General features: G+C 65.5%; 54 protein-coding genes (2 of these 54 running past the window's edge). 28 read left to right on the top strand and 26 right to left on the bottom strand.

All coding sequences use genetic code 11. From position 1 onward, the window contains the following. Window positions 1-947: the 5' portion of a DNA helicase RecQ gene (gene recQ, locus GPJ75_RS09960; protein ID WP_163267583.1), read on the bottom strand. The gene continues 856 nt to the left of window position 1, outside the view; the window shows 947 of its 1,803 coding nt (coding positions 1-947); the start codon lies at window positions 945-947; its stop codon lies off the left edge, out of view. 178 nt (window positions 948-1,125) lie between these two features. Here recQ and GPJ75_RS09955 point away from each other — a divergent pair, with 178 nt between their 5' ends. Further along, window positions 1,126-2,157, top strand: coding sequence for an SIS domain-containing protein (locus GPJ75_RS09955; protein ID WP_163267581.1), 1,032 nt, complete (start codon window positions 1,126-1,128; stop codon window positions 2,155-2,157). After that, window positions 2,154-3,314 carry an N-acetylglucosamine-6-phosphate deacetylase gene (nagA, locus tag GPJ75_RS09950; protein ID WP_163267790.1) on the top strand — a complete coding sequence of 387 codons (1,161 nt, stop codon included), beginning with the start codon at window positions 2,154-2,156 and terminating at the stop codon, window positions 3,312-3,314. The genes GPJ75_RS09955 and nagA overlap by 4 nt, the downstream gene beginning before the upstream one ends. Window positions 3,315-3,319: 5 nt before the next feature. Here the strand turns inward: nagA and GPJ75_RS09945 are convergent, their stop codons facing one another. The 4 genes from GPJ75_RS09945 to GPJ75_RS09930 form a co-directional block, all read right to left on the bottom strand. Then, on the bottom strand, window positions 3,320-3,490 hold the full coding sequence (locus GPJ75_RS09945; protein ID WP_163267579.1) for a hypothetical protein: 171 nt from the start codon (window positions 3,488-3,490) through the stop codon (window positions 3,320-3,322). Between the two features lie 9 nt (window positions 3,491-3,499). Continuing rightward, a complete protein-coding gene (locus GPJ75_RS09940; RefSeq protein WP_163267577.1) occupies window positions 3,500-4,915 on the bottom strand; it encodes a TRAP transporter large permease in 1,416 nt (471 codons plus the stop codon). After that, a complete protein-coding gene (locus GPJ75_RS09935) occupies window positions 4,912-5,532 on the bottom strand; it encodes a TRAP transporter small permease subunit (protein ID WP_163267575.1) in 621 nt (206 codons plus the stop codon). The genes GPJ75_RS09940 and GPJ75_RS09935 overlap by 4 nt, the downstream gene beginning before the upstream one ends. A 71-nt stretch (window positions 5,533-5,603) precedes the next feature. Next, window positions 5,604-6,731: a TRAP transporter substrate-binding protein gene (locus GPJ75_RS09930; protein WP_163267573.1), complete on the bottom strand. Its 1,128-nt coding sequence runs from the start codon at window positions 6,729-6,731 to the stop codon at window positions 5,604-5,606. Between the two features lie 197 nt (window positions 6,732-6,928). On the opposite strand from GPJ75_RS09930, the gene GPJ75_RS09925 reads away from it, so the two are divergent. Continuing rightward, window positions 6,929-7,570: a LysE family translocator gene (locus GPJ75_RS09925; RefSeq protein ID WP_163267571.1), complete on the top strand. Its 642-nt coding sequence runs from the start codon at window positions 6,929-6,931 to the stop codon at window positions 7,568-7,570. Window positions 7,571-7,595: 25 nt separating this feature from the next. Here GPJ75_RS09925 and rlmN read toward each other — a convergent pair whose 3' ends face one another. Beyond that, on the bottom strand, window positions 7,596-8,822 hold the full coding sequence (rlmN, locus tag GPJ75_RS09920; RefSeq protein ID WP_163267569.1) for a dual-specificity RNA methyltransferase RlmN: 1,227 nt from the start codon (window positions 8,820-8,822) through the stop codon (window positions 7,596-7,598). Between the two features lie 171 nt (window positions 8,823-8,993). Between rlmN and GPJ75_RS09915 the strand changes: the two genes are divergently transcribed. Both GPJ75_RS09915 and GPJ75_RS09910 read left to right on the top strand, forming a co-directional pair. Next, window positions 8,994-9,248: a type II toxin-antitoxin system VapB family antitoxin gene (locus GPJ75_RS09915; RefSeq protein ID WP_163267567.1), complete on the top strand. Its 255-nt coding sequence runs from the start codon at window positions 8,994-8,996 to the stop codon at window positions 9,246-9,248. Beyond that, window positions 9,248-9,652, top strand: a complete 405-nt coding sequence (locus GPJ75_RS09910; RefSeq protein ID WP_163267565.1) for a type II toxin-antitoxin system VapC family toxin — start codon at window positions 9,248-9,250, stop codon at window positions 9,650-9,652. Before GPJ75_RS09915 ends, GPJ75_RS09910 begins: the two co-directional genes overlap by 1 nt. A 10-nt stretch (window positions 9,653-9,662) precedes the next feature. On the opposite strand, the gene GPJ75_RS09905 is transcribed toward GPJ75_RS09910, so the two are convergent. The 4 genes from GPJ75_RS09905 to GPJ75_RS09890 form a co-directional block, all read right to left on the bottom strand. Further along, window positions 9,663-10,751: an ABC transporter ATP-binding protein gene (locus GPJ75_RS09905; protein ID WP_163267563.1), complete on the bottom strand. Its 1,089-nt coding sequence runs from the start codon at window positions 10,749-10,751 to the stop codon at window positions 9,663-9,665. A gap of 93 nt (window positions 10,752-10,844) precedes the next feature. Continuing rightward, window positions 10,845-11,981, bottom strand: a complete 1,137-nt coding sequence (locus GPJ75_RS09900) for a carbohydrate ABC transporter permease (RefSeq protein WP_163267561.1) — start codon at window positions 11,979-11,981, stop codon at window positions 10,845-10,847. Beyond that, window positions 11,978-12,940: a carbohydrate ABC transporter permease gene (locus tag GPJ75_RS09895; protein ID WP_246249014.1), complete on the bottom strand. Its 963-nt coding sequence runs from the start codon at window positions 12,938-12,940 to the stop codon at window positions 11,978-11,980. Before GPJ75_RS09895 ends, GPJ75_RS09900 begins: the two co-directional genes overlap by 4 nt. Window positions 12,941-13,293: 353 nt before the next feature. Then, window positions 13,294-14,649, bottom strand: coding sequence for an ABC transporter substrate-binding protein (locus GPJ75_RS09890; RefSeq protein WP_163267559.1), 1,356 nt, complete (start codon window positions 14,647-14,649; stop codon window positions 13,294-13,296). A gap of 310 nt (window positions 14,650-14,959) precedes the next feature. Between GPJ75_RS09890 and GPJ75_RS09885 the strand changes: the two genes are divergently transcribed. The 8 genes from GPJ75_RS09885 (at window position 14,960) to GPJ75_RS09850 (ending at window position 24,405) form a co-directional block, all read left to right on the top strand. Continuing rightward, window positions 14,960-16,042 (top strand): substrate-binding domain-containing protein, encoded by a 1,083-nt coding sequence (locus GPJ75_RS09885; protein ID WP_163267557.1) that lies wholly within the window; start codon window positions 14,960-14,962, stop codon window positions 16,040-16,042. 55 nt (window positions 16,043-16,097) lie between these two features. Next, window positions 16,098-17,456, top strand: a complete 1,359-nt coding sequence (locus GPJ75_RS09880; RefSeq protein ID WP_163267555.1) for a GH1 family beta-glucosidase — start codon at window positions 16,098-16,100, stop codon at window positions 17,454-17,456. A 76-nt stretch (window positions 17,457-17,532) separates the two neighbouring features. Continuing rightward, window positions 17,533-18,192, top strand: coding sequence for a DUF599 domain-containing protein (locus GPJ75_RS09875; RefSeq protein WP_163267553.1), 660 nt, complete (start codon window positions 17,533-17,535; stop codon window positions 18,190-18,192). Window positions 18,193-18,329: 137 nt separating this feature from the next. Then, entirely contained in the window at window positions 18,330-19,745 is a 1,416-nt protein-coding gene (locus GPJ75_RS09870; protein ID WP_163267551.1) for a mannose-1-phosphate guanylyltransferase/mannose-6-phosphate isomerase, read from the top strand. Between the two features lie 568 nt (window positions 19,746-20,313). Continuing rightward, on the top strand, window positions 20,314-21,294 hold the full coding sequence (locus tag GPJ75_RS09865) for a metal ABC transporter solute-binding protein, Zn/Mn family (protein ID WP_246249004.1): 981 nt from the start codon (window positions 20,314-20,316) through the stop codon (window positions 21,292-21,294). A gap of 14 nt (window positions 21,295-21,308) precedes the next feature. Further along, window positions 21,309-22,124, top strand: coding sequence for a metal ABC transporter ATP-binding protein (locus tag GPJ75_RS09860; protein ID WP_163267547.1), 816 nt, complete (start codon window positions 21,309-21,311; stop codon window positions 22,122-22,124). Window positions 22,125-22,255: 131 nt separating this feature from the next. Further along, entirely contained in the window at window positions 22,256-23,467 is a 1,212-nt protein-coding gene (locus tag GPJ75_RS09855) for a metal ABC transporter permease (RefSeq protein ID WP_163267545.1), read from the top strand. Between the two features lie 11 nt (window positions 23,468-23,478). Further along, the gene (locus tag GPJ75_RS09850) at window positions 23,479-24,405 is read left to right on the top strand and encodes a metal ABC transporter permease (protein ID WP_163267543.1); all 927 of its coding nucleotides are present in this window, start codon (window positions 23,479-23,481) and stop codon (window positions 24,403-24,405) included. Between the two features lie 39 nt (window positions 24,406-24,444). Here GPJ75_RS09850 and GPJ75_RS09845 read toward each other — a convergent pair whose 3' ends face one another. Next, on the bottom strand, window positions 24,445-26,622 hold the full coding sequence (locus tag GPJ75_RS09845; RefSeq protein WP_163267541.1) for a heavy metal translocating P-type ATPase: 2,178 nt from the start codon (window positions 26,620-26,622) through the stop codon (window positions 24,445-24,447). Window positions 26,623-26,716: 94 nt separating this feature from the next. Between GPJ75_RS09845 and GPJ75_RS09840 the strand changes: the two genes are divergently transcribed. Both GPJ75_RS09840 and GPJ75_RS09835 read left to right on the top strand, forming a co-directional pair. Beyond that, window positions 26,717-27,145: a MerR family transcriptional regulator gene (locus GPJ75_RS09840; protein WP_163267539.1), complete on the top strand. Its 429-nt coding sequence runs from the start codon at window positions 26,717-26,719 to the stop codon at window positions 27,143-27,145. 572 nt (window positions 27,146-27,717) lie between these two features. Beyond that, window positions 27,718-28,626, top strand: coding sequence for a LysR family transcriptional regulator (locus tag GPJ75_RS09835; protein WP_163267537.1), 909 nt, complete (start codon window positions 27,718-27,720; stop codon window positions 28,624-28,626). A gap of 213 nt (window positions 28,627-28,839) precedes the next feature. On the opposite strand, the gene GPJ75_RS09830 is transcribed toward GPJ75_RS09835, so the two are convergent. Both GPJ75_RS09830 and GPJ75_RS09825 read right to left on the bottom strand, forming a co-directional pair. Next, window positions 28,840-29,859 carry a LacI family DNA-binding transcriptional regulator gene (locus GPJ75_RS09830; RefSeq protein WP_163267785.1) on the bottom strand — a complete coding sequence of 340 codons (1,020 nt, stop codon included), beginning with the start codon at window positions 29,857-29,859 and terminating at the stop codon, window positions 28,840-28,842. Between the two features lie 136 nt (window positions 29,860-29,995). Then, on the bottom strand, window positions 29,996-30,466 hold the full coding sequence (locus GPJ75_RS09825) for a MarR family winged helix-turn-helix transcriptional regulator (RefSeq protein WP_163267535.1): 471 nt from the start codon (window positions 30,464-30,466) through the stop codon (window positions 29,996-29,998). Window positions 30,467-30,693: 227 nt separating this feature from the next. Between GPJ75_RS09825 and GPJ75_RS09820 the strand changes: the two genes are divergently transcribed. After that, window positions 30,694-31,431, top strand: coding sequence for a creatininase family protein (locus GPJ75_RS09820; RefSeq protein WP_163267783.1), 738 nt, complete (start codon window positions 30,694-30,696; stop codon window positions 31,429-31,431). 112 nt (window positions 31,432-31,543) lie between these two features. On the opposite strand, the gene GPJ75_RS09815 is transcribed toward GPJ75_RS09820, so the two are convergent. Then, window positions 31,544-32,245 (bottom strand): intradiol ring-cleavage dioxygenase, encoded by a 702-nt coding sequence (locus tag GPJ75_RS09815; RefSeq protein WP_163267533.1) that lies wholly within the window; start codon window positions 32,243-32,245, stop codon window positions 31,544-31,546. Between the two features lie 191 nt (window positions 32,246-32,436). Between GPJ75_RS09815 and GPJ75_RS09810 the strand changes: the two genes are divergently transcribed. Together GPJ75_RS09810 and GPJ75_RS09805 are read left to right on the top strand one after the other, a co-directional pair. Further along, window positions 32,437-33,495, top strand: a complete 1,059-nt coding sequence (locus GPJ75_RS09810; protein WP_163267531.1) for a CobW family GTP-binding protein — start codon at window positions 32,437-32,439, stop codon at window positions 33,493-33,495. A 197-nt stretch (window positions 33,496-33,692) separates the two neighbouring features. Then, the gene (locus GPJ75_RS09805) at window positions 33,693-34,661 is read left to right on the top strand and encodes a WD40 repeat domain-containing protein (protein WP_163267781.1); all 969 of its coding nucleotides are present in this window, start codon (window positions 33,693-33,695) and stop codon (window positions 34,659-34,661) included. 111 nt (window positions 34,662-34,772) lie between these two features. On the opposite strand, the gene GPJ75_RS09800 is transcribed toward GPJ75_RS09805, so the two are convergent. From GPJ75_RS09800 to GPJ75_RS09790, 3 genes are read right to left on the bottom strand one after another with little or no spacing between them, the layout of a single operon-like run. Further along, complete coding sequence (locus GPJ75_RS09800) at window positions 34,773-36,044, bottom strand: glycerate kinase type-2 family protein (protein ID WP_163267529.1); 1,272 nt, start codon at window positions 36,042-36,044, stop codon at window positions 34,773-34,775. A gap of 15 nt (window positions 36,045-36,059) precedes the next feature. Further along, the gene (gene guaD, locus GPJ75_RS09795) at window positions 36,060-37,364 is read right to left on the bottom strand and encodes a guanine deaminase (protein WP_163267527.1); all 1,305 of its coding nucleotides are present in this window, start codon (window positions 37,362-37,364) and stop codon (window positions 36,060-36,062) included. Between the two features lie 10 nt (window positions 37,365-37,374). Further along, entirely contained in the window at window positions 37,375-38,589 is a 1,215-nt protein-coding gene (locus GPJ75_RS09790; RefSeq protein WP_163267525.1) for a urate hydroxylase PuuD, read from the bottom strand. A gap of 261 nt (window positions 38,590-38,850) precedes the next feature. Between GPJ75_RS09790 and GPJ75_RS09785 the strand changes: the two genes are divergently transcribed. The 3 genes from GPJ75_RS09785 to GPJ75_RS09775 are packed head-to-tail and all read left to right on the top strand — an operon-like array spanning window position 38,851 to window position 40,362. Continuing rightward, on the top strand, window positions 38,851-39,771 hold the full coding sequence (locus GPJ75_RS09785) for a LysR family transcriptional regulator (RefSeq protein ID WP_163267523.1): 921 nt from the start codon (window positions 38,851-38,853) through the stop codon (window positions 39,769-39,771). Between the two features lie 44 nt (window positions 39,772-39,815). Continuing rightward, window positions 39,816-40,130 carry a BrnT family toxin gene (locus tag GPJ75_RS09780; RefSeq protein WP_163267521.1) on the top strand — a complete coding sequence of 105 codons (315 nt, stop codon included), beginning with the start codon at window positions 39,816-39,818 and terminating at the stop codon, window positions 40,128-40,130. Further along, window positions 40,096-40,362, top strand: coding sequence for a CopG family antitoxin (locus tag GPJ75_RS09775; protein WP_163267519.1), 267 nt, complete (start codon window positions 40,096-40,098; stop codon window positions 40,360-40,362). Before GPJ75_RS09780 ends, GPJ75_RS09775 begins: the two co-directional genes overlap by 35 nt. Before the next feature lie 115 nt (window positions 40,363-40,477). Here the strand turns inward: GPJ75_RS09775 and xdhC are convergent, their stop codons facing one another. The 4 genes from xdhC to uraH all read right to left on the bottom strand — a co-directional run bounded on the left by xdhC (window position 40,478) and on the right by uraH (window position 45,908). Next, window positions 40,478-41,281: a xanthine dehydrogenase accessory protein XdhC gene (xdhC, locus tag GPJ75_RS09770; protein ID WP_163267518.1), complete on the bottom strand. Its 804-nt coding sequence runs from the start codon at window positions 41,279-41,281 to the stop codon at window positions 40,478-40,480. 445 nt (window positions 41,282-41,726) lie between these two features. Next, entirely contained in the window at window positions 41,727-44,066 is a 2,340-nt protein-coding gene (gene xdhB / locus GPJ75_RS09765; protein WP_163267516.1) for a xanthine dehydrogenase molybdopterin binding subunit, read from the bottom strand. A 1-nt stretch (window position 44,067) separates the two neighbouring features. Then, complete coding sequence (xdhA, locus tag GPJ75_RS09760; RefSeq protein ID WP_163267514.1) at window positions 44,068-45,543, bottom strand: xanthine dehydrogenase small subunit; 1,476 nt, start codon at window positions 45,541-45,543, stop codon at window positions 44,068-44,070. Further along, a complete protein-coding gene (gene uraH / locus GPJ75_RS09755; RefSeq protein ID WP_163267512.1) occupies window positions 45,543-45,908 on the bottom strand; it encodes a hydroxyisourate hydrolase in 366 nt (121 codons plus the stop codon). Before uraH ends, xdhA begins: the two co-directional genes overlap by 1 nt. 193 nt (window positions 45,909-46,101) lie before the next feature. On the opposite strand from uraH, the gene puuE reads away from it, so the two are divergent. From puuE to GPJ75_RS09735, 4 genes are all read left to right on the top strand, one after another. Beyond that, complete coding sequence (gene puuE / locus GPJ75_RS09750) at window positions 46,102-47,517, top strand: allantoinase PuuE (protein WP_163267779.1); 1,416 nt, start codon at window positions 46,102-46,104, stop codon at window positions 47,515-47,517. Between the two features lie 2 nt (window positions 47,518-47,519). Then, entirely contained in the window at window positions 47,520-48,377 is an 858-nt protein-coding gene (locus tag GPJ75_RS09745; protein ID WP_163267777.1) for a bifunctional allantoicase/(S)-ureidoglycine aminohydrolase, read from the top strand. 212 nt (window positions 48,378-48,589) lie between these two features. Then, the gene (locus GPJ75_RS09740) at window positions 48,590-49,090 is read left to right on the top strand and encodes an ureidoglycolate lyase (RefSeq protein WP_163267510.1); all 501 of its coding nucleotides are present in this window, start codon (window positions 48,590-48,592) and stop codon (window positions 49,088-49,090) included. Beyond that, window positions 49,087-49,683, top strand: coding sequence for a nucleoside deaminase (locus GPJ75_RS09735; protein ID WP_163267508.1), 597 nt, complete (start codon window positions 49,087-49,089; stop codon window positions 49,681-49,683). Before GPJ75_RS09740 ends, GPJ75_RS09735 begins: the two co-directional genes overlap by 4 nt. 12 nt (window positions 49,684-49,695) lie before the next feature. Here the strand turns inward: GPJ75_RS09735 and GPJ75_RS09730 are convergent, their stop codons facing one another. After that, complete coding sequence (locus GPJ75_RS09730) at window positions 49,696-49,968, bottom strand: type II toxin-antitoxin system YafQ family toxin (protein WP_163267506.1); 273 nt, start codon at window positions 49,966-49,968, stop codon at window positions 49,696-49,698. Beyond that, window positions 49,969-50,229 carry a type II toxin-antitoxin system RelB/DinJ family antitoxin gene (locus tag GPJ75_RS09725; RefSeq protein ID WP_163267504.1) on the bottom strand — a complete coding sequence of 87 codons (261 nt, stop codon included), beginning with the start codon at window positions 50,227-50,229 and terminating at the stop codon, window positions 49,969-49,971. 143 nt (window positions 50,230-50,372) lie between these two features. Here GPJ75_RS09725 and GPJ75_RS09720 point away from each other — a divergent pair, with 143 nt between their 5' ends. Then, window positions 50,373-50,633 carry an antitoxin gene (locus GPJ75_RS09720; RefSeq protein ID WP_163267502.1) on the top strand — a complete coding sequence of 87 codons (261 nt, stop codon included), beginning with the start codon at window positions 50,373-50,375 and terminating at the stop codon, window positions 50,631-50,633. An 11-nt stretch (window positions 50,634-50,644) separates the two neighbouring features. Next, the gene (locus tag GPJ75_RS09715; protein ID WP_246249001.1) at window positions 50,645-51,037 is read left to right on the top strand and encodes a type II toxin-antitoxin system VapC family toxin; all 393 of its coding nucleotides are present in this window, start codon (window positions 50,645-50,647) and stop codon (window positions 51,035-51,037) included. Here GPJ75_RS09715 and pcaF read toward each other — a convergent pair. Genes pcaF through GPJ75_RS09700 form a run of 3 tightly spaced genes read right to left on the bottom strand, consistent with a single transcriptional unit; the run spans window position 51,034 to window position 53,889 of the window. After that, window positions 51,034-52,239, bottom strand: coding sequence for a 3-oxoadipyl-CoA thiolase (pcaF, locus tag GPJ75_RS09710; protein WP_163267498.1), 1,206 nt, complete (start codon window positions 52,237-52,239; stop codon window positions 51,034-51,036). The two genes, GPJ75_RS09715 and pcaF, sit on opposite strands and share 4 nt — an antisense overlap. After that, complete coding sequence (locus GPJ75_RS09705) at window positions 52,232-53,035, bottom strand: CoA-transferase subunit beta (protein WP_163267496.1); 804 nt, start codon at window positions 53,033-53,035, stop codon at window positions 52,232-52,234. The genes pcaF and GPJ75_RS09705 overlap by 8 nt, the downstream gene beginning before the upstream one ends. Next, window positions 53,035-53,889, bottom strand: a complete 855-nt coding sequence (locus GPJ75_RS09700) for a CoA transferase subunit A (RefSeq protein ID WP_163267494.1) — start codon at window positions 53,887-53,889, stop codon at window positions 53,035-53,037. Before GPJ75_RS09700 ends, GPJ75_RS09705 begins: the two co-directional genes overlap by 1 nt. A gap of 58 nt (window positions 53,890-53,947) precedes the next feature. Between GPJ75_RS09700 and GPJ75_RS09695 the strand changes: the two genes are divergently transcribed. Continuing rightward, a protein-coding gene (locus GPJ75_RS09695) for an IclR family transcriptional regulator domain-containing protein (protein ID WP_246249000.1) crosses the window boundary here: on the top strand, window positions 53,948-54,702 show its 5' portion. It continues 43 nt past the right edge of the window; 755 of the gene's 798 nt are visible here — the first part of the coding sequence; it begins with the start codon at window positions 53,948-53,950; the stop codon falls past the right edge of the window.

Raw genomic sequence — 54,702 nt, 5'->3', positions numbered from 1 at the left:
GTCTCCTGATAGTAGGCCTCGATGCTGCCCGGCAGGTCGAGGTGGAGGACGAAGCGCACGTCGGGCTTGTCGATGCCCATGCCGAAGGCGATGGTGGCGACCATGACAACGCCTTCCTCGCGCTGGAAGCGCGTCTGGTTGGCATCGCGCACCGCCTTGTCCAGGCCGGCGTGATAGGCAAGTGCGGTAAAGCCGCGCTCGTTGAGAAAGGCGGCGGTTTCCTCGGTCTTGCGCTTGGAAAGGCAATAGATGATGCCGCTCTCGCCCCTGCGCCCCTCCAGGAGGGCGAGCATTTGCTTGCTCGGGCCATCCTTCTCGGCGATGGCATAGCGGATATTGGGCCGGTCGAAGCCGGCGACGAAGCTGTTCTCCTCGCCGATCTTCAGATGATCGATGATCTCGGCGCGGGTGGGGGCGTCGGCGGTGGCCGTCAGCGCCATGCGCGGCGTGCCGGGAAAAAGCTCCGCCAGACAGTCGAGCTTGCGGTATTCGGGCCGGAAATCGTGCCCCCATTGGGAGAGGCAATGGGCTTCGTCGATGGCGATGAGCGACAGCGGCACCGGGCGCAGCCGCTCCAGCATTTCCGCCCTCAGGAGCGTTTCCGGGGCGACGTAGAGGAGGTCGAGCGCGCCGTTTTCGATGGCGCGCCAGATATCCGCGCGCTCATTGAAGGCGAGCGAGGAGTTGAGCGCGGCCGCCCTCACGCCGGCCTGGCAGAGAGCCGCCACCTGGTCGGCCATCAGGGCGATCAGCGGCGAGACGACGAGCCCCATTCCCTGCCGGCACAGGGCGGGGATCTGATAACAAAGCGATTTGCCGCCGCCCGTCGGCATCAGCACGAAGGCGTCGTTGCCGGCGATCACATGGGCGATCACCTCCGCCTGCCGCCCGCGAAACGCTTCGTAGCCATAGACGGTTTTCAGAAGGTGCAGAGGCTCGAGCGTCATTCAAATCGGGGTGCATAAGAGGGCTGTTCCGTCCTCATAACAGGCCTACCTTCATTTTGCACCCGGAGCCGACCTTTAAGACGTGAAACTCGGTGGGGAAGCCGCTATGTACCCGGTGTTCACCATTTCGGGATAGCGCGGCGACACCATCCCGACATGCCAGCAGGAGGCGAATCCGATGAACGAGGCACCCTCGCTGATGTTCAGCGAGACGGGAGAGGCGGCGCAAGCCGTGGCAAGGCTCCTGTCGCGGGAAGACAAGACGTTCAGTGAGCTCGGCCGGTTGATCGGCGAGCGCCGCCCCCCGGTCGTCACGGTGGCGGCGCGCGGCTCGTCCGACCACGCGGTGAGCTTCTTCAAATATCTGTTCGAGATCACGGCCGGCATTCCGGTCGCCTCCATTGGGCCTTCCGTCGCCTCGGTCTACCGGGCCTCGCTGCATCTTTCCGGTGGGTTGCACATCACCGTCTCGCAGTCGGGCGCAAGCCCCGATATCATTGCCGTGCAGGACGCGGCCAAACGCGGCGGAGCGCTGACGGTGGCGGTCGTCAACGTCGCCGACAGCCCGCTGGCGCATGGCGCCGACGTCGTCTTGCCCATCCACGCAGGCGAGGAGAGGAGCGTGGCCGCCACCAAGAGCTTCATCGCCTCGGCCGCCGCTCTCGCCGCCGTAACGCAGGCTGCCACCGGGGACGCCGGCCTGGCCGCGGGCCTCGCGCGGCTGCCGGAGGCGCTGGCGGCCGCATGCGAGGCCGACCACGCGCCGGCCCTGCCCCTCATCGCCGGGGCCGGTTCCCTCTATACGGCCGGGCGGGGACCGGGCTTCGCCATCGCGCTCGAGGCCGCGCTCAAGGCCAAGGAAACGGCGAAGCTGCACGCCGAGGCCTTTTCGCTGGCCGAGTTGATGCACGGCCCTATGCAGCTCGTCGACGAGGGCTTCCCCATCCTCGCCTTCCTGCCGGAAGACGAGGCGCTCACCTCCAGCATCCAGGCTGTGGACAGGCTCAGCGGGCTGGGCGCTGCGGTCGTTGCCTTCTCCTCGCGGGCGCTTGGGCCCCACACCATCGCCGTGCCGTCCACCGGGCACGGCCGGCTCGATCCGCTGGTGGCGCTCGTCGCCTATTACCGGCTGGTCGAGCGCCTGGCGCGGGAGCGGGGGCTCGACCCGGATGCCCCCGACAAGCTCAAGAAGGTGACGGAGACCATCTGATGGGCGACGCCACAATCGCCGGTGCGCGGCTGTTCGACGGCGAACGCTTCCACGACGGCCATGCGCTCGTTGTCGAGGAAGGGCGCGTGAAGGCGGTCGTGCCGGAGGCGGAAATCGCCGGCCGCGACGGTGTCACTCGGCTAGACGGCGGTATCCTGGCGCCGGGTTTCGTCGACGTGCAGGTCAATGGCGGCGGCGGGCGGATGCTCAACAACGATCCTTCGCCGCAGACGATGGCCCGCATCGCCGCCGCGCATCGCCGCTACGGCACCACGGCCCTCTTGCCGACGCTGATCACCGACACGCGCGCGGTGACAGAGGCGGCGATCGCCAGCGCCATAGAGGCCTGCCGCACGGCGGAAGGCGTCGTGGGCCTGCATCTGGAAGGGCCACATCTGGCGCCGGCGCGGCGCGGTGCGCATCTGGCCGAGCTGATGCGGCCGATGGAGGGGGCGGATGTCGAAACGCTCTGCCGTGCTGCCGAAGCGCTTCCGGTCCTGCACGTCACGCTGGCGGCGGAACAGGTGACGGCGGAGCAGGTGGAGCGGCTCGCCAGGGGCGGCGTCATTGTCAGCCTCGGCCATACGAACTGCACGAGCGAAGAGGCGCGGCGCCTGTTCGACGCTGGCGTGCGTGGCGTCACCCATCTCTTCAACGCCATGAGCGGGCTTTCCCACCGCACGCCGGGGCTGGTGGGCGCGGCGCTCGACGCCGGCGAGGTGTGGTGCGGCATCATCGCCGACGGCCATCACGTCGACCCGCTGGCGCTCGGCGTGGCACTTCGCGCCAAGCGCGGGCCGGGGCGCCTTTACCACGTAACAGACGCCATGGCGCTGGTGGGCAGCGAGGCGGGGAGCTTTCAGCTCAACGGGCGCACGGTGCGGCGCGAGCCCGGGGCCGTGTGCTCGAAGCTTGTCCTTGAGGATGGAACGCTCGCCGGCTCCGATCTGGACATGGCCTCCGCCGTGCGTTTCAGCGTCGAGGTGCTGGGCCTGCCGGTCGAGGAGTCGCTCAAGATGGCGGGCGCCTATCCGGCGACCTTCCTCGGTATCGAGGGCGAGCGTGGCTTTCTGATGCCGGGCGCGCGCGGCGACCTCGTGCATCTCGGCGACGACCTCCATGTGCGCCGGGTGTGGCTGGCGGGCAGGCCGCAATAGGCCGGCTATTTCCGTCCCTGGCGGAAGAGCTGGTTCCAGAAGTCATAGAACGCAAGGCAAAGCACGACGCCGGTCACCACGAACAGCGCCGGACGCGGCACCGAGAAGACGAAGATGCCGAGATAGCCCGTCAGCGTCAGCAGGGCGGCAAGGGCGATGATCCGGTCGAGCAGCATCGGGTCCCCCTAGCGTCCGTAAATGAGCTGCGGCAGGTAGTAGATGATCGACGGTACATTGTAGATCACGATCATGGCGAGGAACACCATCGCCACATAGGGCAGTGAGCCCGCAAAGATGTGCGTGAGCTGCACATGCCGCGGCGCGATGCCCTTCAGGTAATAGGCCGACATGGCCATCGGCGGCGTCAGGAACGAGGTCTGCAGGTTAAGCGCGATCAGGATGCCGAAGAACAGCGGATCGATGTCGAAGAGCGGCAGGAGCGGCAGGAAGATCGGCACGAAGATGATGATGATCTCCGACCACTCCAGCGGCCAGCCGAGCAGGAAGATGATGAGCTGCGCCAGAAGCAGGAACTGCAGCGGCGTCAGGCTCAGCCCCTCGACGAACTCGCGCACCAGCTGCTCGCCGCCGAGATAGGAGAAGACCGAGGCGAAGACCCAGGAGCCGACGAAGAGCCAGCAGACCATGGCCGTCGTACGCACCGTCAGATAGACCGATTCCTGCAGGCGCTGCCAGGTGAGCGCGCGGTAGGCGATGGCCAATACCAGCCCGCCCAGCGCGCCGACGGCGGCGGCCTCCGACGGCGTGGCGAAGCCGAGCAGGATCGCCCCCAGCACCACCGTGATGAGGGTGGCGAGGGGGAGGAAAGAGGTCAGCAGCAGCCAGGCCACTCTCAGGAGGCTGATATCCTCCATTTTCTCGGCCTGCGGCGCGAGCTTCGGCTGCAAGAGCGCGCGGCCGACGATATAGACGAGATACATGCCCGCCAGCAGGAAGCCCGGCAGCAGCGCACCGGCATAAAGCCGCACGATGGAGACGCCGGACGTCGCCGCGTAGACGATCAGCATGATGGAGGGCGGGATGAGGATGCCCAGCGTGCCGCCGGCGCAGATGACGCCGGAGGCGAAGCGCGTGTCGTAGCGGGCCTTCAGCATAGCCGGGAAAGCGAGAAGCCCCATCAGCGTGACCACGGCGCCGACGATGCCGGTGGCGGTGGCGAAAAGCGCGCAGGTGATAAGCGCGGCCACCGCCATCGAGCCGGGCAGGCGCCGTGTGGTCACGCTCAGCGTGTGGAACAGGCGGTCGACGATGTTGGCCCGCTCCACCAGGTACCCCATGAAGAGGAACAGCGGTACGGCGGTCAAAACGTCGTTCGCCATGACGGAGTAGGTCTGGTTGACGAAGAGGTCGAAGACCCGATTGTTGAAGAAGCCGCCGATCCAATGCTGGATCAGCGTTATCGTGTCGGCATCCTCCTGCAGCGCACGCGTGTAGCGTATCCACATGCGGTCGGGGTCGTAATAGGCGTAATAGCCGAAGCCGATGCCCATCGCCATGAGGGTGAAAGCGATGGGAAAGCCCAAGAGGATGATGAAGATGAAGATGCCGAGCATGGCCACGGCGACTTGCGGGTCGGTCATGACCGCGGCTCCCTCGGCTCGATCACATCCACGGCCTCGCTGCCGTGACGGAGCGCCTCGGCGCGCTCCTTCTGCAGTATCGTTTCAAGCTCCTCCACATCCTCCCTCTGGCGCGGCCACTCCCCCGTGCGGATGGTGATGATGCAGCGGAAGACCTGGGCGATGCCCTGGATGACCAGGAGGATGCCGGCGGCGATGATTATCGACTTAAATTGATAGATCGGCACATTCGCCGGGCTCATGGTGCTGACTTCGAGATAGCGCCAGGAACGGCTGGCGTATCGCCAGCCGGAAAAGACCAGCGCCAGAATGCCAGGAAAGAAGAAGAGGAAATAGAGCACGAGCTCCACCTTGGCCTGGGTCCTCGGCTTCCACAGGCGGTAGATGAAGTCGCCGCGCACATGGCCGTCGCGCGATAGCGTGTAGGCGCCTGCCATCATGAACAGCGTGCCATACATGATGTAGGTGAGATCGAAGGCCCAGACGGTGGGTGCCCTGAACCAATAGCGTACGACGACCTCATAGCTGACGGCGAAGGTCATCAGGACGACGCACCAGGCAAAGGCCTTGCCGAACCACGCGGACACCGTGTCGGCAAAGTGGATGTATCGATGCATGAAAGTGCTCTACTCGCGGAAAGCGATGGTCACGGGGCGGGCGACACCGCCCCGTGACGACCCAACACCGGTTAGAAGTTTATCTTGTCCGGGAAGTAGTGCTGGTACGCCAGCTTGTAGTCCGGCGAATTCATCAGCGTGTAGAAGACCACGCGCTCGCACCATTGTTTCTGGCTCTCCACGACCTTGGAAAAGAACTCGTCCTCCATCAGGTCCGGCAGGATCTGGTCCCAGGCGTCGAGCTGCACCTGAAGCACGTCGTCCGGCGTGCGCCGCACGTTGACGCTGTGCTCCGCCTGCAGCGCATCCAGATCCTTCGAATACTGGTCCATGGCGAGCGCGAAGTTCGCCAGGTGCACCGCCTCGACGCCGTGTTTGAGGATCGCCTGCAGGTCGGGATCGAGGCTTTCGAAGCGGTCACGGTTGAAGATGAACTCGAAGGATTCACTCGCCTGGTGGTAGGAGGAGAGCATGTAGTTCTTGGCCACATCCTGCGAGCCGAAGCGCATGTCCGAGGTCGGGTTGTTGAACTCGAAAGCGTCGATGACGCCACGCTCCATGGCCGGTACGATCTCGCCGCCCGGAAGCTGCGCCACGCTGGCGCCCATGGCCTGGAACAGGTCGGCGGCCAGGCCCACCGTGCGGTACTTCAGGCCCTGGATCTGGTCGGCGCTCTCGATCGGCTCCTTGAACCAGCCGAGCGGCTGCGCCGGCATGCCGAAAGCGAAGAAGCCGACAACGTTGAGGCCCAGAACGTCCTGAACGAGCTCGCGGTAGAACTCGTCGCCACCGCCATGATACATCCAGGCGATCATCTGGTTGGCGTCGGCGCCGAACACCGGGCCCGTGCCGAACAGCGATGCCGCCTTGTTCTTGCCGTACCAGTAGACCGGCACGGTGTGGGCGGCGTCGATGACGCCGTCATGGCATGCGTCCTGAACCTGGAAAGCGCCGACCACGGCGCCCGCCGGCAGGAGATCGATCTTCAGGCGGCCGCCGGACATCACCTCGACGCGCTCGACATATTGCGCGGCCATGTCCTGGAAGATATCCGAAGATGGCCAGGACGACTGCATCTTGAGCGTGATCGGAGACTGTGCGAGAACGGCCGGAGCGGCCAGAGAGCCGGCCGCCGCCGCCCCCGCGGCAGTGGTAGCCGTGCCGAGGAACTTACGGCGTGAAAGCGTCTTGTCACTCATCATATTCCTCCCTTTATCGGTGGCTCATTATTGTTGTTATCGAGCATAGCTCATCAAGCCATCCTTCCAATCATGCAGGAAAAATAGGGCGGAGCGGAAGCGGCAACGGCCTTTATAATACTAAAGTCGTATAAGGCTGGCGCGGCGCCGGCAGGCACGATAGCCTGTCGCGCGCCTCCGGAATCAAGGTACTCGTCATGGTCTTCGTGCCCGATCTCGCCCTCATCCTGCAATTCGCCGCCGCCACCTTCGTGATCGCGGTCACCCCCGGTCCGGACATGACGCTGTTCGTCGGCCGCGCCCTGTCGCAGGGGCGGGCGGCGGGCTTTGCCTGCATGTTCGGCGCCATGACCGGCATCCTGGTGCACACGCTTCTGGTGGCGCTGGGGCTGTCGGCGCTGATCGTCGCCTCGCCGCAGGCCTTCCTGGCGTTGAAGATCTTCGGCGCCGGTTATCTCGTCTGGCTCGCCTGGCAGGCCATCCGCCACGGTTCCGCCTTCGCGCCGGAGACGAAGGCGGGTGCCGGGCGGTCGTTGTTCAAGAACTGGGTGACCGGCCTCGGCATCAACCTTTTGAACCCGAAGATCATCCTGTTCTTCATGACCTTCCTGCCGCAGTTCGTGTCGCCTAGCGACCCCCACGCCTCCTCGAAGCTGCTCTTTCTCGGCCTGCTGTTCATTCCACTCGCCCTACCGATCACCGCCCCCATGGTGCTCGCCGCGGACGGGTTTTCCAAGCTGCTCAGGAAGAGCCCGAAGGTGACGCGGGCGGTGGACTACCTGTTCGCCGGCGTGTTCTCGGCCTTTGCGGTGAAGATTTTGACGGCGCAGGCGCGGTAGATTCCCTCCCCAAGGGGAAAGGCACCTACTCGCCGTGCCCGGCGATCATCATCGCCTCGAGCTTCAGCCGCTCCGTCTTCTTCATGCGCTCCGAAGCCGATTTGAGCTGACCGCAGGCGGCAAGGATATCGCGGCCGCGCGGGGTGCGGATGGGCGAGGCGTAGCCGGCGCGGTTGACCATCTCGGCGAATTTCTCGATCTGCTCCCAGTCCGAGCACTCATAGGCGCTGCCGGGCCACGGGTTGAAGGGGATCAGGTTGATCTTGGCCGGGGTGCCCTTCAGGAGCCGCACCAGTTCTCGCGCGTCGTCGAGCGTATCGTTCACCCCCTTCAGCATCACATATTCGAAGGTGATGCGCCGGGCGTTCGACAGGCCGGGATAGGCGCGGCAGGCGTCCAGCAGTTCTTTTAGCGGATATTTCTTGTTGATCGGCACCAATTCGTCGCGCAGTTCGTCGCGCACGGCGTGCAGGGAGATCGCCAGCATGACGCCGATCTCTTCGCCGGTGCGGTAGATCTCCGGCACCACGCCCGAGGTCGACAGCGTGATGCGGCGTTTCGACAGCGACAGGCCCTCGCCATCGGAGGCGATCAGAAGCGCCTGCTTCACGTTCTCGAAATTGTAGAGCGGCTCGCCCATGCCCATCATGACGATATTCGTCACCTTGCGGCCTTCCGCCGGCACGATGGCGCCGTCCGGCGTGTCGGCATCGGGGAAGTCGCCCAGCCGGTCGCGGGCGACCAGCAACTGATCGAGGATCTCGCCCGGTGTCAGGTTTCGCACCATCTTCTGCGTGCCGGTGTGGCAGAAGGTGCAGGTAAGCGTGCAGCCGACCTGGGAGGAGATGCACAGCGTGCCGCGGCCTTCCTCGGGGATGTACACCGTCTCCACCTCGACCGGGCGGCCGGCGCCGCGCGGCGGGAAACGCAGGAGCCACTTGCGCGTGCCGTCCTGTGAAATCTGCTCCTCGACGATCTCCGGCCGGGCGATGGTGAAAGTCTCTTCAAGCGCCGAGCGCAGCTCCTTGGAGATGTTGAACATCTTCGAGAAATCGGAAACGCCGCGCACGTAAAGCCAGTGCCAGAGCTGGCGCACGCGCATGCGCACCTGCCGCTCGGGCACGCCGACGGAGGCAAGGGCTTCGCCCAGCTCTTCGCGCGACAGGCCGATCAACGGTTTCTTCTCCGCCTGTATCTCAGGACGCAGCCGCGTGCGGCTTTCAGGGGTCGATGTATCGATTGTCAGGGTCATGGTGCATTCAAATGCGTTTCGGGCGGCGCCTTGGCCGCCCGTTCATCTGGAGGCGCTCATAGCACAGGGCGGCGGCGGGGTCACCTCCCTTGCAAAAGGGTAGTGGGAAGTGCGCTTATTTGCGCTAGGCTACACAAATGTGTATTGTATGCTACACATATGGAGCTACACATGACGCTGAACATACGAAATGAAGAGGCCGACGAACTCGCCCGCCGATTGGCGCGCATCGACCGGACCAGCATTACCAATGCGGTGGTCTCCGCGCTTCGGGAAACACTCGACAGCCGGATGCGCAAGGAAACACCCCGTGAGACAGCGCGCAGGATACTCGCGCGGCGGGGCCTATCCTTTCAGCCCAATCGCAAACCGGTGCCGCCGGAAGCCTTTCACGACCTCGACCATGATCTGGGCGGTGATGCGTGATGTTCGTCGATGCCTGCGCGATCGTATCGCTGATGGCTGGCGAGGATACCGCCGGGGCCTATGAGGCTGCGTTGCTTGACGCACCGGCCGCCTTTACGTCGGTCCTTGCTGCGTGGGAGGCGATTATCGTTCTTTCCCGACCGGACCAGCTCAATTGCCGGTACAGCGAGGCGGAAGGCGCGGTCGTGGAGTGGCTGGAGGCCCGCAACATCCAGCTGCGCGAGCCAGAATCACTCCGGCCCGTGCTGTCCTATGCTGTCGCGGTCGCGCAGGAACAGGGGATCGGGCGCCGCTACCTCAGCAACTTCGATTGTTTCCACTACGCCTATGCCAAGGCGATGGAGGCGCCGATTCTTACCCTCGATCAACTCTTGCGAGAGACCGATATCCGCACTGTGCCTTAAGACCGGGCGCTCACAGATAAAGCAACGACCGCCCGGCCTCGTTGAAGAGGTGCAGCTTCGTAGGCTCGGCGGCCAGCGAAACCGTCTCGCCGCGGCCGAACTTCTGCACGCCGGGCAGTTTCACGATCACCGGGTCGGGCACGTTCTCGACGTCGAGATAGACGTTCGTCACCTCGCCGAGGGACTCGACGATGTTCACCCGCCCGTCGAACAGGCCGCCGCCGTTGGAGGCGATGGTAAGGTCCTCCGGCCGCACGCCGAGGCGCACTTCCTGTCCAGCCATGTCCGCCGGCGAGGGGATGGGCAGGTCGGCCCGCGTCTTGCCGAGCCTGATGGTCGTCTTCTCGCCGGCCTTGTCGATCTTGGCGGGCTGTATGTTCATGGCCGGCGAGCCGATGAACTGGGCGACGAACAGGTTGGCCGGCTTCTCGTAGAGTTCGATAGGCGCCCCCACCTGCTCGATATTGCCGGCCGACAAGACGACGATGCGGTCGGCCAAGGTCATCGCCTCCACCTGATCGTGGGTGACGTAGATCATGGTGGAGTCGGGCATGGACTCCTTCAATTTGGCGATCTCGATGCGGGTCGCCACGCGCAGTGCCGCGTCGAGGTTCGACAGCGGCTCGTCGAAGAGGAAGACCTTCGGGTCGCGGACGATGGCGCGGCCGATGGCCACGCGCTGGCGCTGGCCGCCCGACAGCGCCTTGGGCAGGCGGTCGAGATAGGGCGTGAGCTGCAGGATCTCGGCGGCCGCGTTCACGCGTTTCTCGATCTCGGCCTTCGGCGCCTTGGCGATCTTCATGCCGAAGGCCATGTTGTCGTAGACGCTCATATGCGGATAGAGCGCGTAGGACTGGAACACCATGGCGATGCCGCGCTGGGAGGGCGGGATGTCGTTCACCCGCTCCTCGCCGATATACATGTCGCCGCCAGTGATCGATTCGAGCCCGGCGATCATGCGCAGGAGCGTGGACTTGCCGCAGCCGGACGGCCCGACGAAGACGACGAACTCCCCCGTCTTGATCTCCAGGTCGATGCCGTGGATGACCTTCGTCACTCCGTAGCTCTTCTTGATGTCCTTCATGAGAACGCCGGTCATTACTCTCCTCCCCGGTGATATGCCCTGGCCAACCGCAGGTTCAGCGTTTCTATCTCGTGGCTGCCGCCTTTGCCAATCGCCGTGTGCATGGCGTCAACCTCCCTTGACGGAGCCGGCAAGCAGCCCCCGGACGAGATAGCGCTGCAGCAGGAAGAAGACGGCGATGGGCACCACGATGGCGACGAAGGCCGAAGCGGTGAGGATCTCCCAATTGCCGCCGCGGGAGCCCAGAAGCTCGCGCAGCCTTCCCGTCATCACCAGCTGCTCCTCGTTGTTGCCGAGGAAGACCGTGGCCACCAGAAGGTCGTTCCACACCCACAGGAACTGGAAGATGGCAAAGGAAGCCAGCGCCGGGAACGACAGCGGCAGGACGATCTTCCTGAAAATCTCGAAATCCGACGCGCCGTCCACCTTCGCGCTTTCGATGATCTCGCGCGGTAGGCCGGAGATGTAGTTGCGCAGGAGATAGATGGCGAGCGGCAGGCCGAAGCCCGTGTGCGCCAGCCAGATGCCGATATAGGACTTGCCGATGCCAACACCATTATAGAGCCTGAGCAGCGGTATGAGCGACATCTGCAGCGGCACCACCAGAAGGCCGACCACGACCGCCAGAAGCAGCGCACGCCCCGGAAACTGCATCCAGGAGAGCGCGTAGGCCGCGTAAGCCGCGATGAGAATGGGGATCACGGTCGCCGGAATGGTGACGGTGAGCGTGTTGATGAAGCTCTGGCCAATGCCTTCGGAGAACAGCACCGTCCTATAGTTCGCCAAGGTGAACTTCGGAGCCTCCAGGGCGGTAACGAACAGCCTCTCGCCGCGTGTGTCGTCCGGCTGTTCCGAGTAGGCGACGACGTAGTCGCCGTTCTCCTCCACGGTGGCCGTGCCGCCGCCGCGCATTTCCGCAACCTCGCCGGGCTGGAACTCCGACGGCCGCTGGATGGAGACGCCGAAGGCGCTTATGCGGCCCGATCCACTTTCGAAAACGTTGCCGCGCAGCACCCAGTTGGCGCCCTCCCGCTCGGCCTCCGCCGGCGGAGCGGTGCGCGCGGCGATGCTCTGCTCGGAGGGGAAAAGCGCCGTCCACCAGCCGCTTACGGCAAGCTGGTCCTTGTCGCGCAAGGAGGAAACGAGGATGCCGAAGGTGGGGACCGTCCAGATCACGACGAGCAGGAGGACGGCGAGGTTGACTGCCCAGGTAAGCGCGGGGCGCTGGCCGACTGCCGTGCTCATCGTATATCCTTTCGTGCTTCACGGATGTTCCAGATCATGATGGGCACCACCAGCACCATGATGACCAGGGCGATGGTGGACGAACGGCCGAAGTCGAGCCCGCGGAACATCCAGTCGAACATGTAGTTGGCCAGCACCTGGCTGCCCCACTGGCCGTTGGTCATGGCAAGCACGATATCGAACACCTTCAGGACCAGGATGGTGATGGTGGTCCACACCACGGCGATGGTGCCCCAGATCTGCGGCACCTTGATCTTGTAGAAGATCTGGAAGGGCGAGGCGCCGTCGATGATGGCCGCTTCGATGGTCTCTTCGGGTATGCCGCGGAGGGCGGCCGACAGGATGACCATGGCAAAACCGGTCTGGATCCAGATCAGCACCACCATGAGGAAAAAATTGTTCCAGAACGGCAGGGTGATCCAGGCCTGCGGCGCTCCCCCGAGGGTGGTGACGATGGAGTTCAGCGCGCCGATCTGGTCGGCCCCCTCGGGACGGTAGTCGTAGATGAATTTCCAGATGACGCTGGCGCCGATGAAGGAGATCGCCATCGGCATGAAGATCAGGCTCTTGGCGATGTTGCCCCAGGAGATACGGTCGGTCAGCGCTGCGGCGATGAGGCCGAAGAAGGTGGCCGCCGCGGGCACCACGACAAGCCACAGCAGATTGTTGCGCATGCTTTCGCGGAAGCCGCCGTCGCGCGCCAGCCACTCGTAGTTCGACGTGCCGACCCAGCCCCGTCCGCTGGGGCCGTGGAAGCTCAGCCAGATGGAGTTGAAGACCGGATAGACCAGATAGATGGTCAGGATGACGATCGCCGGCCCGAGGAAGAGCCAGGGGCGGATGGCGTTGGCCTTGGTCAGGTTGGCGCCGATGTTGGCGCCGGAGGCGGGGTAGATGGTGTCGAGAAGGCGGTTGGAACCCCAGAAATAGCCGAAGCAGGCGGCCACGCCCAGGACCATAACGGCCACGGCTCCGATCAATTTGTATGCCGGCAGGATGAGGCTGATGAGCGCGTAGGCGCCAACGGCGAAAACCACGCTGACAATGATGCCCGCCGCCATGATGAAGAGGGTGAGGAGCGCCGTCGTCAGGAGCGACCCCAAATCCGATGCGGATGCCGATGGCCCCGCCGTCGTCGATACTGCCACTTTCAGCCCTCCCGGCTGGAGCGGACGCTTCGTCTCCCTGCCGCGAGGTCCGCTCTCGCTTTTCTTATAGAGGAAGCCGGTGCGGCGGTCCGTCTTCCCCGATGAATTTCGTTGCGGGCGGGGCGCCCGGTAGTGGCGCCCCATCCCGTCTGCCGCTCGCGCGGCTATTTGATGGCATCCCACTCCCTCTGGATGTCCGCCCCGACTTCCTCGGCGGACTTGCCGCCGACATAGTCGACCATGCCGGTCCAGAACGCGCCGGCGCCGATGCGGCCGGGCATCAGGTCCGAGCCGTCGAAGCGGAAGGTGGTCGCATTCGTCAGGATCTCGCCCTGCTTCTTCAGAGGCTCGTTGGCGTATGCCTCGGGATTGGCCTCCGTGTAAGGCGTCAGGAACCCGGACTGCGCCATCCACAATTCGTGGGCGATCGGCGTCTTCAGGAACTCGATGAAGGCGCGCGCCGGCTCCGAGTCGGAGGTGATGGCAAAGAGTGTGCCGGCGCCAAGGACCGGCCTGCCCAAATCCTTCTCTTCATACGGCGGGAGGTAGAAGAAGTCGGCATCGACGCCGAGCTCCGTACCCTCCGGGAAGAAGCTGGGAATGAAGGAAGCCTGATGGTGCAGGTAGCACTTCGGCGGGAAAGAGAAGAGACCGTTCGGGCTGTCGCGGAAGTCGGTGGAGGCGACGGCCTCGGCGCCACCGTCGACGAAGTCGTCGTTCCTGGCGAACCAGCCGAACTCCTCGATGGCGGCGACGACACGCTCATCGTCGAACGGGATCTCGTTGGTCACCCACTGATCGTAGACCTCCGGCGGCTGCGTGCGCAGCATCATATCCTCGACCCAGTCGGTCGCCGGCCAACCCGTGGCGCCGCCGGAGCCGAGGCCGATGCACCAGGGCGTGCCACCGTCGGCGACGATCTGCTCGGTCAGCGCCTTCAGATCTTCCATGGTTTCCGGCACTTCATAGCCGGCGTCCTCGAAGTTCTCAGGCACGTACCAGACGAGCGACTTCACATCGATCTTGTAGGGGAAGGCGAAGAGCTGGGGCTCGCCGTCCTCACCGGGATAGGTGCTGAGATTGACCCAGGACTGGCCGGCTGCATAGTTTTCCTGCAGCCAGTCCGCATTCTCCTCGCCGAGCGGCGTCAGATGGCCCTGCGCCGCCAGGTTGGCGGCGAGGCCGGGCTGCGGGAACACCGCCACGTTCGGCGCGCTGCCGGCCTGGGCGTCGATGACGATCTGCTGCTCGAAGGAGTCGGAGCCGGAATAGGCCACTTCGGCGCCGGTCGCCTCCTCGAAATAGGCGGTGATGGATTCGATCAAGTCCTTGTCAGGGCCAAGCCATGGCCCGAAAAGGGTCATCCGCTGGCCCGACAGGTCATATTCGGCGGCGTAATCGTCGAAACTCTGCCAGTTGAAGCGGTCGTCCTCACCCGGTGCGAACTTGAGCTCCTGCGCTGCGGCGGCGCTGCACGAAAGCGCCAGCGCGCAAGCGCCGACAACGGTCCATCTCTTCATCGTCTCCTCCACAAGCCGCCTTTGCCTCCAAAGGCTCGATAAATTCATGTGTGCCGGGCGGCGCCGACGCGCTGCCGCTGGTGGCATTACTCCCAAAAACTCAAAGCGCTTTGGGACGTCTAGCATTGAGCCTCGATGAAGCCGAGTCAAGACGGTCGATAAAGCGAGGTGCCATCTCCCTTTTTTGCCCATGTATCTGCGGGCCTTTTGCGCTGCGGTGTCAGTGTGGGCATGACACAGGCTTGATTTGAAAACCGGTATGCGAAATATTCTCAAAGCGCTTTGAGGAGGAGGTGCCGCGGCGGGCAATATGCGGGAAACGGTCAATCTGCGTAGGCTTTCAGAGGTTCTGGGTCTTTCACAGACCACGGTTTCGCGCGCCCTTAACGGGTTTCCCGAAGTCAACGAGCGGACGCGTGCGCGGGTGGTGGAGGCGGCGCGGCGGCTCAATTACCGGCCCAGCGCGAGCGCCGCGAGCCTCGCCACAGGCAAGGCCTGCGCCATTGGGCATGTGGTGCCCCTGGCCGAGCACATGATGATAAACCCGCATTTCTCCGACTTCTTGGCCGGCGCGGGCGAGGTCTATGCGCAGTTCGGCTACGAAATGCTCTTGCACGTGGTTGCGCAGGCCGAAGAGGCCGACGTCTATCGCGATTTCGCCAGCCGCAGCCGTGTCGACGGCGTCGTCGTGCACGGGCCGTTGACGAACGACCCGCGCATTCCACTCCTCAAATCGCTGGGGCTGCCCTTTGTCGTGCACGGACGCTGCGACGACGGCACCGGCGACTACTCCTGGCTCGACGTCAACAACCGGCGCGCCTTCTGCCGCGCGACAGGCTTCCTGGCCGACCTCGGCCACCGCCGCATCGCCCTGATCAACGGGCTGGAGGTGATGAACTTCGCCAGCCGGCGCCGCCAGGGTTACGAATCCGTCCTTGCCGAGCGTGGGCTGGATCAGGATCCGTCTCTCATCTTCAGCGAGGATATGGTGGAGCCTTACGGCTACCGGGTGGCGCGGCAGTTGTTCTCCTCGCCGCGCCCGCCGACGGCCATTCTCATCTCCAGCGTGCTGCCGGCCATGGGCGTGGTGCGGGCGCTGGCCGAATTCGGCATCAGGCCCGGCGCGGACGTCTCCATCATTGCCTTCGACGACTGCCTTTCCTTTCTGCAGACGGCGAGCGAGGGCAAGGCGCGGGATGTGCCCTTCCTCACCGCCATGCGCTCCTCCATCCGTGAGGCCGGTCGGCGGGTCGCCGAAATGCTCCTGGAGCAGATCGCCGCGCCCGACGGCGGTCGGCGGCACGAATTGTGGGAAGCCGAGCTGGTCATCGGCGAGACCACCGCGCCCCGTCCGGTAGAGCAAACGCCCCTTCCGGCCGCAGCCAAAAGCTGATAACGCCCCGCAGATAGCCCAGTAGATCCAATCCGAACTTGTGAAGGGAAACATCATGGCAGAACGCCAAGCCGCCAGGGATGTAATCGATTACACGCGCTCGGACTTCCCGCCGGACTTCCAGTTCGGCGTTGCCGCCTCGAGCTACCAGATCGAAGGATCGCGCTTCGGCGGCTGCGGCACCTCGCATTGGGACACCTTCGCCGCCACGCCGGGCAACACCGCGCGCGGCGAGGACGGCTCGGTCGCTTGCGATCACTACCATCGCTGGCCGCGGGATCTCGACCTCGTCAGCGGCGCCGGCCTCGACTGCTACCGCTTCTCCATCTCGTGGGCGCGCGTGCTGCCCGAGGGGACCGGAAAGCCGAACGCCGAGGGCCTGGATTTTTACGATCGCCTGGTGGACGGTATGCTCGAGCGCGGTATCAAGCCCTTCGCCACGCTCTACCATTGGGACCTGCCGGCACCGCTCGCCGATCTCGGCGGATGGCGCAACCGCGACATCGCCTCCTGGTTCGCCGACTATACGGAAGTGGTGGGGCGGCGCCTCGGCGACCGGCTGGCGGCCACCGCGCCCATCAACGAGCCATGGTGCGTGGCCTGGCTCAGCCATTTCATGGGCCATCACGCACCGGGCCTGCGTGACATACGCGCCACCGCCCGCGCCATGCATCACGTGCTTCTGGCGCACGGCCGGTCGATTGAGGCCATGCGTGCGCTGGGTATGAGGAATCTCGGCCTGGTGACCAATTTCGAATATGCCGCGCCGGCCGACGACAGCACGGAAGCGAAGGCGGCCGCGCATCTCTACGACGGCATCTACAATCGCTGGTTCCTCGACGGCGTGTTCAAGAAGGCCTACCCGTCGGAGGTCCTTGCCGGCCTCGGTCCGCACATGCCGGAGGGCTATGAGGATGATTTCGATGTGATCGCCACGCCCGTCGACTGGGTCGGCATCAACTATTACACGCGAAAGCTGATCGCCCCTGACGGCACGGGCCAGTTCCCGGCGCTGAAGGAGGTGGAAGGCCCGCTGCCGAAGACGCTGATGGATTGGGAGATCTATCCCGAAGGTCTCGCCTTCTTCATGCGCCGCGTGCATCAGGACTATGCGAAGGGCCTGCCGATCTATGTCACCGAGAACGGCATGGCCTCGCCCGACCGCCTTGCGGGCGGCAAGGCCGACGACCCGGACCGCATCGAATTCCTCAACCGCCACCTTGCGCAGGTGCGCCGCGCCATAGAGGAAGGCATCCCGATCAAGGGCTATATCGTCTGGTCGCTGCTCGACAACTACGAATGGGCGCTCGGCTACGAGAAACGCTTCGGCCTCGTGCATGTGGACTTCGAAACGCTGGAGCGCACGCCTAAGGCATCGTGGCACGCGTTGAAGGGCGCGCTGGCGGCGGGCTGAAGGGAACCCCGGCATTTGCGCGCCATGGCACGCGCGCATAGAAAGGGAAAACTCAACCTTTCCGAGGTGAAGCGACGTGACGCTGGCCAGCTCTCTGTTCCCGCTGTTGTGCTGGATCTTCTATACTCTGCTTGCCGGCCGCATCGAGGTCGTGCGGCCGTCGCTTTCGATCATCATGGGCGCGCAACGCCGCCGCTGGGTCGAGAACGCCGTGCGCCGGGAGACGCCGCTCGACGCCATCCTGTCCGGCAACCTGATGAGCGCAGTCGCCTTCTTCGCCTCGACCACGGTTCTGATCATCCTGGCGCTGTTCGCCGTCTTCGGCCAGATCAACTCGGTGGTGGAGGCCGTCAGCGCCATCCAGCCCGACCAGGCGGTGACCAAGCGGGACGTGGAACTGCATCTGGCGGTCCTGCTCCTGATGTTCGTCCTGGCCTTTCTCTCCTTCACCCTGTCGCTCCGGCAGTTCAACCACTTCTGCATCATGCTGGGCGCGGCCGACCACGCGGAGGAAAGCGATCCGGAGGAGGTGTTCGTGATCGCGGCGCTGAACACGCTCGGCGCGCGCAACTTCAACCAGGGTATCCGCGCCTACTATTTTGCGCTCGGCATGCTCGCCTGGTTCGTCTCGCCCGCCGCCTCCATCGCCGTGACGGTGCTGATCTTCGTCGTCATCCTTTATCGCGAGTTCTTCTCGGCCGCGCGCAATCTCGTCGCCCGGTTGAAGCTGGATTGAGCGAGGCTCGCGTGGAGGGTTAGTCTTTTTCACGTGTTGGTCCTACCGCAAGTACAATGCCCTACCCCCGGCCCGTTGTGCTATTGGTAAGACTAAAGAGCGTGCAAGCGGGCCGAAGAGACAAGACGGAGAGCGGGATGGGCATCGTACCGGTTATCATCTGCGGCGGGGCGGGTTCCCGCCTTTGGCCGCTGTCGCGGGAGAACCACCCGAAGCCGCTCATCCGGCTGGCCGACGGCCGCTCGCTCATCCAGCATGCGCTTCTGCGCGCGATGGCCTTGCCGGGGGCCGGCGATCTCATCACCGTGACCAATCGCGAGCTCTTCTTCGCCATCGAGGACGAGTACCGCCAGCTCGGCGTCGATTTCGGCCATGGCCGTTTCCTGCTCGAGCCCGAAGGCCGCAACACGGCGGCCGCCATCGCCGCCGCCTGCCTCGAGGCGGCCAACGCGCTGGGCGGCGAGACGGTGCTGTGCGTTTTGCCGGCCGATCACGTGATCGGCGACGTGCCGGCGCTCACCGAGGCGGTGCGCCGGGCGGAAAAGCTTGCCCGCGAGGGCCGCGTCGTCACGTTCGGCATAAAGCCGGACAGGCCGGAGACCGGCTACGGCTACATCGAGGCCGACGGCACGGATGTGCTGCGCTTCGTGGAGAAGCCCGATGGGAAGACGGCACAGAAATACCTGGAAAGCGGCCGCTTCTCCTGGAACTCCGGCATGTTCTGTTTCCAGGCGCAGACCATGATCGGGCTGATGGAGACGCTGTGCCCGGATATCCTCTCAGGCTGCCGGGAAAGCCTCGAGGCCGCCATACGCATCGACGGCAAGAACGTCGAGCGGATCGAGCTTGACGCCGCGCTCTTCGCCCAGGTGCCTTCCAACTCGATCGACTACGCGGTCCTGGAAAAGGCGCCGAACACCTCGGTGGTGCCCTGCGACATCGGCTGGAACGACATCGGCTCGTGGGCCGCCCTCGGCGCGCAATATGCGGGCGACGAGGAGGGCAACCGCACCCTCGGTCCCGTCATGGCGATCGGCTCCAGCGGCAATGTCATCCACGGCAGCAACCGGCTGATCGGCGTCGTCGGCGTCGAGAACCTGATCATCGCCGACACGCCGGACGCCCTCCTGGTGACCACGCGGGAGCGGGCGCAGGATGTGAAGCTGCTCTACAACCGGCTCAAGGAGGAGGGCAACGAGACCCATCGCGTCCACCGCACCGTTTACCGCCCCTGGGGCGCCTACACGGTGCTGGAGGAGGGGCCGCGTTTCAAGATCAAGCGCATCGAGGTGAAGCCCGGCGCCCGCCTCAGCCTGCAGATGCACCACCATCGCGCCGAGCACTGGGTGGTGGTGTCGGGGACGGCGCGCATCGTCAACGGCGACAAGGAGATGATGCTTGCCACCGACCAGTCCACCTATATCCCGTGCGGCGCCAAACACCGCCTGGAAAACCCGGGCATCATGATGCTTGTGCTGATCGAGGTGCAGACGGGCGACTATCTGGGCGAGGACGACATCGTGCGCTTCGACGACGTCTACGGGCGTTCATGAAGGCTGCCGGGGCGACCGGAAAGAAAAAGGGCTGCGGAAGCATCGACGCCGCCGCAGCCCCTGACAGTTGAGCAATCCACTGGTTCTAAAAATGAATTCCCAGATTGTCGTTATTGATGGTGCAAACGGGTAGCGCCCGACGGGGCGTACCCGCATGCTCAAATCTCGCCAGCCGTGTCAGCAGCCGTCCAGAGGGGAGGAGAATATGCAACTTCGGGCGGCCTCTTCGGTTGGCGAAGCTTAAAAATGTATACGTGATCAGATAGTTATATAATATGTTTACCGTAAATATCCAGAGTACGGATTTCCCCTGAAGCAAAATCGACGTCCTGTCGATAGGCGGGATTTCACGATTTTTGTGGCGCCGTAATCTTTTCGTTATGTAGGTATACGCGTCGAACGGCGTGATATGCTTGGAGGCCTAACCCAAAGCGCTACCTTATCCGTCGAACAACGCAAAGCCGATTTTCCTTCTTGCAAATCATTCGCAATTGCATTAATTATGGAACATGTGAGGGCCAAGGCAGGTTTGCGAATAATTCGCGCTTGCAGAAGAAATCCCGAAAGGATGAATATGACGGACTGGATCAGGCGTTCGATGCTGGCGGGGTTGGCCGCGCTTTTTGCCGTGGCGGCATTGCCGGTTTCGGTGGCGGGGGCGCAAAGCCCGCTCAAGGTGGTCGCCACCACCGGCATGATCGCCGATGCGGCACGCCAGATTGGCGGCGACCTGGTCGAGGTGCGGGCGCTGATGGGGCCGGGCGTCGACCCGCATGCCTACCGCCAGACCCGCACCGACATCCTCGCCATGACGCGCGCCGACCTGGTGCTGTGGCACGGCCTCTACCTGGAAGCCCAGATGGAGGACTTCATGCATTCGCTCGGGGCGCGGCGAACGGTGGTCGCCGTCGCCGAGGAACTGCCGCGAAATGTGCTGCTCGCCCACGATGATTACGAGAACCGCTACGACCCGCATGTGTGGATGGACCCCGACCTATGGTCGAAGGTGGTCGTTTCAGTGCGTGACGCGCTGATCGCTGCGCGTCCCGAGGGCGAAGCGCTTTTCCGCGCCAATGCCGAAAACCACCTCGAGGACGTGGCCGCCCTTTCCGACTACGCGAAGCAGGTGCTCGCCACCGTGCCGGAGGAAACCCGCGTCCTCGTGACCGCGCACGACGCCTTCAACTATTTCGGCCGCGCCTATGATTTCGAGGTTCTCGGCATCCAGGGCATCTCGACGCAGAGCGAGGCCGGGCTCAACCGCGTCTCGGAGTTGGTCGACACGCTGGTGGAGCGCAGGATCGGCGCCGTCTTCGTCGAATCCTCCGTCTCGGACCGCAACATGCGCGCCCTCATCGAAGGGGCGGCGGCCAAGGGCCAGGAGGTCACGGTCGGCGGCCAGCTCTTCTCCGATGCCATGGGCCGCGACGGCACCTACGAGGGCACCTACATCGGCATGATCGATCATAACGTCACGGCGATCACCCGCGCGCTCGGCGGAGAGGCGCCGGAGCGCGGCATGCTCGGCCGCTTGGCCGCCGGCAGTTGAGGAGCGAGGCGAAGATGAACAACGCGGCGCTCGAACTGGCCAGCGAGGCGGGAGAACGTGTTTTCCGCCCGGCCCCCACCGACAGCCCCCTCGCCATGCAGGAGCTGACGGTCTCCTACGGCGAGAAGCCGGCGGTCTTTTCCATCGACGCCACGGTGCCCGCCGAATCCATGACTGCCATCATCGGTCCCAACGGTGCCGGCAAGTCGACGCTTCTGAAGGCCGCGCTTGGCATCGTGCCGCGCCTTTCCGGCCGTGTGATGGTGTTCGGCGCGCCGCTGGCGCAGGTCATGCACCGCATCGCCTACGTGCCGCAGCGCGCCTCCGTGGACTGGGATTTCCCGACCCGTGTCATCGATGTGGTCTTGATGGGGCTCTACCGTGAGCTCGGCCTGCTTCATCTCGTGCGCCACCACCACCGCGAGCGGGCGATCGCCTGCCTGGAGCGTGTCGGCATGGCAGATTTCGCCGACCGGCAGATCGGCCAGCTCTCCGGCGGCCAGCAGCAGCGCGTCTTCCTCGCCCGCGCGCTGGCGCAGAACGCCGAGCTCTACCTGCTCGACGAGCCCTTCGCCGGCGTCGACGCCGCCACGGAAAAGGCCATCATCGACGTGCTGAAATCCCTCAAGGCGGAAAAGCGCACCGTGGTGTGCGTGCATCACGATCTGGCGACCGTTACCGACTATTTCGACCACGTGCTCCTTATCAACGTGCGCAAGATCGCCGAAGGCCCCGTCGCCACCACCTTCACCGCCGAAAATCTGCAGAAAACCTACGGAGGGCGCCTGGCGACGGCGCATATCGACCAGCTGAAGCTGCCGGCGGCATGAGGGCGACCGGGATGCCGATTTCAATGCATTTAGAATGGTCCTCCGGGGCGCCGACCTCACCTCTCCATTGGGCAAGTCCGCCACGCTTCGAGGGAAGGGCCGCCTCCCTCCCCCACCCGAGACCCTGACCCATGCCCAGCCTCCTCCTCGACGCGCTCCTCCTCCAGGCCGGCTACAACGCCGCCCTGGTGGCACTCGGCGCGGCGCTTCTCGGCATGGCCGCCGGCTCCGGCGGCACGTTCCTCTTCCTGCGCAAGCGGGCGCTGGTGAGCGATGCCGTGGCACACGCCACACTGCCGGGCGTCGGCATCGCCTTCATCGTGATGGTGGTATTCGGCGGCGACGGCCGCAATCTTCCAGGTCTCCTCCTGGGCTCCGCCGTCTCCGCCAGCCTCGGCCTTCTCGCCGTCCAGTGGATCGCCAGCCGCACACGGCTTGCCGAGGACGCGGCCATCGGTGCGGTGCTGTCCGTCTTCTTCGGCTTCGGCATCGTGCTTCTCACCATCATCCAGACCATGTCCAGCGGCTATCAGGCGGGGTTGGAAAGCTTCCTGCTCGGCTCGACGGCGGGCATGCTCTTCCAGGATGCCGTGGTCATCGCGCTGGGCGGCGCGCTCGCCGTCGCCTTCGTGCTGCTCCTGAGGCGGCCGATGACGCTGGTCGCCTTCGACGCCGGGTTCGCAACAGCTTCCGGCATAAACGTGCGGCGTATGGATCTCGCCATGATGGGGCTTGTGATGGCGGTCACCGTCATCGGGCTGAAGCTGGTCGGTCTCATCCTCGTCGTGGCCATGCTCATCATCCCACCCGTCACCGCCCGCCTGTGGACGGAGCGGACGGACCGTGTGCTCCTCATCGCCGGTGCCGTCGGCGGGTTTTCGGGCTATCTCGGGGCGGCGCTCTCGGCATCGGCCCCCAACCTGCCGACGGGTCCCATCATCGTTTTGGTGAGCTTTGCTCTCTTTCTCCTGTCGCTTCTCTTTGCGCCGGGGCGCGGGGTGCTGGCGGCGCTGGTCCGTCACCGCCGGTTCCAGTTGCGTGTGCATCGGCGGCAGGGGCTCCTGGCGCTCGCCCATGGCGAGGCCATATTCGATCCGCTCACACTCACCGTGTTGCGCCGCGAGCGCCTCATCCGGCAGGACGCCGTGGCGACGGAGGAGGGCAGGGCGCTTGCCGCCAAGACCCTGCGCGACGAGAAGCGCTGGGCACTCGCCCGCCAGGTCTACCAGGACGAGGCGGTGTCGGGCAGCTACGACGGGCTCACCCCCATCGAATCCGTTTTGACGCGCGACGAGATCGCAGAGATCGACCGGCGGCTCGGCCCGCCGGCGCCGGTCGCCTGAGGAGCATCGCAATGGGTGTGGAATTCGTACAGCTCAGCCTCACGCCGCTCCTGATCGGCATCCTCGCGGCGATCGCCTGCGCGCTGCCGGGCAATTTCCTCATTCTCCGGCGGCAGGCGCTGATCGGCGATGCCATCAGCCATGTGGTTCTGCCGGGCATCGTCGTCGCCTTCCTCCTCACGGGCGTCATCTCCACATGGCCGATGCTTCTCGGGGCGGCGGGCGCCGCGGTGGTCGCCGTCGTCCTCATCGAGGCCATCAGGCGCGTCGGGCGCATCGAGCCGGGGGCGGCCATGGGTGTCGTCTTCACGTCGCTCTTCGCCGCCGGCGTGCTGCTCCTGGAGCAGAGCGACACCAGCGGCGTCCATCTCGACGTGGAGCACGCGCTCTACGGCAATCTGGAAAGCCTCATCTGGTTCTCGGCCGAAGGCTGGGGCTCGCTCACGGATCCGGCAGCGCTCGCCGCGCTGCCGCCCGAGCTTTTCCGCATGGCCGCCGCCGCCGTCCTCATCGGGCTTCTCACCGTCGTCTTCTGGCGCCCCCTGAAGCTCTCCACCTTCGACGAGGGCTTCGCCGGGGCCGTCGGCATCCCCACGGCCGCACTCAGCCTCGGCCTCGTCATCACCGCCGCCGTGGCGGCCGTCGCCGCATTCGATGCCGTGGGCTCCATTATCGTCATCGCCATGTTCATCTGCCCGCCCGCTGCGGCCAGGCTGATGACCAATCGGCTGGAAATCCAGGTGTTGTGGAGCGTCGCCTTCGCCACGCTTTCCGCCGTCCTCGGCTATGTACTCGCCGGCTACGGCCCCCTATGGCTCGGCGCCGACAACGCCGTCAGCGCCGCCGGCATGATCGCCACCGTCTCCGGCCTCATCCTGGCGCTAGCTTGCCTCTTCGCGCCGCACCGCGCGCGGATCGGGGCGCCGAGAGGGGCTTGAACAGACGCGCCAACACCCAGTTCGCCGCTTCACCCCTCCTCAGCGCCCCTTCCACCCAAGCAGCCGCATGGCATTCGCCGTCACCAGCACCGTCGCGCCGGTGTCGGCCAGGATGGCCGGCCACAGCCCGGTGATGCCGAGCACGGTCGTGATGAAGAACACCAGCTTCAGCCCGATGGCGATGGAGATGTTCTGCCGGATATTGGCCATCGCCCGCCTGGAAAGGGCAACCATCGCCCAGACGTCGTGCAGCCGTCCGTGCAGGATCGCCGCGTCCGCCGTCTCCAGCGCCACGTCTGTGCCGCCGCCCATGGCGATGCCGATATCGGCGGTGGCAAGCGCCGGCGCGTCGTTGATGCCGTCCCCCACCTTGCCGACCTTCAAGCCCTCGTCCTTTAGCGCCTTGACGATGCGGCTCTTGTCCTCGGGCATCAGCTCCGCATGCACCTCGACGCCCAGGTCGCGGCCGATGGCTTCGGCGGTATGGCGGTTGTCGCCGGTCAGCATGACTGTGCGGATGCCGGCTGCCTTCAGCAGGGCGAGGCCGGAGCGGGCATCCTCGCGCGGCTCGTCGCGCATGGCGATGGCGCCGGCGACCCTGCCGTCCGCCAGAAGGACGGAAACGGTCTTGCCCTCCTCGTTCAGCGCGGCGATTGTCCGTCTCTGTTCCGCCGACAGCGCGCGCCTTTCGCCCACGGCTTTGGGAGATCCGAAGAAGAGCGCCTTGCCCTCCACGGAGCCGGTCACGCCCCTGCCGCCGAGCGCGGAAGCCTCAGTGGCGGCAGGAACGTCGATGCCGTCGGCCCTTGCCCGCTCGATGACGGAGAGCGCCAGTGGATGGCTGGAGTCCCACTCCAGCGCCGCCGCCAGGCGCAGCACCTCCACTGCATCTTCCCCGAAGCCCACGACGTCCGTCACCTGCGGCCGGCCTTCCGTCAGCGTCCCGGTCTTGTCGAAGGCGATGGCCTGCAGGCGGCCCACCTCTTCCAGCACGGCGCCGCCCTTCATCAGGAGCCCGCGCCGCGCCCCCGCCGAGAGCGCGGCGGCAATGGCGGCCGGCGTGGAGATCACCAGCGCGCAGGGGCAGCCGATGATGAGGATGGTAAGGCCCTTATAGACCCATTCAAGCAAGGGTTCGCCAGCCGCAAGCGGCGGTACGGTGGCCACGAGCAGGGCAAGCAGCACCACGCCCGGCGTATAGTAACGCGAGAAACGATCGATAAAGCGCTCGGTCGGCGCCTTCTTCTCCTGCGCCTCCTCGACGAGCTTGACGATCCGGGCGATGGTGTTGTCCTTCGCCGCGGCAGCCACGCGGATGCGCAGCACGCCGTCGCCGTTCACCGTTCCTGCATAAACGGCATCGCCCGGCTCCTTGCCGGCCGGCGTGCTCTCGCCCGTCACCGGTGCCTCGTTCACCGCGCTCGCGCCGGAAAGCACCGCGCCGTCGGCGGCAACGCGGTCGCCCGGCCGCACCACGATCACGTCGCCGATGGCGAGCCTGTCGGCCGCCACCTCCTCGGTGCGCCCGCCCGCCCGCTCCAGGCGCGCCGTCTTCGGCACAAGGGTGCTCAGGGCGCGGATGCTGGCGCGTGCGCGGCCCGCCGCAATGCCTTCCAGAAGCTCGCCGACGAGGAACAGGAAGATGACCACCGCGGCTTCCTCCGCCGCTCCGATGATGACGGCACCGACCGCGGCAATCGTCATCAGCGTCTCGATGGAAAAGGGCGTGCCGGCGAATGCGGCGGTGAAGGCGCGGCGGGCGATCGGCACCAGGCCCACCAGCATGGCCGCCGCGTAGAGCCAGCCGTTGAATTCTGGGAAGAAGCGCCCGGCGGCAAAGGCAGCGGCCAGCGCAAGGCCGCAGGAAGCCGTCAGCCGGACGCGCGGCTGATCCCACCAGGGCGCCTCAGCGCCATCGTCGGGGCGAGGGGTAGAGACGGCCTGGGCCGAGCCGCCGCAGCATGTGCCAGAGGCGTCCGCGCCGTCGCTCCCGGTCACCGGCCGCAGCCCGTAGCCAAGCCGCGTCACCTGCCTTTCGATCGCCGGGCGCACCTCGGCCAGGTCGGCATGATCCACCGTCATCGTGCCGGTCGTGGCGGAGACCGCAACGTCCTCCACACCGCTGATGCGGCGCACCGCGGTGTCGATCTTGCGCGCGCAGCCTGCGCAATCCATGCCGTCGACGCGGTAGCGGCTCCTGCTCGTAATTTCGGCCATTCACCCGGTCCCTGCCTGGCCCTTGATTGCTGGTCCTTGATTGCTTCCGGGCAAAGCCTTACTTCCTCTAGCGACTATAGGAGCAAGCGAAAAAATGACAGCGCGCGCGATTTCCATCGGCGAGGCCGCCCGGCAGAGCGGCGTGAAGGTGCCGACGATCCGTTTCTACGAGCAGATCGGCCTCATGCCCGCGCCGCCGCGCAGCGAGGGCAACCGCCGCCAGTTCGACGAGAAGGATCTGAGCCGCCTCAGCTTCATCCGCCATGCGCGGGAGCTGGGCTTCGAGATGGACGACATCCGCGAGCTCCTCGCCTTGACGGAGCAGCCGCAACGCTCCTGCCACGAAGCCGACAGCATCGCCGCGCGCCACCTGCGCGAGATCGAGATGCGCATCGCCAAGCTGCAGGCGCTCAGCGGCGAATTGCGGCGCATGGTGGAGGAATGCGGCCACGGCAAGGTGTGCGAGTGCCAGGTCATCCACGTCTTGGCCGATCACGGAAAATGCCGAAGCGACACCCATTGAGCCGTGGTGCGAATCATACCCTGACGATGCCTCTCCCGAGCACGTATACCAAACGTAAAAGTTGCATTTTCCAGCCCCAACTTTGTCCGCGGCTGCCCTCCGAGAACGACCTTATACAACCTGTTTCCACAGGTAGTTTTTTCAATTATATCAAGTATTTGATTGAATTTTGATCGCCTGCATCCGGGCTATTCCGCCGATGACGCTCGTTTAGGTTGTAATTACACAACTCTTGCGTTAATTTTCCATGTATTCCGGTGGGTGAGCAGAAGGGGCGCTTGGGTGTGAAACATTTCTGAGTGAGGCGGATTGCTGAGCCTAGAATTCTACCATTAGTTGTATTGCCCGCTGCCAGACGGGAAAAGACGAGGGGATCGCCGGCGTCCGTATCGGCGGTGCAGTTAAACGGTAACGACAGTTGGAATTCGCACCTTCGGGCGCTCGGCGCCCGCGGGAAGGGACCGCGCATGCCGCGGGTATCGTCAGCCAAGAGGAAAAGGCGTGAAACAGGGAATTAAGAGCACGGGCGCAACGAGGAAACTCTTCGCTCCCATTGGAAAGAGAGGCGGGAAATGAGCGGCCACAGACAGGATGGATTGTCGTTTGCAACGCTGCGCGCCGCCGAGGCGGTGATCGAGACCAAGAGCCTCACCGGCGCGGCGCTGAAGCTGGGCATCAGCCAGCCCGCCATCAGCATGCATCTCGGACGGCTCGAACGGGCGATCGGCACCTCGCTCATCAAGAAGGTGGGCAACAAGATCATCGTCAAGGAGGAGATCTCGCGTCTCATCCGCCAGGTGCTCGATCTGGAAAGACGCCTGAAGACCGTCGGCTACGAGAGGAACATCTCGAAGCTCAAGGTGGGCATCTGCACCTACTGCGCGCCGCTCCTGGTGGAGCGCCGCAACACTCTCGGCAAGATGCGGGAGGGCCTGACCCTGCGCATCGCCGATTCGCGGCGGCTGGAGGAGATGTACGAGCAGGGCGAGCTCGACGCCGTTTTCCGCGCCCTCTACCCGTCGGAGATCGCGCCGGACCTCACCACCGAGTTCTCCATGAAGTGGGTGGGTGAAAAGCACCTGCTCGATTTCATGAAGCATGACGGGCAGGGCCTGCCGCTCGTCCTTCCCTCGCCGCACTCGCCGCTCGGCGCGGTGGCGCGCGAGTGGCTGCGCCGGCAGGAGGTGGTCTACGACGTGGTCGGCGAGGTCGACGACATCATGACGGCCATCCGCCTCGTCTCCAGCGGTATCGCGCTGTCGCCGCTACCGGCCTATGTGCGCGACAGCCCGTCGGTGGACCTCAACGGCTGCGCGCAGATCCTGCCGGGGCAATTGGAGGCGCGCTACGGCATGTTCTTCGACGAGCGCCGTTTCAACCTGCGCGCTGCGCTCGACATCTTCGAGCTTTTGAAGGGCGAGCTCGAGCGCATGCCTCCGCCGCTGGAGGTAGCCCGCCCAAGCCTTGCCGCGCACCAGTAACCGCTTTTGAGGCAGGGCTTTCGCCTATGGCGGTTCAGCCCCCACTCCGACCCGCTTCGCGGGCCATCTCTCCCCCACTTTGGTGAGGAGAGGTGGATCGTCCGACCTGTCCCCCCGAAGCCCGAAGGGCGAAGGTGGAAGGCCGAGACGGAGTGGGGGAGCAGCACTTCCACATGCGATAGCCCTCCTCTGGAAGGGCAGGGGGCGCCGCCTCTACCGCTCCGCCGGCCGCGCCGTCGACTGGCGTACGTGCAGCTCCGGTTTGATGAGCTCCTGGACCGGGTTCACCTCGGCGCCGTTCAGCCGGTCGAGCAGCACGCGCGCTGCCCGGCGCCCCACCTCGCGCTGGCCGTTCCACACCGTGGTGAGCGCCGGCGTGGCGATGGCGGCCTCCTCCAGATCGTCGTAACCGGTCACCGAGATGTCGACGCCGGGCATCAACCCGGCGCGGGCGATGCCGTTCATCAGGCCGATGGCCACGAGGTCGTTCCAGCACACCGCCGCCGTCGGCTTGTCCTTGAGCGCCAGGAAGGCGCCCGTCATCTCGAAGCCCGCCTGCTTTGTGCGCGGGCCGGGAAAGCGCCATTCCGGCTTCACCTTAAGCCCCGCCTTCTGCATCGCCACCACATAGCCGCGATAGCGATCGCGGCCGGTCGAGGTGTGGTCCGTGCCGCCGACCATGGCGATGCGCGTATGGCCGAGCGAGATGAGGTGGTTGGTGGCGAGCCCGATGCCGTAAGCATCGTCGCCGCGGAAGACCGGCACCCGCGCCCCCTCCACCGAACGGGCGATCAGCACGGCGGGCAGGCCGTTCTCCTCGGCCAGCATGATGTCCTCGGGCGGCGTGCCGATCGCCGGCGACATGATGACGCCGTCGGCGCCGAGCTGCAGCAGCGTGTCGATGAAGGTGCGCTGCTTTTCCAGCTGGTCGTAATGGTTCGAAAGAAGAAAGGTCTGGCGCGAGCGGTCCAGCTCGCTCTCGATCGAACGCAGGATCTCGGCGAAGAAGGGGTTCATGATGTCGTGCACGACAACGCCGACAATGCCGGACCGCGAGGTTCTGAGGCTTGCCGCGCGCCGGTTGTAGATATACCCGATAGCGCGCGCATGCTCCTTGATGCGCTGGCGCGTCGCGTCCGCCACCAGTGGGCTGTCCCGCAATGCCAGGGAGACGGTTGCCGTCGAAACACCAAGAGCATCGGCAATCGTCGAAAGCTTGATTTTCTGCGCCAGCGCAACCCCTCCCGGCCGTGGGAAATGTCCCAGTCACGGCTCTTTAAACTGTTTAAGAACCGCTTATGCCATCGCCGCCGCCAAGGTCAAAGCTTTTTTGGCGCCGCCGCGGGGGGAGCGTCACGGAAGAAGCGCGCTACGCGTCTTCCTCGACATCTTCTTCCTCCACAGGGAGGCCGTTTTTCGACAAGTTCGCCTCGATGCGCGCCAGAAGCTTCTGGAGCGCCTTCTGCTCCTTCTTGTCGAGGGTCTTCAGGGCCTGTTTTTCTGTCCTGCGCACCGACTTCTCGATGGCGCGGATGGCCTGCTCGCCATTCGTGGTGAGGAAGACATGGGCGCGCCGGGCGTCTTCCTCCGAAGCGCGCTTTTCCAGAAAGCCCTGCGCTGCCAGCCGGTTGATGGTCTTGGTGATGGTCGGCGGGCGAACGCCCAGCTTCTCGGCGAGCTGGCTCGGCGTCTGGCCATTCTCGCGGCTGAGCGCGAGCATGATCTTGTCCTGTCCGGCGTAAAGACCCTGGTCGAGAAGCCGTTCGGCGAGGACGGTGCGCGACAGGCGCGCGGCAGCCTGCAGCCGACCGATGATCGAACCTTTCGAAGATTTCGACATCTGTTTTTTCCTATGCCCTTAGCCGGCACGCTTATACTGCACCGGCCCCATCCCCTCCACAGAATGCCCACCCCCTTCTACAGGAAGATAGTCCGGCAAACGATCTTGACAACAGGTGCTCGTCTTGTCGCATCGCCCGGGGCGCGGTAGCTTTGGTCCACTCGCCAAGTCGTTTCCGGGCTAATGCCAAATTGGCGTATCAATCTTATGACAGAGGGAAATGCGCTCTGCCCAAGCGTGAGAGAATAGCCGTCCTGCCCCTGGGTGCGACCGAGCAGCACGGGCCGCACCTGCCGCCGGAGACGGACTGGATAATCGCCGAGGCGGTTGCCGCGCGCGCCGGGGCGCGGCTCGGCGGCCTGCCGGTCGATTTCCTGCCGGTGGAGAAAGTCGGTTATTCCATCGAGCATGCGGACGATCCGCGCACCGTCTCGCTCGGCTTTGCGGAAGCCGTGCAGCGCTGGGTCGGCATTGGGGAGAAGCTCGCTGAAGCCGGAACGCGCAAATTCGTCATGCTCAATGCCCATGGCGGCAATTCGCCTTTGATGACGGTCGTGGCGACCGAGCTTCGCGCGCGCTGCCGCATGCTGGCTGTCGCCACGAGCTGGACGCGTTTCGGTTGCCCGCCGGGCCTCGTTCCGGAGGAGGAGCGGGCGCTGGGCATCCATGGCGGCTTCATCGAGACCTCCGTCATGCTGGCGCTCAGACCCGACCTCGTGGCGATGGAGAAGGCGGCGGATTTTCCTTCCGCGCAGGCCCGCTTCCAGCGCGACTTCACCCACCTGCGCGCCTACGGTCCCCACACTTTCGGCTGGATGATGCGCGATCTTTCGCCGCAAGGCACGGTCGGCAATGCGGCGGCGGCAAGCGCCGAGGCCGGCGAGAAGATGCTCGATCACGCGGTGTCGGGCTTTCTCGAGCTCATCGCCGATGTCGACCGCTTCGATATGGCGCTCCTGAAATAGCTAGAGCAATTCCAGGAAAAGTGGATACCGGTTTTCCGTCCGGAATTGCGGCAAAACAAGGAGTTAGACCAGTTCATCGATTCCATGAAACGATGAAGTGGTCTAGGCCTCTTCACGCGGCCACTGCGACAACCAGCGCGGCCTCCGCCGCGCTGCCCGACCGCGCCATCTCGGCGAGCGCCGACGGCCCGGCGCGCCGGGCGATGCCGTCGCGGTCGTTGAAGGTCGCCCCGTCGAGGGGGCGGGCGTTGTAGGGCGCAAGCTCGCCATAGACAGCGCGGCTGAAATCGTCGGGAAAGAACATCTGCCCCGTCAGCACGCTGCGCTCGTCCGGAAACGCCTTGAAGTGGATGTGCGGCGTGCGCCCCGGATACCAGCCGGGATAGATGGTCGAGAAGGCGGCGATGCCCTGTTCGTCGGCAAACTGCGTGCCGCGCAGGAAGGTCTCGCCCGTCGTATCGCGGCCGCCCGGCTGGCGCGGATAGCCTGAATAGGCGCCCTCGGCGTCGCAATGCCAGATGTCGACCCGTGCGGCGGGAATGGGCGTGCAGGAAGCATTGACCACCTGCAGCCGCACTGTCAGCGGCAGGCCCTCGCGGCCCTCGGTGACGTCCGCCCGTTCCAGCTCGGGATCGAAATAGAAGGGCCCCTCCGTCGTCTCAGGCATGATCGAGCAGACGCCGGCGCCGGTGATCAGCGGCTGGGCTGCCGCCCCCGGGCGCGAGCGGAGGAACAGATCGGCGGAGAGGAACGTGCCGCCGCCGGCGGTGACGGCAAGAAGGGCGAAGGCCTTTCGCCTGGTGATCGTCGTCATGGTCGCCATCCCATTCGCTGCCTGCGAGCCACCCCGCCGTCGATAGTAGCGGTGGGGCACGGCGAAGACGAATGAACTCTTCGTAAGGTGCGGTGAGTGCATTCCCCCGGGTTGCGATCCGGCACGTGCAAAACGCGCCGCATGGTCTTATATGGGCGGCTACGACCATTCATCGCCCGCGAGGGGAATTCATGTCCGAACAGCTTTCGCAAATCCCGGTCACGGTGCTCACCGGCTATCTCGGCTCCGGCAAGACCACGCTTTTGAACCGCATCCTTTCGGAAGATCATGGCAAGCGTTATGCCGTCATCGTCAATGAGTTCGGCGAGATCGGCATCGACAACGATCTGATCGTGGAGTCCGATGAGGAAATATACGAGATGAACAATGGCTGCGTGTGCTGCACCGTGCGCGGCGATCTCGTGCGTGTGGTCGAAGGGCTGACGCGGCGGCCCGGCCGCTTCGACGCCATCATCGTCGAGACCACCGGCCTCGCCGACCCCGCGCCCGTGGCGCAGACCTTCTTCATGGACGACGACGTGCGCGCCAAGACCAAGCTCGATGCCGTCGTCGCGCTGGTCGATGCCAAGCACCTTCCCCTCCGGCTCAAGGATTCCAACGAAGCGCAGGATCAGATCGCCTTCGCCGACGTCGTGGTGCTCAACAAGACCGACCTCGTCAGCGAGGAGGAACTGGCGGCGGTGGAAGCGGCCATCCGCGCCATCAACCCGTCGGCCCGCATCCACAAGACCGAGCGCGCCGGCGTCGCCCTTTCGGACGTGCTCGACCGCGGCGCCTTCGACCTTTCCCGCGCGCTCGACAACGATCCGCATTTCCTCGACCACGACGACCCCGACCACGTCTGCGGGCCGGACTGCGACCACGATCATCATGACCATGACCACGACCATCATCATCACCACCACCATCACGGCGCTCTCTCCGCCATTCACGATGTCGGCGTGACCTCGATCTCGCTGCGCGGCGGCGAGATGGACCCGAAGAAGTTCTTCCCCTGGATCGAGCAGACCACCCAGATCGACGGCCCGAACATCCTCCGCCTCAAGGGCATCGTCGCCTTTGCCGATGATCCCGAGCGCTATGTGGTGCAGGGCGTGCACATGATTGTCGAGGGCGACCACCAGCGCCCCTGGAAGGAAGGCGAGAAGCGCGAAAGCCGGCTCGTCTTCATCGGCCGGGAGCTCGATGCCGAACGGCTGAAGCAGGCGTTTGAGGCGTGCCAAGCCTAACGCAAGGTGCGTGCCTTCACCCTCGTGGTTCGACAGGCTCACCATGAGGGCAAAGGCAGGGCAGCCGTTGCGCAAGCTTCGGCGGTGAAGCATGGGCGCAAACAGGAGCCCTCATGGTGAGCCCTGAGCTTGCCGAAGGGGCTCACCACGAGGGCGGGGTGCCGCCCCCTCACTTGCAGGAGCAAACGCTAAACCCCATGCCCACCATCGCCCCGCTCGACCTCGACGCCCACTGCGTTGCCGCCGCCTGGCTCAACGACATCCCCCACTTCGCGCTCGCCGACGGCGTCATCCACCGGCTCGACCACGGCCACAAACGCGTGGAAGCCCATGACGGCCTCCTGGCCGCCGCCCCCGACGGCACACGGCTCGTGACCGGCGGCGAGGACGGCAAGGTCGTGGCCGTCTTGCCCGACGGCTCGGTCGAGCTTCTGGCGGAGGTCGGCCGCAAGTGGGTCACCAGCGTCGCCGCCGGGCCGCAGGGTGCGGTGGCTTTCGCCAGCGGCCGTATCGCCTATGTGCGCTTCGCGGATGGGCGCCTGCGCGAATTCCAGCACCCGCGTTCGGTCGAGGGCCTTGCCTTCGCGCCCAAGGGCATGCGGCTCGCCGTTGCGCGCTACAACGGCGCCACGCTGCACTTTCCCGCCACCGAGGGTAAACCTGCCGAGCTCGAATGGGCGGGCGCCCATATGGGCATCACCTTCTCCCCCGACGGCAGGTTCCTCGTCACCACCATGCAGGAAAATGCCCTGCACGGCTGGAAGCTCGCCGACGGCAAGCACATGCGCATGGCCGGCTACCCAGTGAAGGTGAAGAGCTTTTCATGGAGCGCCAAAGGCAGATGGCTCGCCACATCGGGCGCGCCCGCGGCCATCGTCTGGCCGTTCCAGGCCAAGGACGGCCCCATGGGCAAGACGCCGCTGGAGCTCGGCACGCGCGGCGATGCGATGGTGACCCACGTCTGCTGCCACCCCATCGAGGAGATCGTGGCGATCGGCTATGCCGACGGCATGGTGCTCGCTGCCCGCTTTGCCGACCAGAAGGAAGTGCTCCTGCGCCGCCCCGGCAAGGGCGCCGTCACCGCGATGAGTTGGGACGGCGAGGGCCGCCGCCTCGCCTTCGGTTGCGAGACGGGGGAATGCGGCGTGGTGGATATTTCCGCGTAGAGCAATTCCAGGAAAAGTGGAAACCGGTTTTCCGTCCGGAATTGCGACAAAACAACGAGTTGGATCAGTTCATCGATTCCGTGAAACGGTGAACTGGTCTAGGGCCGGGCATCACCTTACCAGCACCGCTCGCAGGTCGTTCACGTTCGTCCCCGTCGGCCCCGGCACGAACAGGTCCCCCAGCGCATTAAACGCGCCCCAGGCGTCGTGTCTGGCAAGCAGCGCCTTCGGGTCGTGGCCGGCCGCGCGCAGCCTGGCGGCGGTGGTGTGGTCGGCGAAGGCGCCGGCATTCTCCTCCGACCCGTCGATGCCGTCCGTATCGGCGGCGAAGGCGGCGATATCGCCCACGCCCTCCACCCCCAGCGCGAGCGCCAGCAGGAACTCGCTATTGCGCCCGCCGCGCCCGCCCTTCTCGCGGATGGTGACTGTCGTCTCGCCGCCCGAGAGCATGAGCACCGGCTTCCGGAACGGGCGGTCGCGCAGCGCCACCTCGCGGGCGATTGCCGCGTGCACCCGCCCAACCTCGCGCGCCTCGCCCTCGATGGCGTCGGAGAGGATCGCCGGCGTGATGCCATGCGCCTGCGCGGCGGCGGCCGCGGCCTCCAGCGAGCGGGCGGCGGAGGCGACGATGTGCACCTCGTTGCCGGCAAAGCGCGGGTCGTCGGGCTTCGGCGCGTCCGCCTGTGGCGAATGCAGATGGCGCAGCGCCGCCGGCGGCAGCCGCAGCCGCCACGCCTCGACGACGGCAAGCGCATCCTGCCGGTTCGCTGCGTCCGGCACGGTGGGGCCGGAGGAGACGAGCGCCGGGTTGTCGCCCGGAATGTCGGAAACGATCAGCGAGACGACGCGCGCCGGGTGCGCGGCGGCCGCCAGCCGGCCGCCCTTGATGACGGAGAGGTGCTTGCGCACGGTGTTCATGGCCGAGATGGGCGCGCCGGAGGCGAGCAGCGCCTCGTTGACGGCGATTTCGTCCTCCAGCCTCAGGCCGGGCGGCGGAGCGGGCAGAAGCGCCGAGCCGCCGCCGCAGACGAGCGCCACCACCAGATCGTCCGCCGTCAGCCCTTCGACGAGCTTCAGGAGCCGCCGCGCACCCTTCAGCCCCGCGGCATCGGGCACCGGGTGGGCGGCTTCGATCACCGCGATCCGCTCCGTCCGCGCGCCGTAGCCGTAGCGTGTGACGACGGCGCCTTCGAGCGGCCCGTCCCACGCCTCCTCGAAAGCCCGCGCCATCTGCGCCGCCCCCTTGCCGGCACCGACGACGACGGTGCGGCCCTTGGGCCGGGCGGGGAGGAAGTCGGGGATGATTTCCCTCGGATCGGCGGCGGCGACGGCCGCACGGAAGAGATCCTCGAAAAGGCGACGCGGCTCTATCTCGGCGGCCACACTCCCTCCTACGTCTTACAAACCCTGTTTCATCGGCGTGCCCGCGACGTAGGTCTCCACCACGGCGCGGTCGTCGCCAAGGGTTTGCAGCACGAAGAGCTCTTCCGCAAGGGTCTCGACCGTTTCCATGCGCAGGCGCATCGCCGGCGTGGCGCGGGCGTTAAGCACCACGAGGTCGGCATCGCTGCCCGCCTCCAGCGTGCCGATGCGGCTTTCCAGCGACAGCGCCTCCGCATTGCCGCGCGTGATCTGCCAGAAGGAGGCGAGCGGGTTCAGCTTCTCGCCGTTGAGCGCGATCACCTTGTAGCCCTCGTCCATGGTGCGCAGCATGGAATAGTTGGTGCCGCCGCCGACATCCGTCGCCGCGGCGATGCGCAGGGGTTTTTCCCGCCGGCGGTAGCGCTGGTAGTCGAACAGGCCGGAGCCGAGGAAGAGGTTGGATGTGGGGCAGAAGACGGCCACCGAGCCCGATTCCGCCAGCACGTCGGCCTCGCGCTCGGAAAGATGGATGCAGTGGCCGAACAGGCTCTTCGGGCCGGTAAGGCCGTAACGGGCGTAGATACCGGTGTAGTCGCCGCAATCGGGATAGAGTTCACCCGAAAAGGCGATCTCCGCATGGTTTTCCGAAAGATGCGTCTGGATATGCAAATCCGGATGCTCGGCCGCCAGCGCCGCGGCCATCTCCATCTGCCCGGGCGTCGAGGTGATGGCGAAGCGCGGGGTGATGGCGTAGTTGAGCCGCCCCTTGCCGTGCCACCTGGCGATCAGCGCCTTGGTGTCGTCATAGCTCGATTGCGCCGTGTCGGTGAGCGCTGCCGGCGCGTTGCGGTCCATCATCACCTTGCCGGCGATCATGCACATGCCCCGCCGCTGAGCCTCGGCGAAGAAGGCATCGGCCGAATCGGAGTGCACCGTGCAATAGACGGCGGCAGTGGTGGTGCCGTGGCGCGCCATCTCGTCGAGGAAACAGCCGGCGATGCGCGCCGCATGGGCGGGATCGGAAAATTTCGTCTCCGCCGGAAAGGTGTAGGTGTTGAGCCAGTCGAGAAGCTCCGCCCCGAAGCTGGCGATCACCTGCATCTGCGGGAAGTGCGCATGGGCATCGATCAAGCCCGGCATAAGGAGATGCGGGCGGTGGTCCACCGTCTCCGCTCCGCCGGTGTCAGGCGCCACTTGCGCATAGGCGCCGGAAGCGAGGATGACGCCGTCCTCCACCAGCACGGCGCCGTCCTCCTCGTAAACGTAGGATGCATGGTCGTCGACCGCCTGCGGCTCGGCCAGGAAGGCGAGCAGGCGGCCGCGGATGAGTGTTTTGGTCATGTCCGTCGCCTCATCGCGCTTCCTCGAACCAAGTGACAAGCAGGCGGCGCTCGTCCTCGGTCATGCCCGAGACGTTGCCCGGCGGCATGGCGTGGCTCCGGCCCGCCTGAAGGTAGATTTCGCGCGCATGCGCGGCAATGGCCGCGTCCGTGTCGAGTTCCACCTTCTTCGGGGCCATGTGGATGCCCTCGTAGCCGGGCTCGGCCGCATGGCACATGGCGCAGCGCCCCATCACCGTGTCGCGCACGGCGGGAAAGTGGGTGGAGGCGACAAAGCGCTCCTCGGCGGCCGAGATGCGCCGCTCGCCCGTCAGCACCTCCGGCACCGTGGAAAGCCACATGATGATGACGAAGATCACCGCTGAAAGCCCCCACGTCCAGTGCGGATTGCCCTTGCGGGCGTGCATCGTGTTGAAATAGTGGCGGATGAGCACGCCGATGATGAAGATGAGCGCCGCGATCACCCAGTTGAACCTGGTGCCGAAGGCCAGCGGGTAGTGGTTCGACAGCATCAGGAAGATCACCGGCAGGGTGAGGTAGTTGTTGTGCAGCGAGCGCTGCTTGGCCTGCGCCCCCAGCTTCGCCGCCGGCACGCGCCCCGCCTTCAGGTCCGCCACCACGATCTTCTGGTTGGGAATGATGATGAGGAAGACGTTCGCCGTCATGATGGTGGCGGTGAAGGCGCCCAGATGCAGGAAGGCGGCCCGCCCGGTGAAGAGCTGCGTATAACCCCAGCTTATCGCCACCAGCACGACGTAGAGCAGCAGCATCAGGGCGGTATCGTTCTTGCCGAGCCGCGACTTGCACAGCACGTCGTAGACCAGCCAGCCGATGCCGATGGAGGCGAGCGAGATGAGGATGGCGATTGGCGCGGAAACGTCGAGCACGTTGCGGTCGATAAGGTAGAGGTCGGCGCCCGCGTAGTAGACGATGGCCAGCAGCGCGAAGCCGGAGAGCCAGGTGAAGTAGGATTCCCACTTGAACCAGGTCAAGTGCTCGGGCAGCGAAGCCGGCGCCACCAGATACTTCTGGATATTGTAGAAGCCGCCGCCATGCACCTGCCATTCCTCGCCATAAACGCCCTCGGGCAGGCCCGGTCGCTTCACGAGGCCAAGGTCGAGGGCGATGAAATAGAAGGATGAGCCAATCCACGCGATGGCCGTCACCACATGCAGCCAGCGCACGGCGAAGGACAGCCAGTCCCACAGTACGGCGTAATCGTTCATTCCTGTTCCCCGCTTCGAAGGGTTCTGGACTTACCCCTACTCCGTCTCGGGGCTTTGCCCCGATCCACCTCTCCCCCGTCGAGCGGGGAGAGGTGGATCGGCCGAAGGCCGAGACGGAGTGGGGGTCGAAAGACCCGAACTCAAGCCCTCTCGCTCGAGCGAGACCAAGTTACGGCTTCCGCCATAAACCGAAAGGGGGGCAGGGCACGATGACTTTCAAAATTTTCTGGAAAATAATGGCGCCGGAGGTTTGAAAATCCGATGGCCTATCTCGACAATATTTCCGTCTTCGTGCGGGTGGTGGAACTGGGCAGCCTTTCGGCGGCCGGGCGCGACATGCGTATCTCGGCTGCGGTCGCCTCCAACCGCGTCAAGGAACTCGAAAAATATCTCGGCGTGCGGCTCCTGAACCGCACGACACGGCAACTGACGCCGACCGAGCATGGCCGCGCCTTCTACGACGGCGCGAAAAAGGTGCTGGAAGCGGTGGAGGAGGCGGAGGCTTCCGTGGCCGCGCTTTCCGGCCAGCCGCGCGGCACCATCCGCGTCACCGCGCCTCTCGGCATCGGCAAGCGGCTGATCGCCGGCGCCATCCCCGAATTCCATGAGCTCTACCCGCATATCGAGGTGCGCCTGCGGCTTTCCGACCACGAGGTGGATATCATGCGCGAGGGCATCGATGTCGCCTTCAAGCTGGGGCTTCTGGAGGATTCCAGCCTGCGCATGCGCGGCATCATGGATTGCGAGCGCGTGCTGGCGGCCGCCCCCGCCTATCTGGCGCGGCGCGGCGAGCCGGCACGGCCGGAACAGCTTGTCGAGGACGGGCACGAGTGCCTTCTTTTGCGTTTTCCCGGCGCGCGCGAATATTTCTGGACGCTCGAGACCCCCGACGGGCCGAAGAAGTTCGAGGTGAGCGGCCCGTTCGATTCCGACGACGGCGACGTGATCACCGGTTGGGCGCTGGCCGGCCACGGCATCATCAACAAGCCGCGCTTCGAGATCGAACCGTTCCTGCGCGACCGCCGGCTGAAAGTCATCCTCCCCGACACACCGCCCCCCTCCGTCAAGCTCGCCGCCGTCTACCCGCACAAGAAATTCCAGGATCCCAAGGTGCGCCTGCTGCTGGATTTCATGGTCGAGCGCTGCCAGCGTATAATTGGTGAGATATTGGAGGGGCGGTGAAGTGTTGACATTTGTACACACAAATACTAATTTTGGGGGGCGATATGAGGTCTTCCGGCTTTGACTGGGATGCCGGTAATTGGCCGAAATGCGGAAAACACGGAGTCAGCAGGCAAGACATCGAGGCACTTTTCGACAGTGTTGTCACAATTGTCCCCGCGCCGGAGCGAATGCGCAACGAAGTGCGCTACATAGCCGTGGGCGCGAATGCCGATCAGCGCAACATTCTCGTTGTTTTCACGTTTCGGCAGGGCGGGGAAGGTAGAGCACCGTTGATACGGCCCATCAGCGCCCGCTACATGCGCGAGAAGGAAAGGCGTTATCTTGAAGAAGAAATTGCCCGTTCTCAAAACCGATGAGGAAGCCGAGGAGTTCGTCGCGAACGCCGATCTCACGGAATACGACCTCAGCGGGATGAAGCCTGTCCGGTTCGAGTTCGAGAAGAAGGAGGCTCGGGTGAACATGCGTCTGCCTTCCTCGCTTCTGGACGCAGTAAAAGGCAGGGCGAGGGAGCGTGGTATTCCTTATCAGCGGCTTATTCGGGAAGCGCTTGAGGAAGTAGTGTCCCAGCCGGACAAGCGCGCATCATGAACGGGCTAGTGGTGCGATCCTGACAGATGGTACCCATCTGTCAGGACAAATCGCCCCACCAGATTAATAGCTTGTGGGCTGACTTTCCCAAACAGATGGGCACCATCTGTTTGGGTCAGATCACTACCGCCCGCATCACCTCCGCTGCCGCCATCGCCGCGATGACCGCCGGGCGCTTGTCGCGCACGTCTCCCCCGCCGATGGGCGTCACGAGGCGGGAGAGGCGGTCTTCCTCGCCGCCGTTCTTCAGATACCAGCTCTTGAAGGTCGCCTTCTTGGTCTTCGAACCGATCATGCCGACATAGGCCGCATCCTCCCGCGACAGCGCTTCGGAGACGATCAGAAAATCCAGCGCGTGGTCGTGGGTGAGGACGACGAAAGCCGAGCCGGCGGGCGCCTCGCGTACGGCTTCCTCGGGCACCGCCGTCAGCCGCTTCTCCACCTCCTCCGGCATGTCCGCGAGCGCCTCCGCCCGCGTCTCCACGACCACCGCGCGTACTGGAAGAAGCGCCAGCGCCTTGGCCAGCGCGTGGCCAACATGGCCGCCGCCGAAGAGGTAGACATGCGGGCGCCCCGCATCCTCGTCCCCCGCACGCTTCAGGAGTTCGGTGCGCTCCTTTCGCCCGGCAATGCGGATATCGAGCGCCACGCGGCCGCCACAGCATTGCCCGATCTCCGGCCCCAGCGGAATGTCCAGCGCACCGCTGGCAACGTTCTCGGCGATCAATTCGCGCGCCTTGGCGATCGCCAGGAATTCCAGCTGCCCGCCGCCGATGGTGCCGAAGATGCCGTCGGGCGAGACAAGCATCCAGGCGCCCGTCTCGCGCGGGGTGGAGCCTTTGGCTTCGCGCACTTCCACGATGGCCGTATCGGGGGCGGCGTCCAGGAAGGCAGTGAGGGATTTGGCGAGGGCGGTCATGGTTGCTGGCACCGCCGGTTTGGGCTGTTCGCCGGCTGGCATCGGCGCACGTCGCCACCACCCCCCTCTGCCCTGCCGGGCATCTCCCCCTCAAGGACAGGACTATCACATATGGATTTTGAGTCCTTGATCGGACCCCCACCCCTCACCCCACCCCTCAAGGGGGAGGGGGATTCTGAGGCGTCGACGCCCCCCTCCCCCTTGAGGGGAGGGGTGAGGGGTGGGGGTCCAGGCGAAGCCGAACAAAGACTCCGTCCATATGCGATAGCCCTGCCCTCAAGGAGGGAGATTGGCCGTTGCCTATGGTTTCGCCAATCGCCAGCGTTGCAGAGCAAGCGGCCAGCACAATCTCCCCCCTTGAGGGGGAGATGCCCGGCAGGGCAGAGGGGGGTGGTGGCGACGTGTGCCATGATCTCAGAAAGATAGTCGCACAAAGCCGCCCAATCTACGCCTCCGCCCTCAGCCGCTCCACCGCCATCAGCACCCTTTCCGGCGTCGCCGGCGCATCGAGGCGCGGGCAGTGCTTGTGGCCCGCCACGCTCGCCACGGCATCGGACAGCGCATGCAGCACCGACATCGCCAGCATGAAGGGCGGCTCGCCCACCGCCTTTGAGCGGTGGATGGTAGGCTCAGTGTTCTCCGCCCAGTCGGCCAGTGTCACGTTGAAGACCTTCGGCCGGTCCGAAGCGAGCGGGATCTTGTAGGTCGAAGGGGCGTGGGTCGTCAGCCGGCCCTTCCCGTCCCAGACGAGCTCCTCGGTCGTCAGCCATCCCATGCCCTGGATGAAGCCGCCCTCGATCTGGCCGAGATCGATGGCCGGGTTCAGCGATTTGCCGGTCTCGTGCAGGATATCCACCCGCTCCACCATGTATTCGCCGGTCAACGTGTCGACCGAGACCTCCGCGCACGCCGCGCCATAGGCGAAATAGTAGAAGGGCCGTCCGCGCCCGCTGTCGCGGTCCCAATGGATTTTCGGCGTCTTGTAGAAACCCGCCGCCGAAAGCTGGACGCGGGCCATATAGGCCTGGCGCACGAGGTCGGGGAAGGGGATTTCCTGATTGCCCACGCGCACGCGGCCCGGCAGGAACACGATCTGCTCCTGCGGCACGCCGTATCGTTCGGCCGCGAAATCGATGAGGCGGTTCTTGATCTGGCGGGCGCCGTTCTGCGCGGCCATGCCGTTGAGGTCCGAGCCGGAGGAGGCGGCGGTGGCGGATGTGTTGGGCACCTTGCCCGTCGTCGTCGCCGTGATCTTCACCTCACCGATGTCGATTTGGAACTCTTCCGCCACCACCTGGGCGACCTTCACATAGAGCCCCTGGCCCATCTCCGTGCCGCCGTGGTTCAGGTGCACCGAGCCGTCGGTGTAGACATGCACCAAGGCGCCGGCCTGGTTGAAGTGGGTGGCCGTGAACGAGATGCCGAATTTCACCGGCGTGAGCGCGATGCCGCGCTTGACGATCTCGCTCTTCGCGTTGAACGCGGCGATGGCGCGGCGGCGGGCGGCGTAGCCGGCGCTCTTTTCCACTTCCGAGACGACGCGGTGAACGACATTATCCTCCACTTCCTGGTGATAGGGAGTAACGTTACGGTTGCCGTTACCGTAAAAATTGCGCTTGCGGATCTCCAGCGGGTCCTTGCCGAGCGCGAAAGCCACCTCGTCGATGATCCTCTCCGCCCCCAGCATGCCCTGCGGCCCGCCGAAGCCGCGGAAGGCGGTGTTGGAGACGGTGTTGGTATAGAGCGGCGCGGAGACCGCGCGCACCGCGGGATAGAAATAGGCGTTGTCGCAGTGAAACAGCGCCCGGTCCGTCACCGGCCCCGAAAGATCGGCGGAAAAGCCGCAGCGCGCGGCATAGGTTAAGTCGACGCCGAGGATGTTGCCTTCCTCGTCGAAACCCACCTCGTAGTCGATCAGGAAGTCGTGCCGCTTGCCCGTCGCCGTCATGTCGTCGTCGCGGTCGGGGCGGATCTTCACCGGCCTTCCGGTGCGCTTGGCGGCAATCGCCGCGATCGCCGCGAAGAGGTTCGCCTGCGTCTCCTTGCCGCCGAAGGCGCCGCCCATGCGCCGCACCTCTATCGTGACGGCGTGCGAGGGCACACCCAGCGCATGCGCCACCATGTGCTGCACCTCGCTCGGGTGCTGCGTGGAGGAATGGACGGTGACATCCGCGTCCTCGCCCGGCAGGGCGAAGGCGATCTGGCCTTCCAGGTAGAAATGGTCCTGCCCGCCAACGCGCATCCTGCCCTTGATGCGCCGGGGCGCAGCGCGAATGGCCTCCGCCGCCGTCCCGCGCGCCAGCATCAGCGGCTTGGTGACGAGGCGGGCGCCTTGCGGCTCGACCTCGGCGATGTCGATCAGCGCCGGCTTCTCCTCGTATTCGACCTTCGCCAGGCGGCAGGCGCGGCGCGCGGCCTCGCGCGTCTGCGCGATCACGGCGAACACCGGCTGGCCGAGAAACTGCACATCCCCCTCGGCCAGAATGGGCTCGTCATGAAGGCCGGCGGGGCTGATATCGTTGATGCCCGGCACGTCCTTCGCCGTCAGCACCGCCACCACGCCCGGCGCGCTTTCCACCGCTGTCAGGTCGATCGAGCGGATCGCGCCGTGCGCCACCTCCGACAGGCCGAGATAGGCGTGCAGCGTGCCGGCGGGCTCGGCCATATCGTCGATATAGACGGCTTCGCCGGTCACGTGCTTGTGGGCGGAATCGTGGCGCCGGTCGGTGGCGACCCCGCCGGCGATCTTCGCCTTTCTCAGGTTGAGCGTCTCGTGTCTCGTCATCTCAAGCTGCCTCGTCACGCGAAACCATGAGCGGCCCGCCCGCGCCCGACGTCTCCAGGAAGAAGCGCTTCAGAAGGTTCTTCGCCGTCAGCATGCGGTAGGCGGCGGACGCCCGCGTGTCGCTGATGGGCGTGAAGTCGCGCTCGTAGGCTCCCATCGCCCGCTCCACCGTCCCGGCTGTCCATGTCTTGCCGATCAGTTCCGCCTCCACCGCGGCTGCCCGTTTCGGCGTCGCCGCCATGCCGCCATAGGCGACACGCACCCCGGTCACCTTTCCGTCCGCGTTCAGCGCCAGGTTGAAGGCGCCCAGCACGGCGGTGATGTCCTCGTCGCGGCGCTTGGAGACCTTCCAGGCGGCAAAGTGCGTGCCGGCATCCGGCAGCGGCACATGCACCGCCTCGACGAACTCGCCGGGCCGGCGGTCCTGCCTGCCGTAGGCGATGAAGAAATCCTCGAGCGGGATTGTGCGCCGCTCCTTGCCCTTGCGCAAGGTCAGCCGGGCGCCGAGCGCGATCAGCGGCGGCGGCATGTCGCCGATGGGCGAGCCGTTGGCGATGTTGCCGCCGATGGTGCCCATGTTGCGCACCTGCTCGCCGCCCACGCGGTCGATCAGCGGTCCCAGCGCCGGGATGCGGACGGCAAGGTGCGGCAGCGCCTCGGAATAGCTGACGCCGGCGCCGATCGTCAGCACACTGTCCTCTTCCGAAACCGCGCGCAGCTCCTCCAGCCCGCCGATGAAGACCGCCGGCGCGATATCGCGCATGAACTTCGTCACCCACAGCCCGACATCCGTCGCCCCGGCGACGATGGTAGCGTCCGGCTCGGCTTCCAGCACCGCCGCCAGGTCGTCCACCCCGGCGGGGATGACGAGGCGCTCGTGCCCCTTTCCGATCTCCACCCGCGCGCCGTCCTTCATCGCCTCGATCTCCGCGACGACGGCCGCGCGCTCCACCGCCAGCGGGTCCGCCCCCGCCTCGCCGTAGGAGGAGACGGCGCGCGCCGCCCGCACGATCGGCTCATAGCCCGTGCAGCGGCAGAGATTGCCCTGCAGCGCCTTCTCGATGGCTTGGGTAGAGGGCTGCGGCTCGCGCATCCACAGCGCGTAGAGCGACATCACGAAGCCCGGCGTGCAGAAGCCGCATTGCGAGCCGTGGAAGTCCACAAGCGCCTGCTGCACCGGGTGCAGGCTGCCATCGGCCCGCTTCAGGTGCTCCACCGTGACGACATGGCAGCCATCGAGCGAAGCCAGGAAGCGGATACAGGCATTGACGCTTTCATAGACGAGCCTGCCGCCCGAAAGCCGCCCCACCAGCACCGTGCAGGCGCCGCAATCGCCTTCCGCGCACCCTTCCTTGGTGCCCGTCAGCCGGCGGTCGAGCCGCAGGAAGTCGAGCAGGGTCTCACCGGGGCGCACGTCGGCAAGTGCAACCTTGCGGCCGTTCAGGAGGAAGCGTATTTCGTTGCGGATCGCCGTCATCAGCTCCCCCGATATGTAGAATAGCCATAGGGCGAGACCAGCAGCGGCACATGATAGTGCGCGTGCTCGGCCATGCCGAAGCGGATCGGCACGCGGTCCAGAAACGCCGGCGCCGGCAGCGTGTCGCCCCTGCCGCGCAGGTAATTGCCGACCTGGAAAACCAGCTCGTATTCGCCGGGCCTAAAGGCGTCGCCCGCAAGCAGCGGCGCATCGCAGCGCCCGTCGGCGTTGGTCCTCACGGTCTTGATATGCGTGCGGCCTTCGCCTTCCAGCCGGTAGAGCGCTATTTCCAGGTCCGCCGCCGGTCGCCCTGCCGCGGTGTCGAGCACATGGGTCGTCAGCCGGCCCTTGCCTTCCTCGCTCATGGGTCTCCCTCTGGTTCTTGTCTTAGTCCGATGGATTGTGCGGCAAATCAATCGCTTGCATAAGGGGGTGGGGCGAGAAACGCGGCAAAAAGACTTTCAAATTTTTCGGGGGAATGCGCACGCCGTCCCTTCGACTATTCTTTAGGCACGGACAATCCAGAGGAAACATAAGGTGAGGCGCTATTTCAGGAACATGCGCGGCTACGGCGCAAATCCGCCGGACCCGAAATGGCCGGGCGGGGCCCATGTCGCCGTACAGTTCGTCGTCAACTACGAGGAGGGCGGCGAAAATTGCGTCCTCCACGGCGACGAAGCTTCGGAAGCCTTCCTGTCGGAGATAGTTGGCGCCGCCCCATGGCCGGGCATGCGCCACTGGAACATGGAATCGATCTACGAATACGGCGCCCGCGCCGGCTTCTGGCGGCTTCACCGCATGTTCACGCAAGGCGGGGTCCCCGTCACCGTGTTCGGCGTCGCCAGCGCCCTTGCCCGCTCGCCGGAGCAGGTCGCGGCCATGCGGGAGGCAAAGTGGGAGATCGCCAGCCACGGGCTCAAATGGATCGACTACCGCGCCTATGCCGAAGAGGACGAGCGCCGCGACCTTCAGGAGGCGATCCAGCTCCATGCCGAGGTCGTGGGCGATAGGCCTACCGGGCTCTACCTCGGCCGCACCTCGGTCAACTCGGTGAAGCTGGCGGCCGGGGAGGGCGGCTTTACCTGGATCTCCGATACATACGACGACGACCTGCCCTACTGGCTCGACCATGACGGCCACGGCAACGCGATTTCCCCACAACTCGTCATCCCCTACACGCTCGATGCCAACGACATGCGTTTCGCGACGCCACAGGGCTTCAATTCGGGGGACCAGTTCTTCGCCTATCTCAAGGACGCCTTCGACACGCTCTATGAAGAGGGCAGCCGCGGCCGGCCAGCCATGATGAGCGTCGGCCTCCACTGCCGCCTTATCGGCCGGCCAGGCCGCGCTGCAGCGCTGCAGCGCTTCATCGACTACGTCAAAGGGCATGAGAAGGTGTGGCTGCCTCGCCGCATGGATATCGCCCGCCACTGGATGGAGCATCATCCATACGAAGCGCCGGGCTTGAGGCCCAGCCGCATGGACGAGGCGGCGTTCGTATCCCGCTTCGGCGGCATCTTCGAGCACTCGCCATGGATCGCCGAACGCGCCTTCCGGCTGGAGCTGGGGCCTGCGCACGATAGTGCCGCCGGCCTCCACAACGCGCTGGCCCGCGCCTTCCGCGCGGCAAGCGAGGAGGAGCGGCTCGGCGTGCTGAGCGCCCACCCGGACCTTGCCGGCAAGCTCGCGGCGGCAAAACGCCTGACGCCGGAATCGGCGAGCGAGCAGGCCACCGCCGGCCTCGACGCGCTCACCGACGGGGAGCGCGCTCGCTTCACCGACCTCAACACGCGCTACACCGAAAAATTCGGCTTCCCCTTCATCATAGCCGTCAAGGATCACACCAAGGACGGCATCCTGAAGGCTTTCGAAGCCCGCCTCGAAAACGCCCGCGACGAGGAGTTCGCCACCGCCTGCGGCCAGGTCGAACGTATCGCCTATCTGCGGCTCAAGGATCTCTTGCCCTCATGACCATGGAACCCCACACCGGCGCCCGCGCCTACTACGCCCCGACAGGCGGCCTGCCCGGCCAGGGCGAGCTCATCACCGGCCGCGCCGTCTTCACGGAGGCCTATGCCGTCATCCCGAAGGGGGTGATGCGCGACATCGTGACGAGCCGGCTGCCCTTCTGGGAGAAGACCCGTTGCTGGGTCATCGCCCGGCCGCTTACCGGCTTTGCCGAGACCTTTTCGCAATACATCATGGAGGTCGAGCCCGGCGGCGGCAGCGCGCGGCCGGAGCCCGACACGCAAGCCGAAGGCGTGCTCTTCGTCGTCGAAGGGGAGCTGACCGTGCATCTCGACGGCGCGGCCCACCGCATGCGGCCCGGCGGCTATGCCTTCCTGCCGCCCAAAAGCGGCTGGACCGCGCGCAACGAAGGCACGGCACCCGCCCGTTTCCACTGGATCCGCAAGGCCTACGAGGCAGTGGAGGGCGTGCCCGCGCCGGAAGCCTTCTTCACCAACGAAGAAGACGTGCCGCCGACGCCGATGCCCAATACCGACGGCAAGTGGGCGACCACGCGTTTCGTCGACCCCGACGACATGCGCCACGACATGCACGTGACCATCGTCACCTTCGAGCCCGGCGCCGTCATCCCCTTTGCCGAAACCCACGTCATGGAGCACGGGCTCTACGTGCTCGAAGGCAAGGCCGTCTACCGGCTCAACCGCGACTGGGTGGAGGTGGAGGCTGGCGACTTCATGTGGCTCCGCGCCTTCTGCCCGCAGGCTTGCTATGCCGGCGGCCCCGGCAGGTTCCGCTACCTCCTCTACAAGGACGTCAACCGGCATGCGAAGCTTTGGGCACCGGGCGGTGGAAGGGCGTGCTGAGGTCTCTCCCCTTTCAAGGCAGGGTTATCGCGTATGGACTCCGAGTCTTTGATTGAACCCCCACCCCTTACCCCTCCCCTCAAGGGGGAGGGGGATTCTGAGACGTCGACGCCCCCCTCCCCCTTGAGGGGAGGGGTAAGGGGTGGGGGTCCCGGCGAAGCCGGCAAAGATGACTCATATGCGATTGCTCTCTCCTTCAGGGCAAGGCTGCCATGACCCGCATCACCGCCAACCCACTGACGAAACAAGCCTTCGCCCCCTTCGGCGACGTCATCGAAACCGACGGCACTGAAAGCTTCCTCATCAACAACGGCAAGTGCCGCCGCTTCCACGATCTGGCGCGCGTCGAGGCGACAGGCGAGAACGCGCGGGTGCTTTTCAACATCTTCCGCGCCCAGCCCTACCCCCTGCCGCTAAAGCTCGCCATGGTCGAGCGCCACCCCCTCGGCAGCCAGGCCTTCATGCCCCTCATCCCCCGGCCCTTCCTGGTGGCCGTCTGCCCCGATGAAGGGGGAAAGCCGGGCACGCCGCAAGCCTTCCTCACGCAGCCGGGCCAGGGCGTGAACTACGCCCGCAACACCTGGCACGCGGTCCTCACCCCCATCGGCGAGGAGCAGGATTTCCTCGTCGTCGACCGGGGCGGCGACGGCAACAACCTGGAAGAATTCTTCTTCCCCGAGCCCTACGAAATCCACCTTCCGGACGTGCCATGAACGACGACGCGACACTCCTCGACCGCCTTCTCGACGTGATCGAGCACGACATCGTGCCGATGACGGCCGCCGGCGTTGTGGTCGGCAACAAGCTCTTCGGCGCGGCGATCCTCAAGAAAAGCGACCTGTCGCTGGTTCTGGCGGAAACCAACAACGAACTGGAAAACCCGCTCTGGCACGGCGAGGTGCACGCGCTGAAGCGCTTCTACGAGCTGCCCAGGGAACAGCGTCCCGAACCGGGCGATTGCATCTTCCTCGCCACCCACGAGCCGTGCTCGCTGTGCCTTTCCGCCATCACCTGGACCGGCTTCGACAATTTCTACTACCTCTTCAGCCATGAAGATTCGCGCGATTCCTTCGCCATCCCGCACGACCTGAAAATCCTGAAGGAGGTCTTCACGCTCGACCCCGGCGGCTACAACGCGGAGAACGCTTTCTGGAAGAGCTATTCCATCCGAAGGCTCGTGCGCGCCCTGCCGGAACCGGGGCGGGAGCGGATAGAGGCGCGGATCGCGCGGATTTCCGCCAGCTACGACAAACTCTCGGAGGTCTATCAGGCCGGCAAGGCGGAGAACGACATTCCGCTGAACTGAGGCGGCCCCAGGCTATTCCTTGAACAGGTCGGAATGGGTGCCGGTGCGCTCGAATAGCACCATCGTGGCATCTGCCTTGTAGATCAGAAGCCAGTCCGGCTCGATATGCAGGTCTCGCCGCCCATTCCACTCGCCCTTGAGCGGGTGATCGCGAAGCTGCGCGGGAAGTGGCTCGTCGTCAATCAGCAATGTCATGATCCGGCGCAGCTTCACCATATCCTTGCCACGCTTCTGCATACGCTTCGCGTCTCGACGGAATTGTCCCGAGTAGTGCGGTGTCCGCACTCAGATGCCCAACTGCTTGAATAGATCGTCGGCATCCTTGGCAGTGTGCACATCCTCGCCCCGCTCACTCTTGCGCAGGGTCTCGGCAGTAAGCGCATTCGGCACCTTCACCGGAAAAGGCACCGCCTTGTCGCGTGCAACACGGACGAGGGCCATGCGAATATAGTCGGAAACGGACAAGCCCATCTCCGCAAGCGCGGCCGCGGCCTCCTTCTTCGTTTCGGCATCGATTCTCGCGCGAACCACAGTGTCGGTAGCCATGCGATGTCTCCTTTGTAAACCACAATGTAGCTACAAGCGGCTACATTTGCAACGATAGATCTGTGCCGGGAGAGCGCCTTGTCCCATTCTTTCGGAGATGATATATATCATGATATATACCATCCTCTTCGATGGAGGCGCCCATGCCCCAGACCGCGAAGCTCTTCATGAACGGTCGGAGCCAGGCCGTGCGCCTCCCGGCGGAGTTCCGCTTCGAGGGCGACGAGGTGGAAATCCGGCGTGATCCCACGACGGGGGATGTCGTTCTCTCGCCAAAGCCAGAGCGGGCGAGGTCATGGGACAGATTTCTCAAGCTGCGCAACCAGATACCTCCCGAGGAACTGGAGGGATTCATGGAGGATCGTGAGCAAGGCCTTCATGAGCGGGACGATCCGCTCGCATGAGGCCGCGCTTCATGCTCGACACCAATGCGGTGAACGCGTTCATGCATGGCCGCAGTTCCGAGTTGGATCGGCGGATAACCGTTCGCGTGAAACCGGAACTCTGCGTCTCCGCAGTCACATACGGCGAAACCAGGTACGGCTTGGCTCAACGACCCGAGGCAACCCGGCTCGCCGCCGCGGCCACGGCACTGTTCCGCATGGTTGAGATACTCCCGTGGGCCTCGGACGTGGGGGAGCGCTACGGTGAGATGCGAGCGGAGCTGCGACGTCAGGGACGGGCGCTCCAGCCGCTCGACATGCTGATAGCCGCCCACGCTTTGGAAGTCGGCGCGACGCTGGTGACCAGCGACCGCGCCTTCCGCTTCGTGCCGGGCCTTCAGGTCGAGAACTGGCTCGAGGCCTAAACCCGCTCCAGCGCCAGCGCGATGCCCTGGCCAACGCCGATGCACATGGTGGCAAGCGCCAGCCTTGCGCCGCGCTCCTTCAGCTCCAGCGCCGCCGTGCCGGAGATACGGGCGCCGGACATGCCGAGGGGATGGCCCAGCGCGATGGCGCCGCCATTGGGGTTCACGTGCGGGGCATCCTCGGGGATGCCGAGCGCGCGCAGCACGGCGATGCCTTGCGAGGCGAAGGCCTCGTTGAGTTCGATCACGTCGAAATCGGCAGGCGTGAGCCCGAGCCGCGCGCACAGTTTCTTCGTGGCGGGGGCCGGCCCCATGCCCATGATGCGCGGGGGGACGCCGGCGGCGGCACCGCCGAGGATACGGGCGATGGGCGTCAGGCCGTGCTGCCTCGCGGCGGCCTCGGAAGCGATGATGAGGGCGGCGGCGCCGTCGTTGACGCCGGAAGCATTGCCCGCCGTTACCGTGCCGCCCTCGCGGAAGGGGGCGGGAAGCTTGGAAAGCTTCTCCACCGTCGTGCCGGGGCGGGGGTGCTCGTCCTTGTCGACGAGCACCGGCTCGCCCTTGCGCTGGGGGATGGTGACGGGGACGATCTCCTTGCCCAGCCGCCCGTTCTCCTGCGCCGCCACGGCCTTGTCCTGGCTGCGCACGGCGAAGGCGTCCTGGTCGGCGCGGCTGACACCGAGGTCCTCGGCCACGTTCTCGCCCGTCTCCGGCATGGAATCGACGCCGTACTGTCTCTTCATCAGCTGGTTGACGAAGCGCCAGCCGATGGTGGTGTCGTAGATCTCCGCGTTGCGCGAAAAGGCGGCTTCAGCCTTGGGCATGACGAAGGGCGCGCGGCTCATGGATTCCACGCCGCCGGCGATCATCAGCTCCGCCTCGCCGGCCTTGATGGCGCGCGCGGCGGTCGCCACCGCATCCATGCCCGAGCCGCACAGGCGGTTGATGGTGGTCCCCGGCACCACCACGGGTAGACCCGCAAGGAGGGCCGCCATGCGGGCGACGTTGCGGTTGTCCTCGCCCGCCTGGTTGGCGCAGCCGTAGATCACGTCGTCCACCGCATCCCAGTCGACGCCTCCGTTGCGCTCCATGAGCGCCTTCAGCGGGGCGGCGGCGAGGTCGTCGGCGCGGACGGTGGAGAGCACGCCGCCGAAGCGGCCGATGGGTGTGCGCACATAGTCGCAGATATAGGCTTCAGCCATCCTTCGATCCTCTCTTCGCAGCCGGGCCGCCACCCTTGTGCGCGGCGTCGGTGCGGGCTTTCAGGTCGCGCAGCGTCGATAGTTCGAGCGCGGTCGGCGGCGGCGTTTCCTCCAGCTTTTCGGCGAATTTCACCTTCCACCCGCAGGTTTCCTGCACCATCTCGCGCGTCACCCCCGGATGCAGCGAGACCACCGTGAACTCCTTCGTCTCCGGGTCCGGCTTCCAGATGGCAAGGTCGGTGATGAGCAGCGTCGGCCCCTTCGTCTCGATGCCGAGCCTCTTCCTGTGGTCGCCGCCCTCGCCATGGCCGAAGGAGGTGTAGAAGTCTATTCTTTCGACCATGCCGCGCTTCGACTGCGCCATGGTGATATAGACCTCGCCCGACGAGGTGGCGATCTCCGGTGCGCCGCCGCCGCCGGGCAGCCGCACCTTCGGCTTCTCGTAGTCGCCGACGACGGTGGTGTTGATGTTGCCGTATTTGTCGAGCTGGGCCGCGCCCAGGAAGCCGATGGTGATGCGCCCGCCCTGCAGCCAGTAGCGGAACATCTCCGGCACCGGCACGGTGGTGAGCGCGGTGTCGCACAATTCGCCATCGCCGATCGACAGCGGCAAGACGTCGGGCGCCGTGCCGATGGTGCCCGATTCGTAGATCAGCGTGATGTCGGGCGCGTGCGTCAGGCGGGCGACGTTGCAGGCGGCGGACGGCGCGCCGATGCCGACGAAGCATACGTCCTCGCCGGTCAGTGCCCGCGAGGCGGCGATGGTCATCATCTCGTTGGGTGTGAAGTCGCCCATCACGCCGCCCTCAGCCCGGCCACGCGCGCGGCGAAGTCGTCCGGCCCGGCCTTCATCACGTTCTCCTCCATCCATTCGCGAAAGCGCTCCCGGTCGGCGGCCACCGCGTCCCATTCCAGATAGGCGGCATTGTCGCGCGCGTAATAGCCGTGGGTATAGGAGGGATGCGCCCCGCCGGGCACCACCGAGACCGCCGTCACCGTCCAATGCGGCAGCACGCAGAGATTGGGATGGAGGTCGGAGAAATCCTCCACCACCTCTTCCACCGTCACAACGGCGCGCTCCGCCGCCAGCACCGCCTCCTTCTGGATGCCGACAATGCCTTCCACCAGCACATTGCCCTTCCTGTCGGCCTTCTGCGCGTGGATGAAGGTCACGTCCGGCCGCACCGCCGGCACGGCGGCCAGCTCCTCGCCGGTGAAGGGGCAGATGATGCTCTTGATGTTCGGGTTGACCCTCGCCAGCTCGGCCCCCCGATAGCCGCGGAAGACGGCGCAGGGCAGGCCCGCCGCGCCCGCCTCGTAGGCGTTGGCCATGGCGGCGTGGGAATGCTCCTCGATCGCGACGGCGCGCGGCCAGCCGTTCTCCACCGCATCGCGCAGCCGGCGCAGAAGCCCGACGCCGGGGTTGCCGGCATAGGAGAAGATGAGCTTCCCCGCCATCCCCATGCCGATCATCTGGTCGTAGACCACGTCCGGCGTCATGCGGATCAGCGTCAGGTCCCTGAAGCCCTGGCGGATCGCCTCGTGGGCGGCGGCGGTGGGGATCAGGTGCGTGAAGCCTTCGAAGGCGGCGGTATCGCCGTCCTTGAGGTTCTCGCGAACCGCCGCGTCGAGCGGCATGAAACGTGCCATGCGCCTCCTCCAGATGTTCGTATTGCGAACATAAGTTTTATATGCGATACAGGAATAGATGGACAACCGACCCGAGTCAATGCAAAGCGCGGCACTCGCCCCCCGCGATCTCGTCGGATCGCTGGCCAAGGGCCTCTCCGTGATCGAGATCCTCGCCGCCGCCCCCTCCGGCCTGCGCCTCACCGAGGTGGCGGAGGCGGCGGGGCTGACGCGCGCCGGCGCCCGCCGGCTGCTGCTCACCCTGGTGGCGGAAGGCTATGCCCGCCAGGAAGGGCGGCATTTCCTCCTCTCGGCAAAGCTCCTGTCGCTCACCCGCGCCTGGCTCGGCGGCTCCTCGCTATGGGCCTATGCGGAGCCGATCATGCGCGAGGTCTCGCAGGCGCTCGGCGAATCCTGCTCGGCGGCCGTGCTCGAAGGCGAGGACGTCGTCTATGTCGCCCGCGTGGCGGGGCGGCGCATCGTCTCCGTGTCACTGGCGGTCGGGGCGCGGCTGCCGGCCTACTGCACATCGATGGGCCGGGTGCTCCTCTCAGACCTGGATCCGGCCGAACTCGCCCGTTTTCTGGAAAAGGCGACGATCCGCGCCAACACGCTCAAGACGGTGACGGACCGGCAGGCGCTGGCGGCCCGCGTGGCCGAGGCCCGGCGGGAAGGCTACGCCATCGTCGACGAGGAACTCGAATTGGGATTGCGGTCGATTGCCGTGCCGGTGCGCGCCAGAACGGGCGCTATCGTCGCCGCCCTCAACGTCTCCACGCAGTCGGCGCGCTTCTCGTGCGACGAGATGCGCCGGACCATCCTGCCGCCGCTTAT

Source organism: Chelativorans alearensis, assembly GCF_010993735.1.
Classification (GTDB): Bacteria; Pseudomonadota; Alphaproteobacteria; order Rhizobiales; family Rhizobiaceae; genus Chelativorans; species Chelativorans alearense.
The sequence above is the reverse complement of the archived record's forward strand: the minus strand, read 5'-3'. Positions and strand labels throughout refer to the sequence as shown.

What these genes read in the sequence shown, in the direction of transcription:
- GPJ75_RS09835 (WP_163267537.1), top strand. Translation starts at nt 27,718, where the DNA reads ATGAGCGGCCACAGACAGGATGGATTGTCGTTTGCAACGCTGCGCGCC.
- GPJ75_RS09720 (WP_163267502.1), top strand. Translation starts at nt 50,373, where the DNA reads ATGCCCCAGACCGCGAAGCTCTTCATGAACGGTCGGAGCCAGGCCGTG.
- GPJ75_RS09815 (WP_163267533.1), bottom strand. Translation starts at nt 32,245, where the DNA reads ATGACGACGATCACCAGGCGAAAGGCCTTCGCCCTTCTTGCCGTCACC.
- GPJ75_RS09925 (WP_163267571.1), top strand. Translation starts at nt 6,929, where the DNA reads ATGGTCTTCGTGCCCGATCTCGCCCTCATCCTGCAATTCGCCGCCGCC.
- GPJ75_RS09945 (WP_163267579.1), bottom strand. Translation starts at nt 3,490, where the DNA reads ATGCTGCTCGACCGGATCATCGCCCTTGCCGCCCTGCTGACGCTGACG.
- puuE (WP_163267779.1), top strand. Translation starts at nt 46,102, where the DNA reads ATGCGCGGCTACGGCGCAAATCCGCCGGACCCGAAATGGCCGGGCGGG.
- GPJ75_RS09705 (WP_163267496.1), bottom strand. Translation starts at nt 53,035, where the DNA reads ATGGGCGACTTCACACCCAACGAGATGATGACCATCGCCGCCTCGCGG.
- GPJ75_RS09895 (WP_246249014.1), bottom strand. Translation starts at nt 12,940, where the DNA reads ATGGTCCTGGGCGTGGCCGCCTGCTTCGGCTATTTCTGGGGTTCCAAC.
- GPJ75_RS09785 (WP_163267523.1), top strand. Translation starts at nt 38,851, where the DNA reads ATGGCCTATCTCGACAATATTTCCGTCTTCGTGCGGGTGGTGGAACTG.
- GPJ75_RS09850 (WP_163267543.1), top strand. Translation starts at nt 23,479, where the DNA reads ATGGGTGTGGAATTCGTACAGCTCAGCCTCACGCCGCTCCTGATCGGC.
- rlmN (WP_163267569.1), bottom strand. Translation starts at nt 8,822, where the DNA reads ATGACCCTGACAATCGATACATCGACCCCTGAAAGCCGCACGCGGCTG.
- pcaF (WP_163267498.1), bottom strand. Translation starts at nt 52,239, where the DNA reads ATGGCTGAAGCCTATATCTGCGACTATGTGCGCACACCCATCGGCCGC.
- GPJ75_RS09715 (WP_246249001.1), top strand. Translation starts at nt 50,645, where the DNA reads ATGCTCGACACCAATGCGGTGAACGCGTTCATGCATGGCCGCAGTTCC.
- GPJ75_RS09910 (WP_163267565.1), top strand. Translation starts at nt 9,248, where the DNA reads ATGTTCGTCGATGCCTGCGCGATCGTATCGCTGATGGCTGGCGAGGAT.
- GPJ75_RS09700 (WP_163267494.1), bottom strand. Translation starts at nt 53,889, where the DNA reads ATGGCACGTTTCATGCCGCTCGACGCGGCGGTTCGCGAGAACCTCAAG.
- GPJ75_RS09865 (WP_246249004.1), top strand. Translation starts at nt 20,314, where the DNA reads ATGAATATGACGGACTGGATCAGGCGTTCGATGCTGGCGGGGTTGGCC.
- xdhA (WP_163267514.1), bottom strand. Translation starts at nt 45,543, where the DNA reads ATGACGGCGATCCGCAACGAAATACGCTTCCTCCTGAACGGCCGCAAG.
- GPJ75_RS09840 (WP_163267539.1), top strand. Translation starts at nt 26,717, where the DNA reads ATGACAGCGCGCGCGATTTCCATCGGCGAGGCCGCCCGGCAGAGCGGC.
- GPJ75_RS09845 (WP_163267541.1), bottom strand. Translation starts at nt 26,622, where the DNA reads ATGGCCGAAATTACGAGCAGGAGCCGCTACCGCGTCGACGGCATGGAT.
- GPJ75_RS09735 (WP_163267508.1), top strand. Translation starts at nt 49,087, where the DNA reads ATGAACGACGACGCGACACTCCTCGACCGCCTTCTCGACGTGATCGAG.
- GPJ75_RS09955 (WP_163267581.1), top strand. Translation starts at nt 1,126, where the DNA reads ATGAACGAGGCACCCTCGCTGATGTTCAGCGAGACGGGAGAGGCGGCG.
- guaD (WP_163267527.1), bottom strand. Translation starts at nt 37,364, where the DNA reads ATGACCAAAACACTCATCCGCGGCCGCCTGCTCGCCTTCCTGGCCGAG.
- GPJ75_RS09890 (WP_163267559.1), bottom strand. Translation starts at nt 14,649, where the DNA reads ATGAAGAGATGGACCGTTGTCGGCGCTTGCGCGCTGGCGCTTTCGTGC.
- GPJ75_RS09930 (WP_163267573.1), bottom strand. Translation starts at nt 6,731, where the DNA reads ATGAGTGACAAGACGCTTTCACGCCGTAAGTTCCTCGGCACGGCTACC.
- GPJ75_RS09940 (WP_163267577.1), bottom strand. Translation starts at nt 4,915, where the DNA reads ATGACCGACCCGCAAGTCGCCGTGGCCATGCTCGGCATCTTCATCTTC.
- GPJ75_RS09905 (WP_163267563.1), bottom strand. Translation starts at nt 10,751, where the DNA reads ATGACCGGCGTTCTCATGAAGGACATCAAGAAGAGCTACGGAGTGACG.
- GPJ75_RS09825 (WP_163267535.1), bottom strand. Translation starts at nt 30,466, where the DNA reads ATGTCGAAATCTTCGAAAGGTTCGATCATCGGTCGGCTGCAGGCTGCC.
- GPJ75_RS09805 (WP_163267781.1), top strand. Translation starts at nt 33,693, where the DNA reads ATGCCCACCATCGCCCCGCTCGACCTCGACGCCCACTGCGTTGCCGCC.
- GPJ75_RS09855 (WP_163267545.1), top strand. Translation starts at nt 22,256, where the DNA reads ATGCCCAGCCTCCTCCTCGACGCGCTCCTCCTCCAGGCCGGCTACAAC.
- GPJ75_RS09725 (WP_163267504.1), bottom strand. Translation starts at nt 50,229, where the DNA reads ATGGCTACCGACACTGTGGTTCGCGCGAGAATCGATGCCGAAACGAAG.
- GPJ75_RS09810 (WP_163267531.1), top strand. Translation starts at nt 32,437, where the DNA reads ATGTCCGAACAGCTTTCGCAAATCCCGGTCACGGTGCTCACCGGCTAT.
- GPJ75_RS09935 (WP_163267575.1), bottom strand. Translation starts at nt 5,532, where the DNA reads ATGCATCGATACATCCACTTTGCCGACACGGTGTCCGCGTGGTTCGGC.
- GPJ75_RS09860 (WP_163267547.1), top strand. Translation starts at nt 21,309, where the DNA reads ATGAACAACGCGGCGCTCGAACTGGCCAGCGAGGCGGGAGAACGTGTT.
- GPJ75_RS09740 (WP_163267510.1), top strand. Translation starts at nt 48,590, where the DNA reads ATGACCCGCATCACCGCCAACCCACTGACGAAACAAGCCTTCGCCCCC.
- GPJ75_RS09900 (WP_163267561.1), bottom strand. Translation starts at nt 11,981, where the DNA reads ATGAGCACGGCAGTCGGCCAGCGCCCCGCGCTTACCTGGGCAGTCAAC.
- xdhB (WP_163267516.1), bottom strand. Translation starts at nt 44,066, where the DNA reads ATGACGAGACACGAGACGCTCAACCTGAGAAAGGCGAAGATCGCCGGC.
- GPJ75_RS09745 (WP_163267777.1), top strand. Translation starts at nt 47,520, where the DNA reads ATGGAACCCCACACCGGCGCCCGCGCCTACTACGCCCCGACAGGCGGC.
- GPJ75_RS09880 (WP_163267555.1), top strand. Translation starts at nt 16,098, where the DNA reads ATGGCAGAACGCCAAGCCGCCAGGGATGTAATCGATTACACGCGCTCG.
- GPJ75_RS09885 (WP_163267557.1), top strand. Translation starts at nt 14,960, where the DNA reads ATGCGGGAAACGGTCAATCTGCGTAGGCTTTCAGAGGTTCTGGGTCTT.
- xdhC (WP_163267518.1), bottom strand. Translation starts at nt 41,281, where the DNA reads ATGACCGCCCTCGCCAAATCCCTCACTGCCTTCCTGGACGCCGCCCCC.
- uraH (WP_163267512.1), bottom strand. Translation starts at nt 45,908, where the DNA reads ATGAGCGAGGAAGGCAAGGGCCGGCTGACGACCCATGTGCTCGACACC.
- GPJ75_RS09870 (WP_163267551.1), top strand. Translation starts at nt 18,330, where the DNA reads ATGGGCATCGTACCGGTTATCATCTGCGGCGGGGCGGGTTCCCGCCTT.
- GPJ75_RS09780 (WP_163267521.1), top strand. Translation starts at nt 39,816, where the DNA reads ATGAGGTCTTCCGGCTTTGACTGGGATGCCGGTAATTGGCCGAAATGC.
- GPJ75_RS09915 (WP_163267567.1), top strand. Translation starts at nt 8,994, where the DNA reads ATGACGCTGAACATACGAAATGAAGAGGCCGACGAACTCGCCCGCCGA.
- GPJ75_RS09790 (WP_163267525.1), bottom strand. Translation starts at nt 38,589, where the DNA reads ATGAACGATTACGCCGTACTGTGGGACTGGCTGTCCTTCGCCGTGCGC.